General features: G+C 65.1%; 55 protein-coding genes (1 of these 55 only partly in view). 28 read left to right on the top strand and 27 right to left on the bottom strand.

All coding sequences use genetic code 11. From position 1 onward, the window contains the following. From GWG67_RS31790 to GWG67_RS31780, 3 genes are all read right to left on the bottom strand, one after another. Positions 1-295 carry the 5' portion of a putative quinol monooxygenase gene (locus GWG67_RS31790; RefSeq protein ID WP_275173467.1) on the bottom strand. The gene continues 98 nt to the left of window position 1, outside the view, so the window shows 295 of its 393 coding nt (coding positions 1-295); the start codon lies at positions 293-295; the stop codon falls past the left edge of the window. A 114-nt stretch (positions 296-409) separates the two neighbouring features. Further along, on the bottom strand, positions 410-805 hold the full coding sequence (locus GWG67_RS31785; protein WP_275173559.1) for a cupin domain-containing protein: 396 nt from the start codon (positions 803-805) through the stop codon (positions 410-412). Between the two features lie 168 nt (positions 806-973). Next, on the bottom strand, positions 974-1,759 hold the full coding sequence (locus tag GWG67_RS31780; protein ID WP_342761070.1) for a carboxymuconolactone decarboxylase family protein: 786 nt from the start codon (positions 1,757-1,759) through the stop codon (positions 974-976). Between the two features lie 252 nt (positions 1,760-2,011). Here GWG67_RS31780 and GWG67_RS31775 point away from each other — a divergent pair, with 252 nt between their 5' ends. Beyond that, positions 2,012-2,911: a LysR family transcriptional regulator gene (locus GWG67_RS31775; RefSeq protein WP_275173464.1), complete on the top strand. Its 900-nt coding sequence runs from the start codon at positions 2,012-2,014 to the stop codon at positions 2,909-2,911. A gap of 50 nt (positions 2,912-2,961) precedes the next feature. Here GWG67_RS31775 and GWG67_RS31770 read toward each other — a convergent pair whose 3' ends face one another. From GWG67_RS31770 to GWG67_RS31755, 4 genes are all read right to left on the bottom strand, one after another. Beyond that, the gene (locus GWG67_RS31770) at positions 2,962-3,204 is read right to left on the bottom strand and encodes a hypothetical protein (RefSeq protein WP_275173462.1); all 243 of its coding nucleotides are present in this window, start codon (positions 3,202-3,204) and stop codon (positions 2,962-2,964) included. A gap of 19 nt (positions 3,205-3,223) precedes the next feature. Beyond that, positions 3,224-4,339, bottom strand: a complete 1,116-nt coding sequence (locus GWG67_RS31765; RefSeq protein ID WP_275173460.1) for a DUF2336 domain-containing protein — start codon at positions 4,337-4,339, stop codon at positions 3,224-3,226. Positions 4,340-4,493: 154 nt separating this feature from the next. Beyond that, positions 4,494-8,153, bottom strand: a complete 3,660-nt coding sequence (locus GWG67_RS31760; RefSeq protein ID WP_275173458.1) for an AsmA-like C-terminal region-containing protein — start codon at positions 8,151-8,153, stop codon at positions 4,494-4,496. A gap of 139 nt (positions 8,154-8,292) precedes the next feature. After that, the gene (locus tag GWG67_RS31755; protein WP_275173456.1) at positions 8,293-9,522 is read right to left on the bottom strand and encodes a cytochrome P450; all 1,230 of its coding nucleotides are present in this window, start codon (positions 9,520-9,522) and stop codon (positions 8,293-8,295) included. Between the two features lie 129 nt (positions 9,523-9,651). On the opposite strand from GWG67_RS31755, the gene GWG67_RS31750 reads away from it, so the two are divergent. The 4 genes from GWG67_RS31750 to GWG67_RS31735 all read left to right on the top strand — a co-directional run bounded on the left by GWG67_RS31750 (position 9,652) and on the right by GWG67_RS31735 (position 11,842). After that, positions 9,652-10,263, top strand: a complete 612-nt coding sequence (locus GWG67_RS31750) for a TetR/AcrR family transcriptional regulator (RefSeq protein WP_275173454.1) — start codon at positions 9,652-9,654, stop codon at positions 10,261-10,263. Between the two features lie 185 nt (positions 10,264-10,448). Then, entirely contained in the window at positions 10,449-10,985 is a 537-nt protein-coding gene (locus GWG67_RS31745) for a hypothetical protein (protein ID WP_275173453.1), read from the top strand. A gap of 124 nt (positions 10,986-11,109) precedes the next feature. Next, a complete protein-coding gene (locus GWG67_RS31740) occupies positions 11,110-11,397 on the top strand; it encodes a hypothetical protein (protein ID WP_245287890.1) in 288 nt (95 codons plus the stop codon). A 22-nt stretch (positions 11,398-11,419) separates the two neighbouring features. Further along, entirely contained in the window at positions 11,420-11,842 is a 423-nt protein-coding gene (locus GWG67_RS31735) for a hypothetical protein (RefSeq protein ID WP_018454312.1), read from the top strand. Positions 11,843-11,918: 76 nt separating this feature from the next. On the opposite strand, the gene GWG67_RS31730 is transcribed toward GWG67_RS31735, so the two are convergent. From GWG67_RS31730 to GWG67_RS31720, 3 genes are all read right to left on the bottom strand, one after another. Further along, a complete protein-coding gene (locus GWG67_RS31730) occupies positions 11,919-12,374 on the bottom strand; it encodes a hypothetical protein (protein WP_275173451.1) in 456 nt (151 codons plus the stop codon). A 131-nt stretch (positions 12,375-12,505) separates the two neighbouring features. Further along, complete coding sequence (locus tag GWG67_RS31725) at positions 12,506-13,879, bottom strand: HD-GYP domain-containing protein (protein WP_275173450.1); 1,374 nt, start codon at positions 13,877-13,879, stop codon at positions 12,506-12,508. A 176-nt stretch (positions 13,880-14,055) separates the two neighbouring features. Continuing rightward, positions 14,056-14,427, bottom strand: a complete 372-nt coding sequence (locus GWG67_RS31720; RefSeq protein WP_275173448.1) for a MarR family winged helix-turn-helix transcriptional regulator — start codon at positions 14,425-14,427, stop codon at positions 14,056-14,058. Here GWG67_RS31720 and GWG67_RS31715 point away from each other — a divergent pair. Both GWG67_RS31715 and GWG67_RS31710 read left to right on the top strand, forming a co-directional pair. Beyond that, positions 14,386-15,564 (top strand): alpha/beta fold hydrolase, encoded by a 1,179-nt coding sequence (locus tag GWG67_RS31715; RefSeq protein WP_275173446.1) that lies wholly within the window; start codon positions 14,386-14,388, stop codon positions 15,562-15,564. The two genes, GWG67_RS31720 and GWG67_RS31715, sit on opposite strands and share 42 nt — an antisense overlap. Before the next feature lie 57 nt (positions 15,565-15,621). Then, a complete protein-coding gene (locus GWG67_RS31710) occupies positions 15,622-16,425 on the top strand; it encodes an isocitrate lyase/phosphoenolpyruvate mutase family protein (RefSeq protein WP_275173445.1) in 804 nt (267 codons plus the stop codon). Between the two features lie 28 nt (positions 16,426-16,453). On the opposite strand, the gene GWG67_RS31705 is transcribed toward GWG67_RS31710, so the two are convergent. The 3 genes from GWG67_RS31705 to GWG67_RS31695 all read right to left on the bottom strand — a co-directional run bounded on the left by GWG67_RS31705 (position 16,454) and on the right by GWG67_RS31695 (position 22,963). Next, positions 16,454-19,039, bottom strand: coding sequence for an EAL domain-containing protein (locus GWG67_RS31705; protein WP_275173443.1), 2,586 nt, complete (start codon positions 19,037-19,039; stop codon positions 16,454-16,456). A gap of 152 nt (positions 19,040-19,191) precedes the next feature. Further along, the gene (locus GWG67_RS31700; RefSeq protein ID WP_275173558.1) at positions 19,192-20,484 is read right to left on the bottom strand and encodes an MFS transporter; all 1,293 of its coding nucleotides are present in this window, start codon (positions 20,482-20,484) and stop codon (positions 19,192-19,194) included. A gap of 88 nt (positions 20,485-20,572) precedes the next feature. Then, a complete protein-coding gene (locus tag GWG67_RS31695) occupies positions 20,573-22,963 on the bottom strand; it encodes an EAL domain-containing protein (RefSeq protein WP_275173441.1) in 2,391 nt (796 codons plus the stop codon). 350 nt (positions 22,964-23,313) lie between these two features. Here GWG67_RS31695 and GWG67_RS31690 point away from each other — a divergent pair, with 350 nt between their 5' ends. Further along, positions 23,314-24,447, top strand: coding sequence for an ABC transporter substrate-binding protein (locus GWG67_RS31690; RefSeq protein WP_275173439.1), 1,134 nt, complete (start codon positions 23,314-23,316; stop codon positions 24,445-24,447). Between the two features lie 6 nt (positions 24,448-24,453). On the opposite strand, the gene GWG67_RS31685 is transcribed toward GWG67_RS31690, so the two are convergent. Genes GWG67_RS31685 through GWG67_RS31675 form a run of 3 tightly spaced genes read right to left on the bottom strand, consistent with a single transcriptional unit; the run spans position 24,454 to position 28,348 of the window. After that, positions 24,454-25,431 (bottom strand): NAD(P)-dependent oxidoreductase, encoded by a 978-nt coding sequence (locus GWG67_RS31685; protein ID WP_275173437.1) that lies wholly within the window; start codon positions 25,429-25,431, stop codon positions 24,454-24,456. A gap of 12 nt (positions 25,432-25,443) precedes the next feature. After that, the gene (locus tag GWG67_RS31680; protein WP_275173435.1) at positions 25,444-27,309 is read right to left on the bottom strand and encodes a TRAP transporter large permease subunit; all 1,866 of its coding nucleotides are present in this window, start codon (positions 27,307-27,309) and stop codon (positions 25,444-25,446) included. Between the two features lie 7 nt (positions 27,310-27,316). Next, a complete protein-coding gene (locus GWG67_RS31675; RefSeq protein WP_275173433.1) occupies positions 27,317-28,348 on the bottom strand; it encodes a TRAP transporter substrate-binding protein in 1,032 nt (343 codons plus the stop codon). Positions 28,349-28,775: 427 nt separating this feature from the next. Between GWG67_RS31675 and GWG67_RS31670 the strand changes: the two genes are divergently transcribed. Continuing rightward, positions 28,776-30,266 (top strand): caspase family protein, encoded by a 1,491-nt coding sequence (locus GWG67_RS31670; RefSeq protein ID WP_275173557.1) that lies wholly within the window; start codon positions 28,776-28,778, stop codon positions 30,264-30,266. Here the strand turns inward: GWG67_RS31670 and GWG67_RS31665 are convergent. Then, the gene (locus GWG67_RS31665; RefSeq protein ID WP_275173431.1) at positions 30,260-31,606 is read right to left on the bottom strand and encodes a cell wall metabolism sensor histidine kinase WalK; all 1,347 of its coding nucleotides are present in this window, start codon (positions 31,604-31,606) and stop codon (positions 30,260-30,262) included. The two genes, GWG67_RS31670 and GWG67_RS31665, sit on opposite strands and share 7 nt — an antisense overlap. A gap of 18 nt (positions 31,607-31,624) precedes the next feature. Then, positions 31,625-32,335, bottom strand: a complete 711-nt coding sequence (locus GWG67_RS31660; protein ID WP_275173430.1) for a response regulator — start codon at positions 32,333-32,335, stop codon at positions 31,625-31,627. 172 nt (positions 32,336-32,507) lie between these two features. Between GWG67_RS31660 and GWG67_RS31655 the strand changes: the two genes are divergently transcribed. The 4 genes from GWG67_RS31655 to GWG67_RS31640 all read left to right on the top strand — a co-directional run bounded on the left by GWG67_RS31655 (position 32,508) and on the right by GWG67_RS31640 (position 35,297). After that, positions 32,508-32,837 (top strand): hypothetical protein, encoded by a 330-nt coding sequence (locus GWG67_RS31655; RefSeq protein ID WP_275173428.1) that lies wholly within the window; start codon positions 32,508-32,510, stop codon positions 32,835-32,837. Positions 32,838-32,929: 92 nt separating this feature from the next. After that, positions 32,930-33,205, top strand: coding sequence for a GCG_CRPN prefix-to-repeats domain-containing protein (locus GWG67_RS31650; protein ID WP_275173426.1), 276 nt, complete (start codon positions 32,930-32,932; stop codon positions 33,203-33,205). After that, positions 33,199-33,465: a hypothetical protein gene (locus GWG67_RS31645; protein ID WP_275173424.1), complete on the top strand. Its 267-nt coding sequence runs from the start codon at positions 33,199-33,201 to the stop codon at positions 33,463-33,465. The genes GWG67_RS31650 and GWG67_RS31645 overlap by 7 nt, the downstream gene beginning before the upstream one ends. 164 nt (positions 33,466-33,629) lie before the next feature. Further along, entirely contained in the window at positions 33,630-35,297 is a 1,668-nt protein-coding gene (locus GWG67_RS31640; protein ID WP_275173556.1) for a SulP family inorganic anion transporter, read from the top strand. A 6-nt stretch (positions 35,298-35,303) separates the two neighbouring features. Here GWG67_RS31640 and GWG67_RS31635 read toward each other — a convergent pair whose 3' ends face one another. Together GWG67_RS31635 and GWG67_RS31630 are read right to left on the bottom strand one after the other, a co-directional pair. Next, a complete protein-coding gene (locus GWG67_RS31635) occupies positions 35,304-35,666 on the bottom strand; it encodes a hypothetical protein (protein WP_275173422.1) in 363 nt (120 codons plus the stop codon). Positions 35,667-35,716: 50 nt separating this feature from the next. Further along, positions 35,717-37,141, bottom strand: a complete 1,425-nt coding sequence (locus GWG67_RS31630) for an FAD-binding oxidoreductase (protein ID WP_275173421.1) — start codon at positions 37,139-37,141, stop codon at positions 35,717-35,719. 87 nt (positions 37,142-37,228) lie between these two features. Between GWG67_RS31630 and GWG67_RS31625 the strand changes: the two genes are divergently transcribed. Continuing rightward, positions 37,229-37,735, top strand: coding sequence for a thioesterase family protein (locus tag GWG67_RS31625; protein ID WP_275173419.1), 507 nt, complete (start codon positions 37,229-37,231; stop codon positions 37,733-37,735). 5 nt (positions 37,736-37,740) lie between these two features. Here the strand turns inward: GWG67_RS31625 and GWG67_RS31620 are convergent, their stop codons facing one another. After that, positions 37,741-37,914, bottom strand: coding sequence for a DUF1328 domain-containing protein (locus GWG67_RS31620; protein ID WP_007600914.1), 174 nt, complete (start codon positions 37,912-37,914; stop codon positions 37,741-37,743). A 239-nt stretch (positions 37,915-38,153) separates the two neighbouring features. Here GWG67_RS31620 and GWG67_RS31615 point away from each other — a divergent pair, with 239 nt between their 5' ends. From GWG67_RS31615 to GWG67_RS31580, 8 genes are all read left to right on the top strand, one after another. Next, positions 38,154-40,736 (top strand): ATP-dependent helicase, encoded by a 2,583-nt coding sequence (locus GWG67_RS31615; protein ID WP_275173417.1) that lies wholly within the window; start codon positions 38,154-38,156, stop codon positions 40,734-40,736. Between the two features lie 92 nt (positions 40,737-40,828). Then, positions 40,829-41,245, top strand: a complete 417-nt coding sequence (locus tag GWG67_RS31610) for a hypothetical protein (protein WP_275173415.1) — start codon at positions 40,829-40,831, stop codon at positions 41,243-41,245. Further along, entirely contained in the window at positions 41,245-41,916 is a 672-nt protein-coding gene (locus GWG67_RS31605) for an OmpA family protein (RefSeq protein ID WP_275173413.1), read from the top strand. The genes GWG67_RS31610 and GWG67_RS31605 overlap by 1 nt, the downstream gene beginning before the upstream one ends. Before the next feature lie 154 nt (positions 41,917-42,070). Continuing rightward, positions 42,071-42,607, top strand: a complete 537-nt coding sequence (locus GWG67_RS31600; RefSeq protein WP_342761069.1) for an Mpo1-like protein — start codon at positions 42,071-42,073, stop codon at positions 42,605-42,607. A 29-nt stretch (positions 42,608-42,636) separates the two neighbouring features. Continuing rightward, positions 42,637-43,668, top strand: coding sequence for an NAD-dependent epimerase/dehydratase family protein (locus GWG67_RS31595; protein WP_275173409.1), 1,032 nt, complete (start codon positions 42,637-42,639; stop codon positions 43,666-43,668). 30 nt (positions 43,669-43,698) lie between these two features. After that, positions 43,699-44,325, top strand: a complete 627-nt coding sequence (locus GWG67_RS31590) for an isoprenylcysteine carboxylmethyltransferase family protein (RefSeq protein ID WP_007600907.1) — start codon at positions 43,699-43,701, stop codon at positions 44,323-44,325. A gap of 247 nt (positions 44,326-44,572) precedes the next feature. Next, positions 44,573-44,782, top strand: coding sequence for a hypothetical protein (locus tag GWG67_RS31585; RefSeq protein ID WP_275173407.1), 210 nt, complete (start codon positions 44,573-44,575; stop codon positions 44,780-44,782). A gap of 142 nt (positions 44,783-44,924) precedes the next feature. Next, on the top strand, positions 44,925-46,229 hold the full coding sequence (locus GWG67_RS31580; RefSeq protein ID WP_275173406.1) for a sorbosone dehydrogenase family protein: 1,305 nt from the start codon (positions 44,925-44,927) through the stop codon (positions 46,227-46,229). 3 nt (positions 46,230-46,232) lie between these two features. Here the strand turns inward: GWG67_RS31580 and GWG67_RS31575 are convergent, their stop codons facing one another. Beyond that, positions 46,233-47,057 (bottom strand): aspartate dehydrogenase, encoded by an 825-nt coding sequence (locus GWG67_RS31575; RefSeq protein WP_275173404.1) that lies wholly within the window; start codon positions 47,055-47,057, stop codon positions 46,233-46,235. Between the two features lie 37 nt (positions 47,058-47,094). After that, a complete protein-coding gene (locus tag GWG67_RS31570) occupies positions 47,095-48,012 on the bottom strand; it encodes a LysR substrate-binding domain-containing protein (protein WP_275173402.1) in 918 nt (305 codons plus the stop codon). A gap of 133 nt (positions 48,013-48,145) precedes the next feature. Between GWG67_RS31570 and GWG67_RS31565 the strand changes: the two genes are divergently transcribed. The 5 genes from GWG67_RS31565 (at position 48,146) to GWG67_RS31545 (ending at position 50,883) form a co-directional block, all read left to right on the top strand. Further along, positions 48,146-49,219, top strand: coding sequence for a tartrate dehydrogenase (locus tag GWG67_RS31565; RefSeq protein ID WP_275173400.1), 1,074 nt, complete (start codon positions 48,146-48,148; stop codon positions 49,217-49,219). Between the two features lie 231 nt (positions 49,220-49,450). After that, a complete protein-coding gene (locus GWG67_RS31560; protein ID WP_275173555.1) occupies positions 49,451-49,906 on the top strand; it encodes an Hsp20 family protein in 456 nt (151 codons plus the stop codon). A gap of 117 nt (positions 49,907-50,023) precedes the next feature. Continuing rightward, complete coding sequence (locus GWG67_RS31555; protein ID WP_275173398.1) at positions 50,024-50,341, top strand: hypothetical protein; 318 nt, start codon at positions 50,024-50,026, stop codon at positions 50,339-50,341. Between the two features lie 27 nt (positions 50,342-50,368). Beyond that, the gene (locus GWG67_RS31550) at positions 50,369-50,608 is read left to right on the top strand and encodes a hypothetical protein (protein WP_275173396.1); all 240 of its coding nucleotides are present in this window, start codon (positions 50,369-50,371) and stop codon (positions 50,606-50,608) included. 5 nt (positions 50,609-50,613) lie between these two features. Then, complete coding sequence (locus GWG67_RS31545; protein WP_275173394.1) at positions 50,614-50,883, top strand: hypothetical protein; 270 nt, start codon at positions 50,614-50,616, stop codon at positions 50,881-50,883. 68 nt (positions 50,884-50,951) lie between these two features. Here the strand turns inward: GWG67_RS31545 and GWG67_RS31540 are convergent, their stop codons facing one another. Together GWG67_RS31540 and GWG67_RS31535 are read right to left on the bottom strand one after the other, a co-directional pair. Further along, on the bottom strand, positions 50,952-51,884 hold the full coding sequence (locus GWG67_RS31540) for a LysM peptidoglycan-binding domain-containing protein (protein ID WP_275173392.1): 933 nt from the start codon (positions 51,882-51,884) through the stop codon (positions 50,952-50,954). Between the two features lie 128 nt (positions 51,885-52,012). Beyond that, positions 52,013-52,630 (bottom strand): ABATE domain-containing protein, encoded by a 618-nt coding sequence (locus GWG67_RS31535; RefSeq protein WP_275173390.1) that lies wholly within the window; start codon positions 52,628-52,630, stop codon positions 52,013-52,015. 127 nt (positions 52,631-52,757) lie between these two features. Here GWG67_RS31535 and GWG67_RS31530 point away from each other — a divergent pair, with 127 nt between their 5' ends. Then, positions 52,758-53,609, top strand: a complete 852-nt coding sequence (locus GWG67_RS31530) for an alpha/beta fold hydrolase (protein ID WP_275173388.1) — start codon at positions 52,758-52,760, stop codon at positions 53,607-53,609. A 23-nt stretch (positions 53,610-53,632) separates the two neighbouring features. On the opposite strand, the gene GWG67_RS31525 is transcribed toward GWG67_RS31530, so the two are convergent. Together GWG67_RS31525 and GWG67_RS31520 are read right to left on the bottom strand one after the other, a co-directional pair. Further along, positions 53,633-54,622 (bottom strand): putative zinc-binding metallopeptidase, encoded by a 990-nt coding sequence (locus GWG67_RS31525; RefSeq protein ID WP_275173386.1) that lies wholly within the window; start codon positions 54,620-54,622, stop codon positions 53,633-53,635. Between the two features lie 430 nt (positions 54,623-55,052). Then, entirely contained in the window at positions 55,053-55,766 is a 714-nt protein-coding gene (locus GWG67_RS31520; RefSeq protein WP_275173383.1) for a hypothetical protein, read from the bottom strand. Positions 55,767-56,007 lie beyond the last annotated feature (241 nt).

Below are 56,007 nucleotides of genomic sequence, written 5' to 3'. Positions count from 1 at the left end.
CTGTTCCGAGATGAGCTTCGTAGGCGCTCCTGTCCCGGTAGATTTCGAAAACCTTGACGTGGGCCGGGTTGTCTTTTTCGGAAACGGCGTAGAGCACCAGGACGCCGGGCTCCTTGCGAATTGCTGCGTCGATCTGTTCCTGCACCGCAGCCCTATAGCCGTCCAATTGGACGGGATCGATCTCGATTTCCGCCACCTGGACATATCGTTCGTCCGCCTGTTGGGCGACGACGCCGCCGGCGAATACAGCGGCGAGCATCGATAGGCCGTACGAGAAAAGCTGCTTCTTCTTCATGTTCTCCCCCTCAGAAGCTTCACTGGCCCTACCTGATTTGGATTGCTCGAAGGGTGCTTGCGGCTTTGGCGATATCGTACAGTTCATCGCTGTCGCACCCGCGCATCGCAGATCTCACTTCAGATATTGGTTGTCGGCGACCTTCTCCATCCAATCGACGTTCTTTCCGTTGACGGATTCCTGAATGGCGATGTGCGTCATTGCGGTGGTCTGCGTCGCTCCGTGCCAATGTTTCAAGCCCGGCGGAAACCACACGACGTCGCCGGCGCGGATTTCCTCAATCTGCCCGCCCTCTCGCTGCACCCAGCCCAGTCCGGCCGTCACGATCAGCGTCTGCCCGAGCGGATGCGTGTGCCAGGCCGTGCGTGCGCCGGGTTCAAAAGTGACCTGAGCGCCGCTGACGCGTGCGGGCTCGGGAGCCGCGAACAGTGGGTCGATACGCACCGTCCCGGTGAACCAGTGTTCGGGGCCCTTCTGGGAAGGGCGGGACCCGTTTCTCTTGATGTCGATGTCCATTGCAGTCTCCTTCAGTGCTTCGGACGCGAGCGCCGGCGCCAGTCGAATTCCCGCGCCGGCGAGGGCGCTTCCGCCAACGAGGATGTCTCTACGCGTCACCACGGCATGCGTCCGCTCGTGGCGGCTCGCGAACAGGATTGTCGACCGGGCATTGTCATTCCCTCAGCGCGGTCGCTTTTCGATGACGTCCTTGACCACCGGCGCCGCGGAGAAAGCGCTAGGCCAACCGGCGTAGAAGGCGAGATGGCCGAGCACCTCGCCCGCTTCCTCACGAGTCAACCCGTTGTCCATGGCGCGGTTCAAATGGTAGGTGATCTGCGCGACCTGACCGGTGGCGATCAGCGCGCTCACGGTAACCAGGCTGCGGTCGCGCGGAGCCAGCGCCGGCCTGAGCCAGAGGTCGCGGAACAGCACGTCGGTCGTAAACTGGACAAGGCTGGGCGTGATCTGCCCGAACTGCTCTCCGACGCGCGTTGCCCGCTGCTTCTCCGCCGCCTCGTCGAGCGGCAGTTGCGGCCCCGACGCCGGGGGAAGCTGATCGGGCCCGATGTTGCGGCTCTCGAAGACTTCCTTCGCAGCCGGGATCGCATCAATCGCGTTGGCCCAGCCGGTGTAGAAGGCCAGATGCGTGATGATCTCCGATATCTCCGACGGCTTCACGCCATTGTCCAGCGAGAGACCTAGATAGTATGGCAGTTCCACCTTCTGATCTCGGGCGATGAGAGCCGCGACGGTGACGATGCTGCGGTCCCGAGGCGAGAGAGCCGGTCGCTTCCACAGATCGCCGTGGACGAATTTTTGCGCGTAGCCTTCGAGAGCTGGCGCGACCGCGCGGACGTCTACCGGCTTTGACATGGTCTTTGCTCCTTCGATGGATCCGTCTCGGGCCGCCACCGGGCCGTCAGCAAATAGGCAGATCGAAAACAAGGCCGCTGCGAGCGTTCTCATCGCGAGTATCCTTCCAGGTTGTCGGGTGCACCATCAGCCACAAGGCGACGAGTGCTGCGCAGAGCACGGTGCCCGCGCTCACGAGAAACCCGGACGTTCAATCGCGTCAGGCTGCGATCAACGAGCGCAGGGCTGGCGAGCCCTCGGGCGAAGAGAAGATCAAGTGCCGCTCATGTTGATGGGAAACTAAGGCTTCCGCCTCCGTCCGATTAGGTGATAAAATCCGCATGCAGTCATAAGACGGGCTTATCAATGAACCGGGACGACGCCAGCGATATCCTGGCCTTCCTCGCCGTGGCGAGGGAACGCAGCTTCACGCGTGCCGCAGCCAAGCTTGGCATGACGCAATCGGCGCTGAGCCAGATCATCCGAAAGTTGGAGGAGCGGCTGGGGGTCCGTCTTCTCAACCGAACGACCCGGAGTGTCACGCCAACTCAAGCCGGAGAACGGCTGTTCGCGAGCGTCGGGCCCAAATTCACCGAGATGGATGCTGATCTCGCTGCGCTGAGTGAGCTCCGAGAAAAGCCCGCTGGAACCGTGCGTTTGACGGCAACGGAGTACGCCGCCGCCGAGATCCTGCTGCCGGCGCTGGGGAAGGTTCTTCCCCAATATCCAGACATTCACGTCGAGGTGATCATCGATTACGGGCTCACCAACATCGTGGCGCAGCAGGTCGACGCGGGCATTCGTCCCGGCGAGCTCGTCGCCAAGGACATGATCGCTGTACGCGTCAGCCCTGATCTGCGAATGGCCGTCGTGGGGTCGCCGTCCTACTTCGCCGAACGCAAGCGGCCCAGGACGCCTCAGGATCTAACCGGCCACAATTGTCTGAACCTGCGCCTTCCGACCCACGGCGGCAGCCTGTACGCCTGGGAGTTCGAGAAGAACGGGCGGGAGCTCAACGTGCGCGTGGAAGGACAGCTTGTGTTCAACAGCGCAGGGCTTCTTCTCGAGGGAGCTCTAAAGGGCCTGGGACTTGCCTACCTCACGGAGGGGCACGTGCAGCCATACATCTCGCAGGGCCGGCTGATCAGGGCGCTGTCGGATTGGTGTCCGCCGTTCTCGGGTTACCACCTTTATTATCCCAGTCGGCGCCAACCTTCACCGGCATTCTCGCTGCTCGTCGAGGCTCTTCGATATCGCGGCAAGTAGGATCTCACAACCGCTCACGGCGCCTGACAATCCTCGGCCGGGCAGGACTGTTATCTGAAATACCCCAACACGAGATCGACATCCGCGCTGCCGGCCGCCGTGCCGTTCAGCTCGGCGTCGAGGACGCGGCGGCAGGCTTCGATCGCAGCGTGGTCGCCGAGGTCGTTGGCGGCTTCGAGCACGAGCCAGGCGGCATCGACCGAGGCCTGGTCCGCTGCTCCGCCGCCGATCTCGCCGGCTGCGGCCTTGTTGAGGTTCTTCTTGCGAACGGCGGTGCCGAATTGAGGCAACATTGCAGATACTCCCTCTCGCTCAGTGTACCTGGAGCTCGGGCTGACGGCCCGCGTCGACACCCGCGGTCTTGCGCGACTGGTAGAACTTCAAGACGCTGCGCGAGGTCTCGATCTTGAGCTTGCCGAAATCGCGCTCGTTGTCGTGGAGCTCGCGCGCCGTGATCAGGTGATCCTTGGCGCCGAGGAACAACAGCGACATCGTGGTGTCCCAGGAGAAATCGAGGGCCTTGCACAGCACCAGGATCATCTCGCGGTTGCGGTCCATCATCGCCCGCTCGATCACGTCGACCGGCAGCGACGACAGCAGCGACAGGCCGATCTGCACCTCGTCGAAGCGGTGCTGGCGCGCGTAGTTCGAGATCGAATCCTGGTTGAGGTTGCCCTGCCGGTACTGCGTCGTCACCACGCGCTTGGCGACGAAATAGCTGCGCGAGGACGGGCCGAACTTGGAGTGCAGATCGCCGGTGACGTCGCTTACCGAACTCTGGATCTGCGCCATCATTTCCGGGCGCTCGTGCTCGAGCCGGCGGCGGACGTCCTCCGACGCTTTCGAGATCAGTTGCTGGAAGATGTGACGGGGCACGTCCTTGCGCAGGCCAAGCTGCTCGGCGAGGATCGAGTCACCCTCGGCGCGGCGCACCATATGCAGCAGGCCCGAACCGGAGAAGCGCGCGCCCTCGTTTTTGGCAACCGAGGTCACGACCTCCTGGTCGCCGCGCTTGACCAGCACGTCGGTGACGGCCTCGCCGATCGACTTGCGCTGGGCGATCGCGAGCAGATGCAACTGGCTCTTGGTCATGGCGCTCTCGACCAGCAGCTTCTCGTCGAGACGATTGGAGTCGCGCAGTACGGGACCGGCGACCTCGATCTCGTCGGCGGTCGCGAGTTGCGCAATGACATTGAGCGGAGCGTGATCGCAGGCTGCCATGACCTCGGAGAGTTGCACGCGCGCAGCAACCTCGATCTCGTCGGCGAGCCGACCGATGACTTCGCCGAACGTGCTGATCTCGTCGTCGCTGTAGCGGCCGGTGATCAGAATGTCGGTCGCGTGCCACAGCGCCTTGGTCCGGCTTTCGTCGGTGCCGCGTGCGATCGCGTCGTCCAGATCCTGCAGAAGTGTTGTCGCGCCGTTCATCCCGATGACCCCAGTTCTTGGCTAGCCATCCTGCTTGTGCCGGCAGGACGCCGAGTTCCTCTGGGACCAGAGACTAGGGAACAAACGCGAGAATCCGGTAAAGTCGTCAGATCAGTTTTGCCGAGCAAAATTCGTTAAAAAGCCAGGGAAACAGTCAAGGATTCGACGGCGTCAGGACCAGCGGCGGCTTTGGCTTGGGCTTTGCGGGCGGCGGGCCGGGGGCCGGCCTGACGTCGATCGGCGGGGGCAACGGCGCGATCTGCGTGCTTGCGAGCGGCGGGCTTGTCAGTGGAGGGCTTGTGAGTGGAGGGCTTGGCGCTGCGGGAGCAGCCTGCGGCGCCTTCGGCGTCGGCGCAACCCTGATATCGGCCTTGGGTTTCGGCGGCGGCGCACGGCGCGGATCGCGGCCGGGCATCGGCACGTCCAGCAGCGACGGCTCCGGCGCCGGATCGGGCGAGACCAGCGTCGGCAGTGCGGCGGTGGCCGGCGGCGGCTCGCCGCGCTCGATGGCGTCCAGGCGGCGCGTCTCGCGGTCGATCGTGCGCACCGCGAGCCACGACGACAGCGGCCCGAGATCGACGGTGCGATTGAGCCTGTCGGGGGGACCGGCCGCGAACAGCTGGATTTCCGGCGGTGCGCCGGAGAGCCCGGTCATGATCGGCGTCAGGCTGGCGCGGATGTCGGCCTGGTCGGCGGGGATGTCGTAGCCGCCGGAGACGATGGCACGCGCGTTCTTCGCCTCCAGCGACGTTGCGCCGACGCGCAGGCGCCCGTCGCGGATCGTGAACGGGATCTGCGCCGAGGCCACTGCAATCGGACCCGCCGACAGTGCGGGCTCGACCAACTGCCGCAGCCGGTTGTCGTCGGCAACCTGGCCGCCGTCGCTGGCACGGATGGCGATCTCGAAGGCGCGCGGATTGAGGCCGGAGATTTCAGCGGATTCGAGCGTCACCGTGCCGTTTCCGGCGAGCGCGCCGGTGAGCGCCGCGACGCTGCGGCCCTGACTGGTCAGCGCCATCTGCGCCGAGGCGCGTCCCTTCGGCAGCGCGAGGTCGCGATAGCGTAGCGCCGCCGCGTCGACTTTGCCGAGCTCGATGCGCGCGTTCAACGTCAGACCATTGGCGCCATTGCGCGCATCGAGGCTCGCCGACATCTCGCCGCCGCCGACGCCGCCCTTCATTGCGTCGAGAGCGAGCGACTGACCGTCGCTCCGGATCGTGCCGCCGAAGGGGCGCAGCTCGATGCCGCCGGGCAACGTGCCGTGCAACGCCTGGAAGGCGACGCGGCCGCGCCAGCCGCCGAGAAGCCCGGCACTCAACGGCGCATTGGCATCGTGTCCGGCCGCGCCGATGGCCATCGCGAGCGCCGGCACGAGGTCGAGCGTATCGAGGCCGACTTCGCCGTCGACGGTCTTCTCCTGATCGAGCGTCACCGCCAGATGCCCCCGCAAATGTGAGCCGGCCAGTGTGCTGTCGAGATCGTTGAAGGTCAGGCGGTTGCCGGAGAGGCCAACGCGCGAGGATAGATTGACGCTCTGCATGGATTTATCGGCCGGGCTGGTCCCGAACAGCGGCGCCAGATTGGCATTGCGCACGCGCAAATTCACGCTGCCTTTCGGCTCGGACAATTCGACGTTGCCTTGTGCGTCCGCGTCCAGCCCGCCGCCGCTGAGCTTTGCATTCAATTGCAGCTGATGGCGCCACGCACCGCTCAAGCGGCCTTCGAACTGCGAAGCGCCCTCCCCTGCGGCCACCACGCGATCGAGCCCGAGCAACGCCAGCAGTGAACTGGCCTGCGGTGTCGAGACTTTCGAATCCAGCGTGAAGTCGCTGTTGCGCAAGCGCTCGATGTCGATGCCGTTGACGGCGGCCACCGGCGTCTGCGCGGCCAGCGTCGCGGTGGCCTTGAGCTGCGGCGCGTCGAGCTCGATCACCGCGCGCGCATCGTTGCGATCGGCGTGCTCGGCGTTCTTGTCGAGGCTGAGGTCGAGCTTGAGGCGGGTCGCACCTGGCAGCGTCGGGATGGCGTCGAAGCGCGCGCGCACCGAAGGCGCAAACGGCTCCATAAGTGCGGTGAGATCGCGCAGCGAATTGGCGGAGGATTTCAGCGCGAGCTTGCCCGTCGCCTTGGCGCGGTCGAAACTGCCGCTCGCTTCCGTGGTCACGCCACTGGCCTGGCCGAACCGCAATTGCTCCAGCGAGAGCGATGCGGGCCCGTAGCCGAGTTTCGCGGTGAACGGCCGCAACTCCTGCCCGGCCGAGATCGCGCGGCCGATATCGAGCGACAGCTTCGCTTCCTCCGGCCATTCGCCTTGGGGCCCCGAAAGCGCGCGCACAAAACTTGCGGCGGCATCGAGGTCGAGGCGGTCGGCCTTGAGCTCCGCGTCGATCCGCGAGCCCTTGCTCGCGCCGGTCTGGACGAAAGCGATGCGGCCTTCGACCGCGCCGCCCTCGATCTCGGCTTTCAGCCTGTCGATGGCGAAATGGTTGGCGGCGATGGTCACGTCGCCGGCAAGGCGCAGCGGCCGCGTGCTGCGGCGGTTGATCTCGCTGCGGCCCTGGAGCCATGCCACCAGCGTATCGGGATCGGAGGAATCGACGCTGAGACGGCCGCTGAAGCTGTCGGCGCCGGGCGTGGCGCCGTTGAGCGAGAGCTGCGTCTGGCCCGGCGCGCGCAGCTCGAGCCGCTGGAAGGTCCAGGATCGTCCGTCGGTCGCAAGCTCGGCCGTGATGTTCTGGAGCGGACGGCCGCCGAGCATGATCTGGTCGGAGTTGAACTCGATCTGCGCCGGGATCGGCGCCTGCGGGATTGCGGCGAGCCCTGCGCGGAGCGCCGGGAGGATGCGCTGCGGCTCGCTAGCGTCCTTCGCCGTGAACTTGTCGGCATCGACCTGGCGCGCAGACAGCACCGCACGCAGCAGCGGCGAAGCGCCGAACCTGATATCGCCGACGCCGCCGAGCTTCAGCGCGGTATCTTCGGTGCCGAAGCTGGCGTCGATCTGCTCGAACTTGGCGCCGGCCGGATCGGCCTTGAGTTTTGTGGTGAGCTTCCAGGGCATCGGCCCCGCCTCGCCCGGCTTCTTCGGCGCCGGCACCGCGAGCGTCAGCGCGCCCTCGAATTTCGGCAGGCGGTTGTCGAAGGCAAGCACGCCTTCGAGATCGGCCAGGATCGCACGCTCGCCGGGATCGATGTTGAGATGGAGGCGGGTGGCGTTGCCATCGGCGCTCGGGCCGGAGGAGACGCGGAATGGATAGCGGACGCCAGCGGCGGTGAAACTGCCGTCGCCACGGACCGAGCCGGCCAGCGAGCGCACGTCGCCGGAGAAGGCGATGTCGTTGAGCTCCAGCGTCGAACGGCTGGCGGCATCATGCAGGGCGATGCGGCCGGTGAGGTTCAGCCGCTCGATCGCCAGCGAAGCCAGATTGAAGCTGCCGCTCGCGGTGGAGGGCAAATCGACCCGCCCGCGCGCGTCGAGGCCGAGATCGACCGCCATGCCGTTGACCGAAAGCTCGGTGGCGCGCCATTCGCCGCGCATCAGGGAGCTCAGGCTGAATTCGACGTCGAGCTTGTCGGCGCGCAGGCGACCGAGATCGTTGTTGCCGCCGAAGGTGACCCCGCGCAGCCGCAGCGTCGGCGCCGGCAACAGCCGCGCGTCGAGTTCGCCCACCACCCGCACCGGCACGCCGATGATCCTGCCGGCCTCCGCTTCGAACTGGGGCCTGAACTGGTTCCAGTCGACGAAGTAAGGCCCGATCAGAGCGGCCAGCAGCGCTAAGATAAAGGCAATCGCCAATCCGAGCAGCGTCGTCTGCACGGGTCTCCCCTCGGCCAAACCGGATGCGGGCCTTGCCTGAGCCGCAGGGCCTCAGACGTACCGGAACAGCCCCTTATATAGGGGGAAGTGTGGCGAAGTCACAGCGACTGTTGCGCGCGGAGGTTAACGCCGGCGGCTATCACCAGCTCGCAGGCAGCCGTTTCAGGCCGCGCAGCACGAAGGTCGGCCGCCATTCCGGGTTTTCGACGTCGTCGATGCGCAGATCCGGCAGCCGACGCAACAGCGTGGCGATGGCGATCTCGGCCTCGAGTCGCGCCAATTGCGCCCCCAGGCAGAAATGGATACCGCCGCCGAACGACAGCGGCCTCACATTCTGGCGGGTGACGTCGAGCCGGTCGGGGCGGTCAGGATAGACCGCCGGGTCACGGTTGGCCGAGCCCAGCAGGCAGAGCACGGTCTCGCCCTTCGGGATCTTGGCGCCGCCGACATCGTTGATATCCTCCAGCGCGACCCGCCCGGTCATCTGCACCGAGGAATCGTAGCGCAGAAACTCCTCGATCGCGCCCACCATCAGTTCCGGCCGCGCCTTCAAAAGCGCGAGCTGGTCCGGATTGCGATGCAGCGCCAGCAGGCCGTTGCCGATCAGATTGACCGTGGTCTCGTGGCCGGCGCCGAACAACAGGATGATGTTGGCGGTCAGTTCCTCGTTGGTGAGCTTGTTGCCGTCTTCCTCGGCCTGCACCAACTGGGTGATGAGATCGTCGCCGGGGTTGCGGCGGCGCAGCTCGAACAGCTGCTGGAAATACATCTGCGCCATCATGTTGCCGGCGTTGCCCTTGGCGATCTCCTCCGGCGAGAGCGGCACGGGGTCGAGCAGCCGTCCGCCGTCGCGCGAGCTGTTATAGAATGTCTCGCGATGGTCCTCGGGGATGCCGAGCATGTCGCAGATGATGGTCACAGGCAGGCGGAAGGCGAAATCCTCGATCAGGTCCATGTGGCCGCGGTCGATCACGGCATCGATGGTCTGGTCGACGATCTGCTGGATGCGCGGCCGCATGTCCTCGACGCGGCGGGCGGTGAAGGCCTTCACGACGAGACCGCGCAGGCGGGTGTGGTCGGGCGGATCGGCCTGCAGCATCCAGTGGCTCATGCTGCGGAAGACCGGCTCCTCCATGATCTTCTCGCTATAGCGGCGCTTGGAACGGTCGACGAAATCCTTGCCGAAACGCTTGTCGCGCATCACGAGGCTGACATCGGCATGGCGGCTGGTGACGAACTGGCCGAACGGCGTCACGTGAATCGGAAAGATCGCGCGGAGCCGCTCATAATGCGGATAGGGATCGCGGATGAAGTCGGGCGACAGCGGATTGAACAACGGACCGCCGGTGCCTTGCACGTGCTCGTTCATGGTGACCTCATATCGGTTGCCGCATGAATCGCATACGCCGGGCAGCCCCTCTTGCGCAGCGTAACCATCCCTGAATTATCAACTCGATACATTGTTGTATCGAGTTGCATTCTGCCCTAAACTGCTCCGATGTCAAGGGTGAGAACCAGGCCGACCAGGGACGACACGCGCGACAAGCTGTTCGAGGCGGCCGCGCGCGTGTTCGAGCAGGACGGCATCGGCGGCGCCAGCATCGAGGCGATCGCGGCGGCGGCCGGCTTCAGCCGGGGCGCGTTCTATTCCAACTTCAAGAGCAAGGACGAACTGATCATTGCCATGCTCGAGGACCATGTCGCGCAGTCGATCCGGCGCAACATGGACATCCTCGCGCAGCACGACAATCTCGACGACTTCATCGCCGCGCTGAAGGCGATGGATCGCACCCGGCAAGACCCGCTCGGCCGCTCGCCACTGCTGCACATGGAGATGATCCTGTTTGTCGCGCGCGCCGAGAAGCGCCGGCCCGAACTTGCAAAACGCCTGCGCGCGCGGCGCAAGCTGGTCGCCGACATCGTCGAGGCCACGCTGAAGAGCAACGCGAAAGGCGACACGCTCAATCCGCCATGGATGGCCTCCGTCGTGCTGGCGCTGGAAGACGGCTTTCGTCTGCACCGCCTGATCGATCCGGAGACGACGCCGGCCGACAGCTTTCTGCGCGCGATCACGGATCTGCGGCGCAGGACGGGATTGTCGTCGGACTAGCGCGCCCTTTTTCGTAACTTCGCTGTTCCCGCTCGTCATCAGTCCGCTGCGCTTCGCAGCTGGAACTTGACCACGATCATACGCGCGCATTTTCCACATCGTCATACCGATCCAAGGAACGTTTCGGTGGCCTGCCACTTTATCCCGAGCCTGTTTTGGCAATTTGATCATTGGAGGAGACAGCGATGAGGATTCTGAAATTGTCTGCGGCCGCAGCTGCGCTGCTGGCCGGTACGGCGCTCGCCGTGGCGCAGTCGAGCTCGACCGTCGGCACTGGCGGCTCGTCAGCCGGCGGTGGCACCAGCAACTCGACCGTCGGCACGGGCGGTTCATCGGCGGGTTCGGGCAGCGGATCGGGCTCGGCCTCGACGCTTGGCACCGGCGGCTCGTCGGCCGGCGGCGGCACCAGCAGTTCGTCCGTCGGCACCGGCGGCTCTGCCGCGGGCTCAGGCAGCGGCTCAGGCTCCGCCTCGACGCTCGGCACCGGCGGCTCGTCAGCGGGCGGCGGCAAGAGCTCGTCCAGCGTCGGCACGGGCGGCTCTGCGGCAGGCTCCGGCTCCAACTCGGCATCGACAGTCGGCACCGGCGGCTCGTCCGCGGGCGGCGGCAAGAGCGGCTCGACTGTGGGAGCGGCCGGCTCCTCCGCGGGACATGCCAGCGACATGGGCATGGAAAAGGGCAAAGGTCACCACAAGGACGAGATGAAGAAGGACAAGAATTAGTCCGACCCGGGGAGCGGCCAATACGCCGCTCCCTTTTCTCTGCTGGAGGAGGACTGGCATGAACAGATCAATCGTTGCGATCGCAGTTTTGACTTTGATAAGCAGCGCCGCTGTGGGGGAAACCATGCAGAAAACCGGCAAGACCGCATCCGGCGAAACCTGCCGGGTCACGGTCGAAAAACATCCTGACGGCAGCATCACCGCGCTGGGATCATCGGGTTCGGGCACAACCGGCTCGACCTCATCGAGCGGCTCGCTGTCGAGCTCGAGCTCGGCCGGCGGATCGTCGGTGCACGTCCAGGCTGGCGGCGGCAACGTGTCGAGTTCGTCCTCGACGGCCGGCGGCCCCGGTTCGACCAGCGCGAGCACCGTCACAGTCAACGGCTGCACCATCTCGACATCGTCGCCATAACAAAAGGATTTCACAGATGAGAATGTTAATCGCGACCTCGTCGGTCGCACTCCTGCTCGCCGCCGCCTCTCCGTTGTCGGCGCAAACCAGCATGACCGGCGGCACCGGGGGCTCGGCTGCGGCCGGCGGCACCTCGGCCAGCACGCTCGGCACCGGCGGCACGTCGACGTCGGGCTCCGGACAGACCGGCTCCTCGATTGCAGCCGGCGGCAGCGCCGCGTCCGCCAACGGCAAGGCGCAGTCCGGCACCAGCATGAACAAGGGCAACGGTCCGGTGCTCAATTCCAATGCGCGCGCGCAGGCGCATGAGGGTGGTACGTTCAGCCGCTCCCACACCCGCACGAAAGTGAAGGCGGGCGAGGAGGTCGGGTCCACCACCAAGACCATGTCGCACGTGCCAGGCTCCAAGCCGACCATGTCGACGACATCGACAAACGTGCGCTGAAACATCCTCACGACACTGCTGCCCGCAACCTGCGGGCAGTTTTTTCTTTGTGAGCAGGTTTTTCTTTGTGAACGGATCAACCGCCGCTCAGCGTGCGGCTGACGCGGGTCACGACAGCATCCCACTGCCGCTTCTCGGCGGCCGGATAGTTGATCAGCACGCAATGCACGTAGCGGCGGCCAAAGTTGCAGCGGTCGTACCAGATCTTGCCGCCGCGGGTGCTGGAGACCACGAAGAAGCGCGGCGTGATACGCTTGTAGGTAATGCCGGAGGGCGGATTCTTCCGCGCCAGGAAAGCCGCAGGTGAGCTGCCTTCGTTCGGAACGGCCTGCACCGTCAGATCCGCACGGCCGTCGCTGGTCCGGTACTGCATGCCGTAGCCGTCCGGCCGGCCGGCTTGCTCGGTGAAGATGGACGAAGGGATGTCGACGCTGGTCCCGGTTTCGGGAATGCGATAGCCACTCCAGCTCTCCGCACCGGCAGCGGCCGGCAAGCTACAGAGCATCACAAGGATGGTGGCGATCTTTTTCATCGTATGAACCGGTTTGCGCTCGACGGCCGACAACGTGGAGAAGCGCCGGACGTTCCTTTCCGCGACGTGAACGCGCGGTTGCTCCCGGTCGGCTCACCGGACGTTGCAAGCCGGATGACGCCGGACCCTCGTCAAGCCGCGAGCGTCTCGTCCACGCGTCCAAGAGCCCGGCGAAGGGCCGCAAAGCAGTCTGCGTCTATTTGGGTGCCGACCATCTCCGACATGATCGCAAGAGCTTTCGTCACTGGCATCGCGGCCCGATACGGCCGTTCCGCGGTCAGCGCATCGAAGATATCCGCGGTCGTGATGATTCGGGTGTCCAGGCAGATCTGGTCTCCCGCGAGCCCACGGGGATAGCCTTTGCCGTCCAGCCGCTCGTGATGCGCCCCGGCGATCGGAGCGAGATCGCCAAACGCGCCGATGCGCGACAGGATCGCTTCCGAATGCGCGGAATGCTTGCGCATGATCTCCCATTCGAAATCGTCAAGCTTACCCGGCTTGTCGAGGATTGCGTTGCTGACGCCGAGCTTGCCAATGTCATGCAAAAGCGCGGCACGCTTGAGCCAGCGTCGGCGCTCGGCAGTGAACTCCAGCTGCTCCGCGATCATGTCGGTAAAAAGCGTGACGCGCTCGCTGTGGCCGCTGGTGTAGGGACTTTTGGAATCGACCACCTGGGCGAAGGCCGCCGCGATGTCATCCAGATAGTCCTCATCCACCGGCGCGCTCGCCTGCTGCGGCAGCAGAGGAACAGTCTCGGGCCCGTCTTCAGTGCCAAGCATGTCCCAGAATCCAGGCTGCGCCGCGATGCGTTCAAAAGCGGCAACCAGGTCTGGATCGAACCAGGTGCCCGCTCGATTCCGGGCCTCACGAAGGGCGGCTTCGGGACCGTTCGCGATGTAGAACACATCGACCACCTGAGCCAACAAGGCGAGGCGGGAGTAAATCGGGATGGCCGCGCCGCGAATGCCGAGCGGCTTGCCGCCCCCATCCCAATGCTCATCGAGATTCTTAATGCCCTCCGCGACCGGTTCGGAGAAGCGCATTTTGCGGGCGATGTCGGCGCCGCGATGGCAGCGCGTCTCGATCAGTTCGCGAGCGATCTCGCCGCCGTTCTGGAAGATATTGACGATGGCGCGAAACCGTTCGGCCAGACCGGCCTTCAGCCCGGTATGGCCCAGCACGAAGCGCAGCGCCTGCGGCAGGCTGCCGTCAATGAGCTTGAAATCCTGCTTGAAGGAGAGATCATCGGTCAGATACAGCTCGCAGATGCGCGCAGCGTTGCTGCTGCAGCCGAGATCCTTCAGCAACAGTACGTAGTAAAGTTCGACGATCTCGTCCTCGCCGAGGCCGATCTCCCTGCCGATCATGACGCCGATGCGGCTGCATCGCACGCAATGTCCGGCCGGCTGCCCCTCCGAGAGATCGAGCGCGTGGCTCAGCGCACCCAGCAATTCGGAAAGCGTGATCTGATCGAGCGGCTTGGGGGCGTGCGGAATGGGGTCCATTGACGGGGGCTCCGGGACTGGTGCGGCCAGTGAACAGGGCGGATCACATCACCAGTCGATCAACTGAACACCAGAGGATTAACAGGAGGTTGTTCGCGAGCGATCCGTCGACAAGAAGTCTCCGAGATCGCCCTCGCCTGCACGGCAAAGTTCCGTGGCCATCGCGAGAGCGCCCGCTAGCGAGCGCGTTTGCCCTTGTCTGTGGGCAAGGGGCAATTCGTACAAACGCTGTCGTCGCACATGCGGCAGATCGTGAAGCGATCCATCTCGGACGTATCCTGCCGAGCCAACAACTCATGGAGCAGCGCTTCAAGTCGTTTCGTTTCAGCGGGCGACAGCACATCCAGAAGCGACGCGACGGCCGAAATGCGCGACGTCATCAAGTCGTTGCGGGTTGCGGCGCCCTTCGCCGTCAGGTGCAGAGCAACCTCGCGGCCGTCCTGTCCGGGCCGACGTTCGACCAGCCGATCCGACACCAGACGGTCCACCAGCCGGACCGTTCCTGAATGCGACAGGCCAAGGATCCGCCGCAGCTTGTCGTTGGTCATGCCCTGGCCATAGCCGATGACGACCAGTGCGGCAGGCGTCTCGCCGCCGCGGCCGATGACCTCGCGCGCGCCCTGCTCGATCCGATCCATGACGGCGAGCGAAAGCGCGCCCAGCAAATTTGCGATTCCATTTTCCATGAGCCGGACAATATGTGCGGAGCGCACAAAAAACAACTTGACGAATATGTGCGCTCCGCACATGTTTCTGGTCGCAGGGGTACGATGACAAGGAGAATGACGATGAATATCGGGAGCGTGGCACGACAAGCGAATGCCAGCGGCGTTGAACCCGCCTTGAAATACGTGCAGGCCAACGGCGTGCGCTTCGCCTATCTCGAACAGGGCGACGGCCCCCTGGTCATGTTCCTGCATGGCTTTCCCGACAATGCCTGGTCGTATCGAAAGCAGTTGCAGGTCTTCGCGGATGCGGGGTACCGTGCGGTCGCGCCGTTCCTGCGCGGCTATGCGCCGACAGAGATTCCGGCGGACGGCGTTTTCGATCCCATCGCACTGGGCAAAGATCTAGAAGCCCTCATCGCCGCGCTGAGCGACGACGGACAGGCACGCGTCGTCGGCATGGATTGGGGCGGCACCTCGACCTTTCAGGCGCTGGCCACGGCGCCATCGGCGTTCAAGGCCGCCGTGGTCATGAACACCGCACATCCGATTACAATTTCGAGCATCAGACGGGATCCGGAGCTCGTTCGAGCGGTCTTCCATGTCTATTTTTTCCAGCTGCCCGGCGCGGTATCGGCGGTCAACACCGAGGGACTTCCCTTCGTCGACTATCTCTGGAAGCTGTGGTCGCCGACGTTCAACAATGCCGAGCATATCCGTTCGATCAAGGAGACGCTCAGCTCTCCCGGCACCATGGCCGCGGCGCTTAAATATTACGGAGGCCTGACCGATGCGGGGCTCGCGGGCCGGCTTCCGATCAATAACATGCACACGCCGACGCTGACGATCTATGGCAGCAACGATCCGACAGCGAGGTACTCGGTCAAGGAGGAGCCGCTGTTCAAGGGGCCGCACAAGCGGATCGTCCTGCCCGATGTCGGGCACTTCCCGCACCTCGAGCGTGAGGACGAAGTCACCGGCCTGATCATGGACTGGTTCAAGACGCACGCGCCTGACTGAACGCAGAGGGCAGTAGCCCACAACATGCTTTGAGTTCTTCAATCTGGAGTGCGCGCAATGGACGCCAAGATACAGCAGCAATATGCCGAGACCTTTCATGCCCTTCACACGAAGGGCGATCCGCTCGTCCTGTTCAACGCCTGGGACGCCGCCAGCGCCAAAGCCATCGCGAAGACCTCTCCGGCCATCGCGACCAGCAGCGGAGCGGTCGCCTCCGCACTTGGATACGCCGACGGAGAAAATGTTCCGCTCGACATGGTGACCGGCCTGGTGTCGCGGATGACCGCGGCCGTGTCTGTGCCAGTCTCAATCGATGTGGAGGCAGGATATGGCGACACGCCAGAGGCCGCCGCCGGATCGGCGACCGAGATTTTGAAGGCCGGCGCCGTCGGCATCAATATCGAGGACGGGCTATCGGAGGGAAAGCGGCAACTCGTCAACCCCGAACTCCATGCCGCCAAGATCAAGGCGGTGCGGGACGCTGCGAAAGATTTGGGAGTTCGACTGTTCATCAATGCGAGAACGGATCCATTCCTGCTGAAATTCGGATCGCCGGACGATTGCATGAATGAAGCGGCAAGGCGGGCGAAGGTTTATGCGGAGGCCGACGCCGACGGAATTTTCGTACCCGGCCTCACCGACCTCGCTCTCATTGAAAAGTTCGTTCAGCTCACGCCTCTGCCGGTCAACATCATGGTGACACAAGGCGTTCCCGCAATTCCGGATCTGGCTCGCGTCGGCGTTCGGCGGGTGAGCCTTGGGCCGTGGCCGATGATGGCAGTGATGCGGATAATCGGCCAGGCCGCGGCTGCGGTCGCCGCCACCAAGCAATACGGCACGTTCCTGCAACCGGATGCCTGAGCCAGGACATCACCGGCCAAAGTCGCTTCTACGCGGACCGCTTCACCGCGGTCGCGCCGGCCGGTGCAATGTCGAGACGAGCCAGCATCGCCCGCGCCTGCTCGGCGCAGTGCTCGATCAGCCAGCGCTCGAAGGCGACGGGCGCGAGCGCGGGTGCGTAGAGGAAGCCCTGCACGACGTCGCAGCCGAGTTCGGCCAGCACCTTGCGCTGCGCCTCGGTCTCGACGCCTTCGCCGACGACGGTCATGCCGAGGCCCTGCCCGACGCGCACCACGGCGGTGGCAATTGCGAGCGCGCCAGCGTCACGCTCGATGTCGCGCATGAAGCTGCGGTCGATCTTGAGCTCGCGGATCGGCAGATGGGCGAGCCGGCTCAGGCTGGAATAGCCGGTGCCGAAATCGTCCACGGAAAGCCCGACGCCGAGCTCCCGGATCGCGTTCATCGTCTCGAGCGCGGCGACGCTGTCCTGCATGAACGCGCCCTCGGTGATCTCGAGCATCAGCGCATTCGCCGGCAGATCGTATTCGGCGAGGATGTCCTTGAGCCGCGCGGCCAGCGTGACGTTGCGGAAATTGATCGGCGACAGGTTCACCGACACAGATGGAATGTCGAGCCCGGCGCGGCGCCAGCTCGCCATCTGCCGGCAGGCCTCGCGCACCGACCACAGGCCGATCTGCTCGATCAGGCCGCACTCTTCGGCAAGCGGAATGAATTTTGCCGGCGAGACGTCGCCGAGCTCCGCATCGTGCCAGCGCGCCAGCGCCTCGACGCCATGGATTGCGCCGTCGCAGCTGCGGATCTGCGGCTGATAGCTGAGGGTCAGCGTGCCCTCGGCGACGGCGCGGCGCAGCGCCGCGATCAAGGCCAACCGCTGCTCGGTGAGCCCGTTCATCTCGGCGCTGAACAGGCGATGGGTCGAACGTCCCGCCTGCTTGGCCATGTACATGGCCGCGTCCGCCTGCTGCATCAAGGTGTCGATGTCGGTCGCATGATCGGGATAGAGGCTGACGCCGATGCTCGCCGACATCTGCAGCTGCCTGGAGCCGAGCCGCAGCGGCGCGGCCAGCGCTTCGGTGATTCCGGCCGCCACGCGCTCGGCACCCTCGGCGTTGCGCCGCGGCAGCAGGATCACGAACTCGTCGCCGCCGAGCCGCCCCAGCATATCCTCGGGTCCGATCTGCTCGCGCAGGCGCTGCGCGAGCAGGATCAGGAGCTCGTCGCCAGCGGCATGGCCGAGCGTGTCGTTGACGTCCTTGAAATGATCGACGTCGAGGAAGGCCAGCGCGACGTGGCTGCCGGTCGGGCAGGCATCGATGGCGGTGGTGATCAGGCGCCGCAATTGTGCGCGGTTCGGCAGACCAGTGAGGATGTCGTGATAGGCGAGCCGCGCGATCTCGGCGCGCGCTTCCTTGCGCTCGATCGCGAAGGCGCCGAGATTGACGCACGCCTCGACGATGCGGCGGTGCCAATTGCTCGGCGCGCGCGGCTCCCGGTAGTAGAAGGCGAAGGTGGCGATGACCCGTCCGTCCTTGGCCTTGACCGGCGTCGACCAGCATGCGCGCAGGCCAATCGCGAGCGGCATCGCCTTGTAGGGCTGCCAGCGCGGGTCGGTCTCCAGATCGATCGCCAGCACCGGCTCGCCGTAGAAGGCCGCGGTTCCGCACGAGCCGACATTGGGACCGATGGCAATGCCCTGCAGTGCGCGGGAATAGTCCTCGGGCAGGCTTGGGCCGCCGAGCGGATGGATCAATCCCGCGGCATCGACGTGAAGCAGCGAACAGACGACGTCGGGCGCGATCTGCTCGACGCGGCGGCACAGCCGGTCGGCGATCTCGCCGATCGGAACCTCGTCGGCAAGCGCGCCCATGATGAGCTGCTGCAGCGAGCGCAACTGCTTGGTCTCGGTGATGTCCTCGAGCAGCGCGAAGATGTGCTTGACCTGGCCCTTCCTGTCGCGGAAGGCATCGATGCGGGCGCAGACCCAGATCTCCTCGCCGTCCTTGTCATAGGCGAGCATCTCGAGCTCGCCGCGGTGGCCGCCATCCATCAGGCGCTTGATGAGCTTCGCAACAGCCTTGCGATCGGTGTGGCGGCCGGCGATCAGCCCCCTCGCACGGCGGCCCTCGGCTTCCTCGCTGGTGTAGCCGAACAGCGTCGTGAAGGCGGCATTGACGTAGACGATGTTCTGATCGGTGTCGGTGATGAGCACCGCGCGGTTGGTCTGGTCGGAGACAGCGTGGAGAAGCCCGATTTTGACGCGGCGCTCGGCCTCCGCGGTGACGTCGCGCGCGAACACCACGTGATGGGTCACGCCGCCACTTGCAATGGATGAAAGCGAGATGGCCGCCCGGATCCGGCTGCCGTCGTGTCGCACGAGGCTGATCTCGTCACGGAAGTCCGCACACGGTTCGGCCCGAAGGCATTTGAGGGTGAGAATTTCGGAATCGCGGCCGAGCACTTCAGCGCGTGCGAGATTCCATATCCGCTCTGCACCGGCATTGAAATGCGTGATGCGATGCGCGCTGTCGACGATGACGATGCCCTCGTCGGCGCGTTCGAGCGCGGCCAACAGCATTTCCGGAGTTTCTGTCATGGGACAATCGGAGGCAGACATCGCTGGACCCGGAGGCATCGGGAAGATATGGCAACCGAGGCTAGCGCCGCGATGGTGTCCAAGACGTTTTTGCAGTCCGCTCGCACCGCGCCAAGACGCGACATGCTTAACATTCCGCCAAACACGCGAAGGTAATTGGGTGCGTACGGAACCTATTCGGCGCCGGCGTCCGCCTGAAGCTTGCCCGCGACGGCGCGCACCTTGCGCGGCGCGGCTTGCCAGATCGAGAGCGCCGACAACCCGCTCACGAGGATGGCAACGCCAAAGGCGAGCGTGTAGTCGCCGACCCGATCGTAAAGCAAGCCGGTGACCCAAGGACCGGCCGCACCGCCGGCCAATGCCGCCAGCATGATCGTGCCGAAAATGCTGCCCTGGTGCCTGCCCTGAAAAATCTCGAACACCACTGCGCCCATGATCGAGGTCAGGCCGTAGCCGAGCGCGCCTTGCGTGAACACCATGAGATAGACCAGCCACAATGACGGCTGGAATTTCAGTGCCATCAGCGCCGCGAAGGAGATCGCAAAACCCGCGCAGCTGATCGCCCACACCCATTCCCGTCCGATCCGGTCGGAGATATGGCCGAGCAGAATCTGGCCGGGAATGCCGAGCAGGCTGACGATGCCGAGCGCCCACACCGCGACACCCGGGCTGAAGCCGATATCGAGCAGAAATTTGGTCTGGTGCACCTGCACCGCGTACCAGATGTACAGGCCGCAGAAATAGCCGAGCGCGATCCACCAGAACCGCGCCGTGGCTACCGCTTTCCGGAGTGTCCATTCGGTCCCGGCCCAGACGGGATCGACAATGTTGGAGGCCGGTTTTGCGGCGCCCGCGGCCGGCGCGGCATCGCCGTCCGGCCGCAGGCCGATATCCTCGGGGCGCCTATGCAGGAACAGATTGATCGGCGCCAGCACGATCAGGACCATCAAGCCCATCGCAGTGCAGGCGGTGCGCCAGCCGGTCCCTTCGATCATGTGCTGCACCCACGGCAGCAGCGTCACCGAGCCGATGCCGACCCCGGCGAAGGCGATGCCGATGGCGAGGCCGCGCGTGCGGATGAACCAGTTCGGCAGGAACAGCGACTGGCCGGAATAGCCGAGACACACCGAGCCGGCGCCGACCATGACGCCGATGGTGACGTAGAGATGCCATGGCTGGCTCGTGAGCGGCGCGAGCAGGAGCCCGCCACCCATCAGAACCACGCCGAGCTCCATCACCGCGCGCGGGCCGGCGCGGTCCATCAGCCGGCCGATCAGCGGGCTGACCATGCCCGATACCACGAACCCGAAGGAAAAGGCGCCCGCGGTGACGCCGCGCTCCCAGCCGAATTCGGAGATGATGGGAGGAAAGAACAGCGAGAAGGCGGTGCGCGCGTTGACGCCGATGGCCATGGTGACGAAGGTCACCGCGACCACGACCCAACCGTAGAAGAACGGAAGCCGCATTGTGTGTTTCATCCCTGGACGGTCCTTCCGACCATCCGGGACTGCCCGGGTCAAGCGCTTTTCGCGCATGCCCGTTGAGCGGCCGCGCTCAGGCGGCGTCGCGTTGGGATGGTTTGACGGGCGCATCGAACAGGATCCGTTCGATCGGGTGCGGCCGGCCGAACAGATAGCCCTGCGCGAAATTGACGCCGAGCGCCTTCAGCCGCTCGTACTCCTCGCGGGTCTCGACGCCTTCGGCGGTGACCGACATGTCCAGCCCGCGCGCCAGCGTCACGATCGAGGAGATGATGGCGGAGCTGCGCGGTTGATGCGTGAGGTTGCGGATGAACGACTTGTCGATCTTGATCTTGTCGAACGGGAACGCGGTCAGATAGCTGAGCGACGAATAGCCGGTGCCGAAATCGTCGAGCGCAAGCGCGATGCCGATGCTCTTCAGCCGCTCCATGAAGGCGTGGTTCTCGACGCCGCGTTCCAGCAGCACGGATTCCGTGATCTCGATCTCCAGCCGCTGGGGCGGCAAGCCGGAATCGGCGAGCGCCGCGCTGATCATCTCGAACAGCTCGGCCTCCTTGAACTGGATCGGCGACAGGTTGACGGCGACTGCGAGGTCGGACGGCCAGCCGGCCGCGTCCGCGCAGGCGCGCCGCAACACGAATTCGCCGAGCGGCACGATCAGCCCGGTCTCCTCCGCAAGCGGGATGAACTGGTCCGGCGGAATCAAGCCGCGCGTCGGATGCCGCCAGCGCACCAATGCCTCGAAGCCACGCCGCGCGCCGCTGAGGGCGTCGACGAACGGCTGGTAGTGCACCTCGAGCTGGCACCGCGCGATGGCGTCGCGCAGATCGCCTTCCAGCGTGCTGCGCGCCTCGAGCTCAGCCGACATCGCCTTGTCGTAGATGGTGAAGCAGTTGCGGCCCGACGATTTCGAGCGGTAGAGCGCGAGGTCGGCCTTCTTCAGCAGCTGCTCCTGATCGCTGCCGTGATCGGGCGCGATCGCAATGCCGATGCTGGTGCCAATCTCGACGCGGTGTCCGGGAAGAAGGAACGGCTCGGCCACGAGCTTGGCGATCCGCCCCGCCAGTTCGGTCGAGCAGACGCGCTGATCCTCGCAAGCTTCCTGGATGACGGCGAATTCGTCGCCGCCGAGCCGGGCCAGCACGTCGCTGGCGCGCAACGCGGATTTCAGCCGCTGTGCGACCTGACGCAGCAGCACATCGCCGGCACCGTGACCGAGCGAGTCGTTGACGTTCTTGAAGCGGTCGAGGTCGAGCATCAGGATCGAGAAGGTCGGACCGCCGTCCTTCAAACGGCCATTGAGCTCGTCGAGCCGGGCGAGGAAGAAGGCGCGGTTCGGCAATCCGGTCAGGATGTCGGTCTGGGCGAGTTCGAGCACCCGCCGGTTCGCCAGCGAGAGCCGCCGCGAATTGCGGCTTGCGAGCATGAGATAGGTCGAAAGCGACAGCGTCAGCAGCATGCCGACGATCAGCACCGCGCCCGCGCGATCGTAGGTCGTCTCCAGCGGACCGCCGGCAGCCGGAACCGCCCGCACCTGCCAATCGGAGTCGCCGATCTTGAGATTGCCCGACCAGTGCAGGGTCCGCGCGACGTCTCGCATCGACTGCGGCACCGTGGCGGCCGACGAATAATCCGGCAGCATGTCCTCCTGGCCGACGATCTGCCCCGGGACCGGCGGATAGACGTTGACGCTGACCGCGGGGCTTGCCCCGGTGGTCACGCGAATGGACTGGATCAGCAGCGGCAGGTCGAAGACGCCGACGACGAAGCCGGCGAGATTGCGGCGCCGGTCCACGACCGTGTCGCGCGACGTTCCCTTGGCGTAGACGGGAATGGCGACGAGCACGTCGGGCAACCGGCCGCCCGCCTTCGGCTCGAAGAGGCGGGTGCGAATGGCGGCGATCCGGTCGGTGTCGCGCGCGCGCTCGAGGACCGCGCGGCGTTCCGGAACGGTCGCGTAGTCCATGCCGTAGACCGGAGACGTCTTCGGCTGGGTCGAGTAGAGCACCGGAAAATATTCGTCGCTCTGCGGCGCGGTCGCAAACGCATCGCCCTGGAGCGACTTGATGCGATAGCCGGAGACGCCGTCCGTGATCGCCGCGGCCTCGTATTCGGCGCGCTCCTTGCGGTTCACGCGCGGCACCCAGGAAATGCGCAGCATGCCGGGATGGCGCTCGAACAAGCGGGTGCTGAAGGTCTCGAATTCGCTGCGGGTGATCTCCTGGTTGGTCGATTCGAACAGCGTGCGTAGCGCGACGAGCCTGGAGATGTACTCGCTCATGCCGTTCTGCATGACGATCACTTCGGTCTCGGCCGCGTTCTCGAACTCGATCTTGTTGACGCGGCCCTCCCATCGCGCCACGGCGGCCGCACCCGCGACCGAAAACAGAAGACCGATTCCGACCGCGACGAGCGCAGGGCGATAGAGCCTGAGCAGCAGCGCGGCACGCCACCATCCGGTCATACGCCCCCGATCCTGATCGTTCTGATCCCGACCGCCCATTCCAGAAACCGCCGTCCCCTCTCCCGGCCAACCGAACCTCTGGTTGAGCCGCCGGAGCCACTATCGGAACAGGACCGCGGTTAAGAACTGCACAATTTCGGAACCCGGTTTTTCCGCATTATCCAGCTTAGTTAATGAAGTGCAGGATGATGCGGACTTTGTCGCAATAAGTTGCCGGTTTTCCCCGGAGTAGTACGGAGCCGTCGATACATCGGCGATTCATCCTGCGGCGATAGCTTTCACAAAGCTACTCACCGCACCCGGCAAGACTTTTCCTGATGTATCGATCTCGATCTGCGATATGCATCGTCATGACCGTCGCCGTCCTGGCAGCAATCATGCTGCCGGCGAAAGCCGACGAGATCGGCGTCAGCAAGGATGCAATCCTGTTCGGCCAGGCCGCAGCGCTCGAAGGTCCCTCCTCCGCACTCGGACAGCGGATGCGCCAGGGCATCGTCGCAGCCTTCACCGAGATCAACGCCAAGGGCGGCGTCCATGGCCGCAAGCTCCAGCTCATCAGCCGCGACGACGGTTACGATCCCGACCGCTCGACGGTGCAGACGCTGCGGCTGATCGAGGACGACAAGGTGTTCGCGTTGATCGGTGCGGTGGGCACGCCGACGGCGGTGGCGACGATACCGATCACCAGCGCCAGGAACGTGCCGTTCATCGGCCCGTTCAGCGGCGCTGAATTCTTGCGCGACCTCCAGCTCGCGAACGTGGTCAACATCCGTGCGAGCTATGGCGCCGAGGCCGAGGCGTGGGTCAAGCACCTCACGGAGGATCGCCATTTCACCCGCATCGCCATTTTCTACCAGGACGATTCCTTCGGGCGCGACGGTCTTTCCGGCGTGAAGCGCGCGCTTGCCAGGCGCGGTCTCGAACTCGCCGCCGAGGGCACCTTCGAGCGCAACACCCGCGCGGTCGCGTCGGCCTGGCGCACGATCAAGCGCGTCGAACCCGAGGCGATCGTCATGGTCGGGACCTACGGTCCCTGCGCGGAGTTCATCAAGCTCGCGCACCGCAGCGGCGCGCGTCCGACCTTCGTCAACATCTCCTTCGTCGGCGCCGTTGCGCTCGCCCGGGAGCTTGGCCCCGAGGGCGAAGGCGTCGTCGTCTCGCAGGTCGTGCCGTTTCCCTGGGACCGCTCCCTCAAGCTGGTTGCCGACTACCAGGCGGCGCAGACGGCGTTCGACCCCGCGCTGACACCGAGTTTCGTGTCGCTCGAAGGCTATATCGCCGGCCGTCTCGCGGCCGCGGCGCTGGAACAGGCCGGACCGCAACCGACGCGCGCGAGCCTGCTGCGGGCCATCAACGATGTCGGCCACTTCGACATCAGCGGCAGCACCGTCACCGTCGGCATGCGCATGATCGACGCGCCGCCGAAGGTGTTTTTGACGGTGATCCAGAAGGACGGGACGTTCAAAGCGGTGGACCGGCTTTAGAGCCGCTCACGGCCGCCGCGTCCAGCGGTCGGCGTTGACGGCGCCTTGGGGGGCCTCGCCTTTGACGATCGCTTCGACCTGGCGCACGGTTTCCAGCGACTGATATTCGATCGCCTCCGGCGTCAGGCCGCCGACATGGGGCGTGGCGATGACGTTGGGAAGATTCGCAAGCTCCGGACTTGGCATCTGGTCAGGCGCGCGGCCGACATCCATCGCGGCACCCGCGATACGATGTTCAAGCAGCGCCTTCGCCAGCGCCGCTTCGTCGACGAGATTACCGCGGGAGAGATTGATGAAGACCGCATGCTTCTGCATCCGCGTCAACGCCGCCTCGCCGATCAGATTTTCGGTCTGCTCGTTGGCGATGGCAAGGCAGACGACATAGTCGGACACGGCGAGGAGTTCGTCGAGGCTGACCTGCCGGATGGCGCTGTCGCTCATGGTCGCAAAGGGATCTGCGACCAGCACCTCCATGCGCATCACCTTGGCGATGTCGGCGAGATAGCGCCCTATGCTGCCATAGCCGATGATGCCGATCTTGCTGCCGGCGAGCTGACGTCCCATCCGCGGCTCCGGCTTGCGGCCGGCGTGGTAATCGGCCGTCGCCCGCGATACGCCGCGGGAGAGATCGACCATGAAGCCAACGGCGAGCTCGGCAACGGCTTGCACGAAGCCGGGCCCGGCGCGGGTCACGAGCACGCCGGCATTCGAGGCGGCCTCGACATCGACGTTGCGGATGTCGACAGCGCAGCGCACGAAGGCGCGCAGGCGCGGGAGTTGCCCAAAGATCTCGCCGCGTCCTTCGGTCATGCGGTCGGCCACGATGATGTCGACATCTTGCGCAGCGCGCACGAGGCTGGCTGATGCCAGCGTCTCATCGCTTTCGTGCAGGATCACCTCGGCAGCCGCGCGCAAACCGTTCAGGCTGCGATCGCCGTAGTAATTGCGGCGCATCTCCGGCGTGTGGGCCAGCAGGACTTTCACGGCAACACTCCCTCAATAGCCGAACGCGCGCGGCAATGCCGTGCTGAGCCATGGCACGAACGCGATCACGAGCAGGCAAAGGAACAACAGGCCGAGATAGCCCATGATCGGCTTCACTGTCTGCTCAATCGGCACGTTGCCGATCAGGCAGGCGCCGTAGAGCCCGAGCCCGAGCGGCGGCGCGAACAGGCCGATGCCCATCGCGATCACAAGCACCACGCCGAAATGCAGGGGATCGATGCCGAGCTGCACGGCCACCGGCAGCAGCAACGGCCCGAAGATGATCAGCGCGGCCGCGCCCTCCAGCACCGAGCCCATCACGATCAGCACGCCGATCGCGAGCAGGATAAACAGCCAGGTGCCGCTGGTCTTGGACAATCCCAGCATGAAATCGCCGACCGCATGCGGCACCTGCTGCAGGGTCAGCGTGAACGCCAGCGATTGCGCCGCCGCGACGATGAACAGCACGAGCCCCGCGCGCGTTGCGCCCTGGACGAAGCTGTGTGCGGCCGATGTGAAGCTGAGCTCGCGGAACACCACGCTGCCGACGACGAGTGCATAAGCCACGGCGAAGGCCGAGATTTCCGTGGCGGTTGCAAAGCCGCTCTTGAAGCCGAAGAAGATCATGAAGATCAGGCCGAACGAGGCGATCGCGCCGCTCCACAGACCCGACACCGGCATCTGCGGCGCGATGTCCTCCTCATCAGCCGGAGTCTCAGTTGGGGTCTTGCCGAAGATGATGGAGACGGTGATCAAGGCCAGCGCCATCAGCGCCGCCGGCAACAGCCCTGCAACGAACAGGCCGCCGATCGACAGGTTCGCGACGAAGCCCAGGATGATCAGGTTGATGCAGGGCGGGATGGTCTCCGCCATCACCGCGGAGGCCGCGAGCAGCGCCACGGCGCCGCCCGGATTTTGCTTGGAGCGGCGCGCCGCCGGAATCAGCACGGAGCCGACCGCCGCGACGTCGGCCATCTTCGAACCGGAGATGCCGGAGAACAGCACCATCGAGGCCACCATCACGACGTTGAGGCCGCCGCGCATGCGCCCGACCCCGCGTTGCAACAGCTCGATCAGCCGCACCGACATGCCGTTGGCTTCCATGAGGTAGCCGACCAGGATGAAGAACGGGATTGCGAGCAGCACGAAATTGTCGATGCCGCGCGCCATCTGCTGGGCGAAGATCACGCCCGGCAGCGCGCCCTCGACCCAGATGAAGATCAGCGCGGCCAGCGCCAGCGCAAAGCCGATCGGCAACCCGCCGACCAACGTCGCGAAGAAACCGATCAGCATCAGCGTGCCCGCCGACGGCACCGTGGCGGGCGACAGATAATCCCAGGCGAGATAGAGGCCAGTCACGACGGCAATCGCGACGAGGCCCCTGACGATGTCGGGGAGAGGCCTGGCGCAGAGTTGGTCGATCGCAAACACCGTCATGAACAGCGCGCCGGCGCCCATCGGGTAGAAGGTCAGCTCCAGCGGCAAGCCGGATCCGGTGGTCTGGCCCGCCGTCAGCGAGCCGAGCTTGATAGCGTTGTAGGCAACGTAGCCCGAGATCAGCACCACGAGCAGCGAACTCGCGGCGTCGACCAGCGCGCGCAGCCGTGCCGGAGCCATGTCGCGGAAGAAGGAGACGCCGACATTCTCGCCGCGCGCGAGCGCGCTCGCCGCGCCGAAGAAGGCGGAGCCGACCATCAGGCCGCGCGCGACGTCGTCGGACCACTCCACCGGCGCGTTGAAGCAGAAGCGCAGCAGCACGGAACCGCAGACGACGACGAGATCCGCAGCCAGCAAAATGGCCGCGATCGCGTCGCTGACGCGAAGCAGCAGGGCGATGCTCCCGTGGCGCCCGCCCGAGAGAGATACGGCAGCCGTCATTGCCACGTCAGGCCTGCGTGGCGCGGATGATGTCGATGACGGCCTTGGAGTCCGGCCGCGCCTTGATGAAGTTCTCGATTTGCGGCGCGACGCGCTTCTTGAACGCCTCGCGGTCGCATTCGGCCACCGTCACGCCCTTTTCGGTCAAGGCCGACAGCGCCTCCTTCTCAACCGCGAGCCCGTGGGTCCGCGTGTCGGCCGCAGCCTTCTTCGCGGCGTCGAGAAATCCGTCGCGCAGCTTCGGATCCATGCGATTGTAGGTCGTGTCGCTGAAGTAGATCGCGAGCGGCGAGAAATTGTGCTGCGTCAGTGCATAGAATTTTGCGGTTTCGAAGAACTTGCTGGCCAGGATGGTCGGCGGATCGTGCTCCAATCCGTCCAGCACGCCGGCCTGCAATGCCGTGTAGATTTCGCCGAACGCCAGCGGCGTCGCGGCGGCGCCCATCAGGCGCAGGCATTCCGTGATGACAGGATTTGGCAGGGTGCGGATCTTGAGACCGGCGAGATCTTCCGGCGTCTTCACCGGCTTTCGCGCCAGCACGCTGCGCGAGCCGAAATTATAGGCCCAGGCGATGATGCGGATGTTGCTGCCCTTGAGCAGCGCGTCCTCGATCGGCTTGGCGGCGCCGGAATCGAACGCTTTGGTCTGCTGCGGGAAGCTCGAGAACAGGAAGCCGAGATCGAAGGTCCCGACCAGCGGCACCAGATTGGCCGAGATCGACGATCCCGACACCATGAGGTCGATGACGCCGAGCTTCACCGAGTTGATGACGTCGATTTCCTGACCCAATTGGTTGTCGGGAAAGAACGCGACCTCGACCTGCTCCCCGAGGCCGTTCGCCTTCAGGTTCTTCACGAGATTGTCGTAATAGACGCGGCCGTTGGCGAATTTGGGATCGTTCGGCAGCGAGGAGGAGCATTTCAGCTTCAGCGTCGCGGCTTCGGCGCGGCCGATGAGTGCGGGGGAGAACACGAGGCCGGCGGCAAGTCCCGTCGACGACTTGATGAACGCGCGACGGTTCACGGGCACGATGGACATGGTGCGGTCTCTCCCCGATTATTGTTTTTCGCGCCGCGGACGTTGCCGCAGCCCGTTGCACGGACTGTATGGCCAAAGCGACGGCGCAGGCAAGACTTGAGGCCGGCCATTGCAAAGCGGCGTGTCGCGAAGGTCGACGGCATCAGCGCGCGGCGAAACAACCGCGTTTTTTGCGGGATTTTCGCTCAGACCGGCATCGGGCCAGATGTGCGCGAGGATGCTTTCGCGCGGCATCGGCGATCAATCCAATTGGCGCATGGATCAATGCGCAATTCACATGGATGGCGCCAGAACGATGCCGCACTGGCTCCGGCAGACCTCCTGCCCCATTTTGCCGCAGCTCAACGTGATCCAGTGCACAGACAGACGCATGGCGGCCACCTACAAAGGGTACATCATCGCGCGCATTGCCGATGGAGGTGACACCATGCGCCGTCCAATTCTTCGCAATTTGTTTCTTGCATCCGGTCTTCTCGCGCTCTCGCAATTGACGATTCCGACGGAGGCCGCGGCCGAAGCGCGGCTCGCACTCGTGATCGGTCAATCGGCCTATCGCACCGTGCCGGAACTCCCCAACGCAGCCAACGACGCCAAGGGCATGACGGAGCTGCTCGGCAATGCCGGCTTCACCGTTACCACGGCTTCCAATCTGGCGCAGAACGACATGCGTCAGGCGATCTCGGATTTCGCCGGCAAGGTCAGCGCCAGCGGCGCCGACACCGTCGCGCTGGTGTTCTATGCCGGCCACGGTCTCCAGATCGACGGCGAGAACTATCTCGTTCCCGTCGATCTCGACCCCAAGCGCGAGGCCGACATTCCGCTGCAGGGTGTGCGGCTGAACGATTTGCTCAACACGCTTGGCGCGCTGCCGACACGAGCCCGCATCTTCATGCTCGATGCCTGCCGCAACAATCCGTTCCCGGCACTCCGCGGCGCCGGACACGGGCTTGCGATCGTCGACACGAAGGCCGGCGCGCCGGGCTCCTTCATTTCCTATTCGACCTCGCCCGGTGCGGAAGCCGAGGATGGCTCCGGCATCGACAGCCCCTACACTACCGCGGCGCTGACCGTCGCCAAGCAGCCTAATCTGCCGATCGAGGAAGTGTTCAAGCGCATTCGCGTCGCCGTGGCGCAATCGACCGACGGGCGCCAGATCCCCTGGGAAAGCTCGTCGCTGACGACCGACTTCAAGTTCTTCGGCGGCGACAGCAGCGGCAGTCAGACTGCGCTTCCTGGCGCATCCTCCATGGCACTTGCGAGCGGCACGCGCAGCCTTGAGGATTGGCGCAAGGATTTGCAGGGCAAGCCGGCCATGGTCGCCTATGAGATGGTGATCACCGACGATACCGTGCCGGCGTATCAGGCCTATATCGAGTTGTATGCTCAGGATACCCGTACGCCGCGCCTGCGCACGATCATGGAGCGCCGGCGCCAGATGCTGGCCTGGGAGCGCGCCACCGCGATCAACACCCGCGCCTCGTTCGAGGCTTATCTGGCGAACTGGGACAACAGCGATCTGGCTGCGACCGCACGCAGGCTGCTGCTCCGCGTGCAGAATCGCAACTATGTCTTGCCTGCTGCTGTCGCGGCCGCTCCCGCCCCGGTCGCCGTCGCGATGGCGCCAACCTGCCCGTGCTCGACGCCTTCGACACCGGCAACGCCGGTCAACCCGACAATCGCGCCCGTGATCAAGAAGCGCGTCGACGACACGCCGCCGAAGCGCAAGGTGGTCGACGCGCCGCCCAGGCCGCGCCGGCCGCCGCCCGATGAAGTGATCTACGAGCGCGCGCCGCCGGCCGGCCCGCCGCCAGAAGCCATAGGTGTCGGAATAGGCATCGGAATTGGCATGGGCATGGGCGGCCGAGGCGGCAACTACGGTGGCCCGGGACGCGGCGATGGCTATCGCAGCCGTTACTGAGGCCGCTCGCGCGGCAGCCGGACGCGGACACGCGTGCCGCCACCGGGACGATCCTCGATGGCGACCGTGCCGCCGTTGCTTTCGACAACTTGCCTCACAATTGTGAGTCCCAATCCTGCGCCGCCGCTCTCGCGGCTGCGCGAGGTCTCCAGCCGGTAGAATGGATCGAATACGCGGGTGCGTTCGTCGACCGGGATTCCCGGCCCGCGGTCCTCGACCAGGAGATCGATCACACCGGTCTCGGCATGCAAGGAGATGTCTGCGGCGCCACCATAGAGGATCGCGTTGTTGACCAGATTGGCAATGACCCGAGCCATGCCCGCAGCCGAGCCGCGGATGAGGAGAGACGGATCTTCGCAGGTGAGCGTCACCGCTTCGCAGGCGCCCTTGCGCGCTTCGTACTCGGTCCGCGCGACGCGAGCAAGATCGACGGTCTCCGCTGACGGGCCTGCGAACGAGGCGCGGACAAAGGCGAGCGCATCATCCATCAGCGATTGCATGTCGTCGAGATCGACGATTGCCTTGTCCCGCTGCACGCTTTCGGGCAGCAGCTCGAGACGTAGCCGCAGCCGCGTGACATAAGTGCGCAGATCATGGCTGATCGCGCCGAGCACGAGGGTGCGGCTGCGCAGCAGTTCGGCGATGTTCGCCTGCATGGCGTTGACGGCGCGGATCAGCGCCCGAACGTCGGGAGCACCCCGCTCGCTGACCGGCCTGGTCTCCATGGCAGCGCCGAAGCGCTCGATGGCGACGGTCAACTCGGACAGCGGCCTGGTCTCGTGGCGGACCGCGAGCAAGGCCGCCAAAGCGACCACGAAGCCGAGAATTCCGGCCAGCAGGCCAACAGGAATGCCGAGCAGGCGAAGGCCGAGCTCGCCTGCGGTCTCGATTACCAGATAGCCGCCGCCAGCAAGTTCAATGATGGCTTGCAGGCGCGAGGTGACGAGATCACGCAAGCGGGCCACCTGCTGGCCGTCCCTGACGTTGACGAAGGACAATGCGACCAGCCGCTCCGCCGGCACACCGCTCAGCGCGCGCAGCCGTTGCTCCGCACTGCCCAGGAAACGGCCATGCAACGGGTTGGGCGGCACGTCCTGGCGCACTACCGGCTTGAATCGCGCCGTCGTGGCCGCGCGCAGCACCAGGTCACGATCGTCGCGCGGGACCCTGTCGATCGCCTCCGCCAAGGCGGCGACCTGCGCGAACAAAGCGGCAAATCCGGACGGCTCGCCGCGGCCGCGCTGCTCCACGAAATAGATAGCCACCGACAGCAACTGCACGAGAATGATGGCGCCGACGACGATAAGGCCAAGGCGGGCGGCGATATGAAGCCTGCTCATCCCCCACAGGCTCCGTGATCAGAGCGGGCGGACGTCAGCACTGAAGAGATAGCCGCCATTTCGCACGGTCCTGATCGAGAACGCAGCCTTGGGATCCGCGGCGACGAGCTTGCGGCGCAGCCGGCTGACCGACACGTCGATGACGCGGTCGAACGGATCCGCGGTCCGGCCGCGCGTCCAGTCGAGCAACTGGTCGCGCGATAGCACCCGCTTGGGCCGTTCGAGGAAACATGCCAGCAGATCAAACTCCGCTGCCGTCAACTCGACCATGCAGTCCTGGTCGTTGGACAGGCTGCGCCCGTCGAGATCGGCCACCAGCCTGCCGAAAGCAATGCGCCGCGGCGGCGGCATCTGCAGCGGGCCGTCCACACGCCGCAAAACGGCCTTGATGCGCGCCAGCAATTCCCGGGGATTGAAGGGCTTCGGCAGATAATCGTCGGCGCCGAGCTCCAGGCCGATGATGCGGTCGACATCCTCGGCCTTGGCCGTCAGCATCAAGATCGGCGTGCGGCCCTTGCTGCGCAGGCGCCGGCAGATCGACAGTCCGTCCTCGCCGGGCAGCATGATGTCAAGCACGATGAGATCCGGGCATGCCTGCATCAGCGCCCGGTCCATCGCCGCGCCGTTCTCGACGCAAACCGGCGCATAGCCCTCCCGCGTCAGCAGGTCCGCCAAGAGCGCGCGGATCTCGCGGTCGTCCTCCACGATCATGATCGTCCGAGTGTCCATCGCGATCTCTATCGAGCAACCCGCCGGCGGGAATGTGGCGAGCCCATCACTCGTTACAAAACGTTACATATCCGGCCTCGCCGGCAACATCACGGCAAAACATCGAGGCGAGATTGGCCCCCATGCGGCGACCGGTCTCGTTCCGGCGCGTCCTCGCAAACGGGAGTATCCGATGAAACTCATCCTGGCTTCGCTATCACTCGCAACGGTGCTGGCCCTCACGAGCGCCTCCGACGCAAACGCCTGGGTTCGCAGCGGCAGCGTCACGACTTGGCGCGGCACCTATTACGGCAGCGCCAGCGGCGGATGCGCCGGCGGTACCTGCTCGCGTTCGGCTTCGGTGACGGGGCCCTATGGCGGCACGATCGCACGCAGCGGCAGCATCACGCGCGTGGGTCCGCATGCATTCGACTACACGCGCACCACGACGGGTCCGAACGGCAATAGCGTGGCGCGCAGCGGCACGGTCGTGACCCATCCCTATTACGGATACCGGTACTGACCGTCGCGCCGCACGACCGTGAAATTCCGGCCAGGGTCAGAACAGTGGCCGCGGACTGCCTTCCCTCCAACCTGCAAACATGGATATCTCGAATGCGACGATTGACGATCTTGGCGTCGGCCGCGGCAGCCGCACTGGCCGCAGGTTCGACCGCGCTGGCCTTCAGTCCCAGCCCTCACCCCGCCATATCCGACAGCCTCACCGAAGTCAGCGGCGGCTGCGGGCCCGGCTGGCACCTGACGGCCAACGGCCTGTGCCGGCGGAACATCGTGCCCTATGCACCCTATGCCTATGCGGCGCCTCCCTATCCGGGGGCTTGTTGGTGGACCAGCACGCCATTCGGCGCGCGGAGGGTCTGCGCATGGTGAGACCTGTACAACTGCGGGAGCTGCGACGCGCGATCGCGGCCATCATCTCCGCGCTGGTCGCGGTATCGTCCGCGGGCGCCGCGTCCGCCCAGCAACCGCGACAGGAGGTACGCCAAGCGTGCACCGCGGACATGCGCGCGCTGTGCTCTGGCATCATGCCGGGAGGCGGCCGCGTCAAGCAGTGCATGATCGAGCATTTCGACCAGCTATCGGATGGCTGCAAGAGCGCGCTGAAGCAGGCGCAGGCGTCGAAGCCATAGAGCGTAGTCTCGCGAGAGTGCGCGTGGGGCTCGCAGACGCGATAAGTGCCTGCGGGCCCTGCGGCGTCGCACGATATAGCGGCGAGGCCGGCAACCCCATGTTTGCCGACGACCGGCAGCTGTGGTCTGGTCGGCCAACGGGACGCTTCGGGGATTCGCTGCTGATGGCGCAGGACGCTCACACCGCAACATCATGGCCGCTATTTCGCTCGCTGGCGTCCTATTCGCTGCCTGGCGACCTCATGGCCGGCCTGACGCTTGCGGCGATCGCGATTCCCGAGCAGATGGCGACCGCACGGCTCGGCGGCTTCGCCCCGCAGATCGGCTTCTTCGCTTTCATGGCGGGGTCGCTCGGCTTTGCGATGCTCGGCGGCAATCGTTTCCTGTCCTGCGGCGCCGATTCCACGATCACGCCGATCTTCGCCGGCGGGCTGGCGGCGCTGGCCGCCGCCGGCTCGCCTGAGTATCAGGGATTCGCGATCGCGCTGGCGCTGATGGTCGGCGCGATGATGCTGGCTGGCGGCGCTTTCCGCCTCGGCGGCATCGCCAATCTCTTGTCCGTGCCGGTCATGGTCGGCTTCCTCGCCGGCATCTCCGTCCACATCATCGTGTCGCAAGTGCCGGGCGTGCTGGGCCTGGACTCGCCGAGCGGGCCGACGCTCGATCGCATCGGCGTGCTCGCAAGCGAACTCGGCCGCACCAATCCGTTCACGCTGTGCATCGGCTTCGGTGTGCTGGCCGTGGTCTTCGTCGCCGAGAAGATCAGCGCAAAAATCCCGGGCGCGCTGATCGGGCTCGTTGCCGCGACCCTGGCCACGATCGCGCTCGGCCTCGAGAACAAGGGCGTCAATGTCGTCGGCCTCGTGCCGGGGACGCTGCCGCGGCCGACCTTCCCCGAGCTCGCTCCGGAGCAATGGGTCCGCCTCGTGCCGCTCGCCTTTGTCATCACGGTCGTGGTGATGGTGCAGACGGCGGCGACGACGCGCTCGTTCCCGTCCGATCCCGACAAGCCGGCCGATGTCGATCGCGACTTTCTCGGCGCGGGCGCCGGCAGCGTGCTGTCGGGCCTGTTCGGTGCATTTCCGGTCAATGCCAGCCCGCCGCGGACGGGCATTGTCGCCGAGACCGGCGGACAATCGCAGCTCGCGGGCCTCGCCGCGGCTGCAATCGTGCTGGCGCTGCTCGCGTTTGGAACGGGGTTGCTGCAGCACGTTCCGGACGCAGCCCTCGGCGGCATCCTGCTGTTCGTCGCCCTGCGCATCATCCGCGTGAAGCAGATCGTCACGATCTATCGCCAATCCCCGAGCGAATTCCTGCTGATTGTCGCCACCGCCGCGCTGATCATCGTGCTGCCGATCCAGCAGGGCGCATTCCTCGGCATCGTGCTGTCGCTGCTGCACGGCATCTGGAGCACGACGCGCGCGCGGCTCGTCGAGTTCGAGCGCGTGCCGGGCACCACGATCTGGTGGCCGGCGCATCCGCACATCGCCGGCGAGCGGATCGCCGGCGTCGCCGTAATCGGACTGCAGGCGCCGCTGTCGTTCCTCAACGCGCCCGGCTTTCGCAGCGACGTAGCCAAGGTGCTCGGCGCGACGCCGCCGCAGCTGCTGGTGCTGGAGGCGAGCGGCATGGTCGAGATCGACTTTACCGCCGCGCAGATCCTGCTTGACGTGTTCAGGGCGTGCAGCGAACAGGGCGTCACGGTCGCGTTGGCCCGGCTGGAATCGGTGCGTGCGCAGGACGCGTTCGAGCGGTTCAGGCTGTTCGAGGCCCTGCCCCGGGAGAACGTCTTCCACAGCGTCGACGAGGCCGTGCGGAAGTTGGCGAAATAACTGCGCTCACTGCGCCAATGTCGGATGATCCCGCTGCACCGTTTCGCGGATCCAGTTGGCATGGATCGCGCGAAACAGGATCTGCGCCGTCTTGAGGTCGTTCGCTGTCATGCAGAGATCGACGATGCGACGGACTGCGTCGTCGCGCATCAGTCCATCCGAGATCTTCATCGCGATTTCCATCGCGACTTTCGCCGCCCGCTCGTAGCGCTCGCTGTCGCGCTTGTCGTTGCGCGCGCTGCCTGCCGCGCTGGCCGCAGCGGCGTCACAGATCGCACGGATGCGCTCGGCGGCCTCGATGTCGCCGAGCGGCCGTTCGATCGCTTCGTCCCAGATGTCCTGACGCGTCTTGCGCGCGAACCACTGCATTGCCTGCTCCGTGGTGAGGGAGCGAGCATAAACGGCGGCCACGGCGGGCGCTACGCCTCCGGTACGATCTTGCCGGGATTGAAGATGTTCTGCGGATCGAGCGCCTTTTTCAGCGCCCGCATCGCGTCGATCGCCTCGGGGCCGAGCTCCGCCTTGAGGTATTTCTGCTTGCCCTGGCCGATGCCGTGCTCGCCGGTGCAGGTGCCGTCCATCGCCTGCGCGCGCTCGACCAGCCGATGCATGAACTCCTCGCCGCGCGCCATCTCGTCGGCATCGTTGGTGTCGCAGACCAGCGAACAGTGGAAATTGCCGTCGCCGACATGACCGACGATCGGCGACAACAGGTTGAGGCGCTTGAGATCTTCCTCGGTCTCGCCGACGCATTCGGCAAGCCGCGAGATCGGCACGCAGACGTCGGTCGCGACCACGCCGATGCTGTCGCCGGGCCGCAGCGCCTTGACCGACCAGTAGGCGTCGTGCCGCGCCTGCCACAGTTTTGTGCGATCCTCCGGCTTGGTGGTCCAGGAGAAATCGCCGCCGCCGTACTCCCCGGCGATCTCGGCGAAGGCCTTGGACTGCTCGGCGACCTCGATCTCGCTGCCGTGGAATTCCATCAGCAGCAGCGGCGTTTCCGGCAGCGTCAGCTTCGAATAGGCGTTGCAGGCCCGCACCTGCGCGGCGTTGAGCAACTCGATCCGCGCGACGGGAATGCCGGTCTGGATCGCCAGGATCACGGCCTGACACGCCCCATGCACCGTCTCGAACGACACCGCGCCGGCCGCGATCGTATCGGGGATGCCGCGCAGGCGGATGGTCAATTCGGAGATGATGCCGAGCGTGCCCTCGGCTCCGACGAACAGATGCGTCAGGTCGTAGCCGGCGGATGATTTCTTCGCACGCGTGCCGGTCGTGATGATCTCGCCGTCGCCGCGCACCACCTTCAGCGCCAGCACACTGTCGCGCATGGTGCCGTAGCGCACCGCGTTGGTGCCGGAGGCGCGGGTCGAGGCCATGCCGCCGAGCGAGGCGTCGGCGCCGGGGTCGATCGGGAAGAACAGGCCCTGGTCGCGGAGATGCTCGTTGAGCGCCTTGCGGGTGACCCCAGGCTGAATCACGCAGTCGAGGTCCTCGGCATGCACCGCCAGCACCTTGTTCATGTCGCGCAGATCGATGCAGATTCCGCCGGCGGGTGCGTTGACCTGGCCCTCGAGCGAGGTGCCGGTGCCGAAGGCGATGACGGGCACGCCGTTTTTCGCGCAGATCCGCACCACGTCCTGGATGTCGGCGGTCTCCTGCGCCATCACCACGCCGTCCGGCGGCTGGTTCACGATCCATGTGGTGGTATGGCCGTGCTGCTCACGGACGGCTTGCGAGGTGATGAGGCGGTTGCCGAACCGTGCGGCAAGCTGCTCCAGCGCGCTCGCGAGGGCTTTCGGCGCCGGCCGCGGCGGATTATTGGTGATGGTCGTACCCACGGACGTTCCTCCCGACGAGACGAACCGTGGCAAAGGACATCTCACCGGTCAAGTCAAGCGACCGGCCGCATAGCTGGGGAAGGAAATATGCCGGAGACTGCCGCCACAGCGACCAACACCGTGCCGTTCCGCGCCTCGATCATGCAGATCGAGCCGCAATGGATCGACTACAACGGCCACCTCAACATGGCCTATTACAACGTGATGTTCGACCGCGCGATCGACCAGATGTGGCTGACGCTCGGGATCGGTCCGGGCTACATGAAGGAGCGCAGCGGCTCGACCTTCACCGCCGAATGCCACGTGCGGTATTTGCGCGAAATCCACCTCGGCGATCCCGTGCAGGTCTCGGTCTGGCTGCTGGAAGCCGACGACAAGCGGCTGCACACCTTCCAGGAGCTGCGACACGCGACCGAGGGTTGGCTGTCCGCCACGTCGGAAAACATGTCGCTTCACATCGACATGGGCTCACGAAAGGTGGCGGCTTTTCCACCAGACATCCGTGAGCGCATTGCAGCGGTGGTCAAGGCCCACATCGCCGTGCAGCGGCCCGAGGGCATCGGCCGCAACGTGGCGATGCCCTCGAAGCGGTAAGCGCGCTAGACCCTGTTACGGCCGCGGGCCAATCCAACAACGGCCGAGACCAGGAACAGCACGACCGCGATGAAGAAGATGATCTTGGCGATTTCGATCGACGCGCCGGCGAGGCCGCCAAAGCCCAGGATACCGGCGATCAGGGCGATAACCAGAAACGTCACTACCCAGCTAAGCATGATCCGAACCTCTGTTTCGATGTTTGTCTGCGATCGGCGACTGACGCGCCTCACTTGCAGAACCAATCGCCAACGCGGAACAATGGTTCCGGCCCGCTGGAGCCGGAAATTCGCCTGACCCGCAGGAACAAATTGGCTTTCCGCGCACGTGGAAAACCCCCGACCGCGGCCCCATATAGGGATCAATCCCTGTTAAGAAGGCTCCCCTTTCACCACCCCGCGGTGCCAACGTGGGGCAAATGATTCGCATGACCGAGCCGAGCAAGATCACGTCCCAAAGCGTCCCCGACCACCAACCCGCAGCCGGCGGCATCGCCGCGCGTGCGCGGGCCTCGGTAGGCCCGCAATACCTGTCCGGGCTCAATCCGGAGCAGCGCGAGGCTGTGGAGACGCTGGACGGCCCGGTTCTGGTGCTGGCCGGCGCCGGCACCGGGAAGACCCGCGTGCTGACCACGCGCATCGCCCATATCCTGAGCCAGGGCCGCGCCCGCCCCTCCGAGATCCTGTCGGTGACCTTCACCAACAAGGCCGCGCGCGAGATGAAGCACCGGCTCGGCCAGATGCTCGGCCATGCGGTCGAAGGCATGCCGTGGCTCGGCACCTTCCACTCCATCGGCGGACGCATCCTGCGCACCCATGCCGAGCTGGCGCAGCTCAAGTCGAACTTCACCGTGCTCGACGTCGACGATCAGGTGCGGCTCCTGAAGCAGCTCCTGCAAGCCGACAACATCGACGACAAGCGCTGGCCCGCGCGCATGCTGGCCGGCCTGATCGACGGCTGGAAGAACCGCGGCCTGACGCCGTCGCAGGTGCCCTCGGGCGAAGCCGCCGTCTTCGCCAACGGCAAGGGCGGCAAGCTCTATGCGAGCTATCAGGAGCGGCTGAAGATCCTGAACGCCGCCGATTTCGGCGATCTGCTGCTCGAGGATATCCGCATCTTCCGCGAGCACCCGGATATCCTGCGGCAGTACCAGCAGCGCTTCAAATTCATTCTGGTCGATGAGTACCAAGACACCAACGTCGCGCAGTATCTGTGGCTGCGGCTGCTGTCGCAGGCGCCGTCGAAGCCAACCTCGCCCACTGTCATTCCGGGGCGGCTCGAAGAGCCGAACCCGGAATCCGGAGATGAGTCCTCGGCTCCAGATTCCGGGGCGCCTTCGGCGCATCCCGGAATGACGGCTGTCCCTGTAGGCCCCACCAAAAACATCTGCTGCGTCGGCGATGACGACCAGTCGATCTATGGCTGGCGCGGCGCGGAGGTCGACAACATCCTGCGCTTCGACCATGATTTCCCCGGCGCCAAGGTCATCCGCCTCGAGCGCAACTACCGCTCGACCGGCCACATCCTCGCCGCCGCCTCGCACCTGATCGCGCACAACGAGGGCCGGCTCGGCAAGACGCTGCGCACCGAGGACCATGACGGCGAGAAGGTCACGGTCACAGGCTCCTGGGATTCGGAAGAGGAAGCCCGCGGCATCGGCGAGGAGATCGAGCAGATCCAGCGCCAGGGCGACAAGCTCAACGAGATCGCGATCCTGGTGCGCGCCTCCTACCAGATGCGCGAGTTCGAGGACCGTTTCGTCACGCTCGGCCTGCCCTATCGCGTCATCGGCGGCCCGCGCTTCTACGAGCGCGCCGAAATCCGCGATGCGCTGGCTTATCTGCGCGTCATCAATTCACCGGCCGACGATCTCGCCTTCGAGCGCATCGTCAACACGCCCAAGCGCGGCCTGGGCGATGCCACCGTGCAGATGCTGCACGATCACGCCCGCAAGCGCCGCATTCCGCTGTTCGAGGCGGCGCGCGCGGTGGTCGAGACCGATGAGCTGAAGCCGAAGGCGCGCGGCTCCTTGCGCGACGTCGTCGCCCAGTTCGACCGCTGGCGCGCCCAGCGCGAGGTCACGTCGCACACTGATCTGGCCCAGATCGTGCTCGACGAGAGCGGCTACACCGAGATGTGGCAGAAGGACCGCTCGGCGGACGCCGCGGGTCGGCTCGAAAACCTCAAGGAGCTGGTGCGCTCGATGGAGGAGTTCGAGAATCTGCAAGGGTTTTTGGAGCACATCTCGCTGGTGATGGACCGCGACAGCGGCGCCGATGAGGACGCGGTGTCGCTGATGACGCTGCATTCGGCCAAGGGGCTGGAATTCGACAACGTGTTCCTGCCCGGCTGGGAGGAAGGCCTGTTTCCGAGCCAGCGCACGCTGGACGAACAGGGCCGCGCCGGCCTCGAGGAAGAGCGCCGGCTCGGCCATGTCGGCCTAACCCGCGCCCGCCGCCGCGCCAAAATCTATTTTGCCACCAACCGCCGGATCCATGGCACCTGGTCGACCACGATCCCGTCGCGCTTCCTCGACGAACTGCCGGCGGCCAATGTCGAGATCACGGAATCCAAGGGCGGCTCGGCCTGGGGCGGCACCGGCGGCTACGGGGCCTCCCGCTTCGACGACATGGAAGCGTTCGGCTCCACCTATTCGACCCCGGGCTGGCAGCGCGCCCAGGCCAATCGCAATCGTGGCGGCGGTGGGGGCGGCAATGGCGGCCGCGGCAGCTTCGAGGAACAGGCCTCGTCGTTTTCGTCCCAGTCGTCCTCGCCCGATTTCGGCAGCTTCTCCTCGCGCCGCCGTGGGCCGCTGACGATCGAGGGCGAGCTGGTGGCCAAATCCACCGGCACGACCTCGGAATTCTCCGTCTCAGACCGGGTCTTCCACCAGAAATTCGGCTACGGCCGCGTCACCAAGATCGACGGCAATAAGCTCACCATCGCCTTCGACAAGGCGGGGGAAAAGAAGGTCGTGGACAGTTTTGTGCAGCGGGCGTGAGGCCCCTGCCCTGTGTGGCGGTGGCGTTACGCTGCCGTTTCTTCCTTCTACGCCCCTTGACCACCGCGAACTTCCCCGTATCAGATGCGGCCATGGTCCGGGGCTCCATCACACTGATCGTACTGGCATTGGTTATGCCGTCGCTTGCAGCGGCGGAGACCATGAGCTTTGGCGATTCGATCGGGATGCTGGCGAAAAGTTGCGGTGCGGAAATCGTCGCCAATTGCCGCGGCGTCAACCCGGATTCGACCCGCCTGAAGGAGTGCCTGTCGCGCAACCGCGACGTGCTCTCACAGCAGTGCCAGAGCGACTATCTCGGCGCCTTCGATGCCATCCAGAAGCGCGTCGCCGCCCGGGTCACGGTGGCGAACGCCTGCCAGCGCGAGATCGTCAAGGTCTGCGGCGGCTCGACCAAGGAGACCAGCAAGGCGGTCCCCTGCCTGGTCTCGACGCCCAAAGGCATCAGCAACAACTGCCTGAAGGCCGTCGACGACGCGGGGTATCGGTGATGCCGGCGAACAGGCTTTTCACCGCCGGAATATCCATCGCGCTCGGCCTCGCTTTGCTCGCGGGCGCAGCCCAAGCGCAGACGGCGCCGCCGACCCGCGACGACATCGTCGGCAAGCTCAACCATTTCGAACAGCCCGCCGAGATCGATCTTCCCGCGCTGAAGCTGCAGGTGATGGAGCGGGCCAAGGCCAGGATCAAGAACGATCCGGGTCCGGTGAACCGGCCGCTGATCGCGCCCGATCTGGTCAATTTGCCGACCTTCACCGCGCAGATTCAGTTCGACGCCGACACGCCGATCATCCAGCCGGCGTCCTACCAGACCGTCGGCCGCCTCGCCGACGCGCTGGTCCATGCTTCACTGCTGCCCTACACGTTCCTGATCGTCGGCCATGTCGAATCCAACGCGAAGACGCGCGAGGCCAACGCCATCCTGAGCCAGCGCCGGGCGGACGCGATTCGCGACGTGCTGGTGAACACGTTCAAGATCTCGACCAAGCGGTTGCATCCGATCGGCCTCGGCGAGGAGCAGTTTCTCGACCGGGCCAGGCCAAGCTCGGCCGTCAACGGCCAGTTGCAAATCGCGACCTACGCCAAGGTACCGGAGGAAGCGCCTGCGCATCCGGCTGCGACACCTGCGCCTGCGGCGAAAAAGCCCGCCAAGAAGCGCTGAGCGGACGCGCCGCGGCGCCCGACGGAACCCTTTGAAGTCCCGATCGTTTTGTGACCTGTCTCACAGCGCAACAGCGCGGTTTCGCGCGACAATCGCGCCGGTTTGTGCACCGCCCTATCAGGTGCTATAGGCTTTTTTCGCCCTTCCCGACCCCATGCTGCACGAGACCGAGATGGCCAGTTATTTTCAACGCCAGCTGGCCGACTACGTCGAATATCATCGCGATCCCTGGAACTGCGCGATGCACGTGGTCGGCATCCTCCTGCTCTTCACCGGCGCCGTGCTGCCGCTGACGCTGGTCCATTTCCCGCTGTTCGGGATCGAGGTGAGCCTCGCCGTGATTCTTGCCCTGCCGGTGCTGGTCTACTGGCTGATGCTGGACGCCGGGATCGGGCTCGGCATCCTCGCCTCGATGATCGTGCTGCTTTCGGTCGCAACCGCGATCGGCAATCAGGTCTCGATCGTCATGATGTGGTCGATTTTTGCGGTGCTGATCGGAATTGGCGTCGCTTCGCAGATCGTCGGCCACAAGGTTTTCGAGGAGCGGCAGCCGTCGATGGTCGACCACCCCACGCATTTTCTGCTTGGACCGATGTTTGTCATGGCAAAATTATTCATTGCATTGGGCTTCCGTCGCGACCTTGCCGCGATTCTGGCGCCTGTTCCGACCAATTCCCTTTCAACCCGATAGCTCTAAACGCGAAACAGCAAACCTTCTGCATGGCTCTCGTACTGGTTACCGGTGGCAGCGGCTTCATCGGACATCATCTCGTAGAAGCGCTCCGCGCCCGTGGGCAGCGGGTGCGTGTGCTCGATGTCCGTGCGCCGGCCACGCCGTATGCCGACGTTGAATATGCCACGGGCTCGGTGCTGGACGGCGCCGCGGTCGATGCCGCGATCGCGGGTGTCGATCAGGTCTATCACCTCGCTGGCCTGCCCGGCATGTGGGTCGCCGACAAGCAAGCCTTTCACGACGTCAATTGCCGCGGCACGGAGATCGTGCTCGCGGCCGCGATGAAGCGCGGCGTCTCGCGCTTCCTGCACTGCTCGACGGAATCGATCCTGTTCCCCTATTCCGACCTCAACGGTGTTCCCGCCGAAGAGGCGCTCCAGCCGGCCGATGCGATGCCGGGCGCCTACACGCGGTCGAAATCGCTGGCCGAGCATTGCGCCGCGAAGGCCGCGGCTGAAGGTTTTCCGCTGGTGATCGGCACGCCGACGATGCCGATCGGTGCCGCCGACCATAATCTGACGCCGCCGACCGCGATGCTGTGGTACTTCCTGCAGAAGAAGGTGCAGCCGCATCTCGACTTCCCGGTCAATCTCGTCGACGTCCGCGACGTTGCCATGGGCCTCGTGCTGACCATGGAACGCGGGCGTAACGGCCAGCGCTACATCCTCGGCGGCGACTGCGTCAGGCTCGGCCAGATTCTGCGGATGATGTCCGCGATGAGCGGCCGCCGGCAATTCCCGGTCGTCGTTCCCGGCAAGATGGCCGAGTTGTCGGGCATCATGCTCGAATATCTATCCGATCACGTCACGCGCAGGCCGCCCAACGGCACCGCCGAGGGCGTGCGCATCGCGCTCGCCGCGAGCGACCTCTCGATCGGCAAGGCGCGCACCGAACTCGGCTACGCGCCGCGCCCGATCGAGCCGGTCCTGCGCGAAACCATCACCCATCTTCTCGCCCGCGGCGGCGCGCTTGCCTCCGGCGCCATCGAGCATCACGCGCTCTCCTCGCGCGCCAGCTGAGCTGCCGCCCAACCCAAAGAACCTTTCCGCATGTCCTTCGATTTCAGCAAGCTTCTCTCTGTCGCCTGGGGTGGTTGGACCACGACCTGGCCGACGCAACTGCTCGCCCTGATCTGGCTCGCCTGGCTCGCAAGCTGGGTCGGCGCCTCGTTCTGGCAGGGCCGCACCCAGAAGCAGGTGATGACGCTGGAGTCCGGCCGCTATCGCATCCCGATCCTGGTCGGCGGCATCCTGTTCACGCCCTGGACCGCCGAGGTGCTCGGCGAGAAGCCGCTCTGGGTGTTCAGCAATACAGCCGTCTATGTCGTGGCGCTGATCGTGCTGGCCGGCATCTCCTTCACCTGGTGGGGTCGGCTGCATCTCGGACAGTTCTGGTCCAACACCATCACTCACAAGCAAGACCACCGCGTCATCGACACGGGTCCGTACGGCATCGTGCGTCATCCGATCTACACCGGCCTGATCCTCGGCATGCTGGTGACCGGCATCGCGGTCGGCACCGTGACTGCGATGCTCGGCGCGATCCTGATCTCGCTCGGGATGTGGCAGAAGGGCCGTATGGAAGAAGTGTTCCTGTCCAAGGAGCTCGGCGAAGACGCCTACGGCGCCTATTGCCGCCGCGTGCCGATGATCATTCCGTTCCTGTCGCCGCGCTGAGGGCGCGGGGAACGCGCCCCACATTCGATGTCGTCCCGGCGGAGGCCGGGACCCATAACCACAGGCTGCGGTTTGGCGAAGACTCGTCGCTTCGGTACTTCTGCCATCTGCAAACGATGGATTCCGCGGTATGGGTCCCGGCCCCCGTGCGCAGTTGCGCACTAGCCCGGGACGACAGCCAGAGGAACTGCCCTCCCTCCAGCCCGTTAGCCCTCGATACCTGCCACACACCGCAGAGCATCGAGCCATGTCCGACGCCTACGATTATTTCCGCGAGCACGCGATCGCCGCCGTCCGCAAGGCGCGGGCGCTGCCGCCCGGGCGGCCGAAGCAGAAGCAGCGCACGGTCGCGCGAGTCTATCATCTCCTCTCCAGAGAGGCGGCGCTGGCGCCGAACATCCACCAGCTGGATGACTTTCGCGCAGCGCGCCGGGCGGAGCGGCAGATCGGCCGCTGATCTCCGGGCCTAGCCTGTCGGCATTCGTCCCATGCAAATTCGAACGGCTGCCATTCCACGGGAATAGAGCCCCGCGGCCCGTCGCACAGGTTGACGTCGGCCCCGTCAGCCCGTTGGATGCGCGCGCAAACAGGGGCCTCTCATGACTTTTTCCAGCATCTTTGCGCAGTTCGTTGCGCTTCTCGGTGGCATCGCGCTGCAATGGCGAAAGCTGTCGGGCACCGTGCCTGCGCCGGCCTGGGGCCAGTCGCCCGCGATTCCCGAAGCAAAGCCGCAGGGCGCCATCCCGACACTGAAGATGCCGACGGCGCGGGGCTGGAGCGAAGGACAGAAGCCGACGGTCGCGCCCGGGCTCAAGGTCAACGCGTTCGCAACCGGCCTCGACCATCCGCGCTGGATCGAGGTGCTGCCCAATGGCGACGTGCTGATCGCGGAGGCAACGCAGATCGCGGGGGCCCCGAGGTCGGTGTTTCATTACGCGATGCAGGCGACGATGCGGCGCGCAGCCGCGCTCGGCGTCAGCGCCAACCGCATCACGCTTCTGCGCGACAAGGATGGCGATGGCGTCGCGGAGTATCGCGGCGCGTTCATGGAAAATCTCAGCCAGCCGTTCGGCATGGCGCTGGTCGGCGACAGCTTCTATGTCGGCAACACCGACGGTGTGATGGCCTTCCCGTACGTGGCGAATGCCGATTGCATCACCGCGCCGGGCAAGCGCCTCACCAATTTCAAGCCGAGCGGCCACTGGACCCGCAGCCTGCTCGCAAGCCCCGACGGCAAAAAGCTCTATGCCGGCGTCGGCTCGCTCAGCAACATCGCCGAGATGGGCATGGAGGTCGAGGAAGGCCGCGCCGCGGTCTACGAGCTCGACCTCGTCGCCGGCACGCACCGCATCTTCGGCGCCGGCCTGCGCAACCCGGTCGGTCTCGCCTGGGAGCCGAACACCAACGTGCTCTGGACGGTCGTCAACGAGCGCGACGGCCTCGGCGACGAAACGCCGCCGGACTATCTGACCTCGGTGCGCGATGGCGGCTTCTACGGCTGGCCCTATTGCTACTGGGGCAAGACCGTGGACGACCGCGTGCCGCAGGATCCGGCGATGGTCGCCAAGGCGCTCACGCCGGACTATGCGCTCGGCGGCCATACCGCCTCGCTCGGTCTGTGCTGGATGCCCGCGGGCACGCTGCCGGGCTTCCCGGACGGCATGGCGATCGGCCAGCACGGCTCATGGAATCGCAGCACGCTGTCCGGCTACAAGCTGGTGTTCATCCCGTTCGAGAACGGAAAGCCTTCGGGTCCCGCACGCGACATCCTGTCGGGCTTCCTGGCGCCCGACGAAAGAGAATCCTACGGCCGCCCGGTCGGCGTCGCGATCGGTCCCGACAAGAAGTCGCTGCTGATGGCCGACGACGTCGGCAACGTGATCTGGCGCGTGACGGGGGCGTAGCGGTCACGTTCCAATACTGAGCGTGGCGCGCTGCTTGCGGAGCAGGGCGATTACGGACAGCGCCGTGATCAACCCGGTCTTGGGATTCTCGGAGGGGATGTTCTCGATTCCCATCGAGAAGCGCGCCGAATCCGCCTCGACTTCGATGCGATGAACATTGCGCGTCACGGTCGGGTCGGCCCAGATCTGCACCTGGGTGCGATCCGGCCCGACGCCCGCGAGCGACAGCGCGACCGCAACGTTGAGATTGGCCGGAAATCCTTTTGCAGCTTCGCGCGCGGTGCCTTCGAACAGCTTGAGCGGCTCGCGCAGATTGTCGATATCGATGTTGTTCCGGACGATGAACGGCGCGCCCTTCAAGCCGTCGATCGGCTTGCGCGTGACCATCTTCACCGAATGAATGGTGCCGATCGCGGCCGCGTTGACGGCGTCGAGCCCGATCAGCGCGCCGGTCGGCACGAGGATGCGGCCGCCATTGGCGCGGGCGAGATCGACAAGATCGAAATTGTCGAGCAGCCCACCGACGCTGACGACGACCGCGGCCTTGCCGCGCTTCACCGCGGGCTCGACAATCGCGCGGAGTTGGCTGCTCGGCGCGCATTCGACCACAATGTCGGCGGCGTCGCCGAGCTGGTCGATCGGCAGCACGGATGGCGGACGACGCAGGCTGGCGAGCAATTTCTGATGCTTTGCGGGATCGCGCACCGCCACGGCAGAGAGCGTCAATCCCTCGATGCCCTGATCGAGCGCCATGGCGATTTTGGTGCCGATCGAGCCGAGCCCCGCGATGGCAACCCGCAATTGGTTCGAAGCTCTCGGTTCAATCATCGCATCACCCCTCTCGTCCAGCCGATGTCATAGCGCCTCAGGCGTCGCGCGCATAGCTGCGCAGACGCGTCTCGAGCACGGACAGCATGGCGTCACGGGCCGGATCACGCGAGCCGCGCAGCCATGCGGCAGCGAGCGGCAGCCGGCCGACGGGCCCGATCTGCTTGGGCCGCAGCGGCACGAAGCGCACGCCTGATACCGCCATCCGCGTGGACCAGCGCGGCACGATCGCGACCCCGAGCCTGGTTGCGACGAGATTGATGATGGTCTGCTTCTCGTCGGCGACCTGCACGATGCGCGGCGTGAGGCCTGCCTGTTCGAACAATTCTATCGTAAGGTCGTGACTGTGCGGCCGCGAGCGACGGTCCGGCACCAGCATCGCCTCCTCGGCGATCTCCGCCAGCGTGATCGACTTGCGTTTGGCCAGCGCGTGGCGCTGCGGGAACGCCACGATGGCGCTCTCCTGCAGCAGATCGCGGAAGTCGAGCCGCTTGTCCCGCTGAGCCGGCGGGCGCACGAAGGCGAGATCGAGCGCGCCGGTCAGAATCTTTGGCAGCAGCCGGACGGTCTTCTCCTCCAGAAGCTGGACCGCGATCTCAGGATGCTTTGCGCGAAAATCGCGTAGCAAGGCCGGCAACAGTCCCGCCGCAGCACTGTCGATGGCGCCGACCCGGAGTTTTCGAGCAGCCCCCGCGCGCGAGCGATTGCGCAGATTGCTCTCGACCGCCTCGACGCGGGCGAGGATGGCACGGGCATCGCGCAGCAGCGTCGCGCCATCTTCCGTCAGCGATACCGCACGCGTCGTCCGCGCGAACAGCCGCGTATCCAGATCCTGCTCCAGCAGCTTGATCTGGCGGCCGAGTGCGGAGGGCAGCATCTGGAGATGCTGCGCCGCGCGGCCGAAATGCAACTGCTCGGCCGCCGCCACGAAGCATCGCAACTGATGCAATTCCATTCACCGTCCCCTGATCCTGTGGCGGGATTATATCATTTTTTTGTATAAACCAGCGCCAATTGAGTCCCTGCCACTCCCCGCCTAGGCTCGCTAGCGTCACGCAATCCCACCGACATCTGGACGGAGTATCCTCATGCGCACCCACTCGATTGCAGCGATCCCCGCCGACGGCATCGGCCCCGAGGTCATCTCGGCCGGCGTCCGCGTGCTGGAGGCGCTGGCCAAACGCAGCGGCGACCTCGCGTTCAACATCAAGACGTTCGACTGGGGGTCGGACTATTACAAGAAGCACGGCGTGATGATGCCGGCCGACGGCCTCGCCGAGTTGAAGAAGTTCGACGCAATCTATTTCGGCGCGGTCGGTGCGCCCGACGTCCCCGACCACATCACGCTCTGGGGCCTGCGGCTGCCGATCTGCCAGGGCTTCGACCAATACGCCAATGTGCGGCCTACCAAGATCTTGCCGGGCGTCGCCTCGCCGCTTCGCAATGTCGGCGTCGGCGACCTCGACTGGGTGATCGTGCGCGAGAACTCGGAAGGCGAAAATGCCGGCATGGGTGGTCGCGCCCACAGAGGTCTTCCCGAAGAGGTCGGCACCGAGGTCGCGGTGTTCACCCGCGTCGGCGTGACGCGGATCATGCGCTATGCGTTCGAGCTCGCGCAGTCGCGCCCGCGCAAGTTCCTGACCGTGGTGACCAAGTCGAACGCGCAGCGCCATGGCATGGTGATGTGGGACGAGATCGCCGCCGAGGTCGCGGCCGAATTCCCTGATGTGACCTGGGACAAGATGCTGGTCGACGCCATGACGGTGCGCATGACGCTGCATCCGAAGAGCCTCGACACCATCGTTGCAACCAATTTGCACGCCGACATCCTCTCCGACCTGGCAGGGGCGTTGGCGGGAAGCCTCGGCGTCGCGCCGACCGCCAATATCGACCCGCAGCGCCGCTTCCCCTCGATGTTCGAGCCGATCCACGGCTCGGCCTTCGACATCACCGGCAAGGGCATCGCCAACCCGGTCGCGACGTTCTGGACCGGCGCACAGATGCTGGAGCATCTCGGCGAGAAGGACGCGGCGGTGCGGTTGATGGCAGCGGTGGAGAAAGTATGTGCAGCCGGCGTGCTCACGCCAGATGTCGGCGGCAAGGCGACGACAAAGGACGTGACGGATGCCGTGATCGACGCGATCCACGGATCGAACGTCTAGTCGAGGTGCGTCTCCTCCCTCCCCCGTTCTGCGGGGGAGGGTTGGCGCGGGAAGCGCCAGGGATTCCAAAAAATTTCCAGACCCCCTCTTGAAACCAAAACAGGCTTTTTTTATTTTTCCGCTGCCGCCGAGAGGTGGCGTTCCCGACGCCTGGTGGGTCGGGAAGCTGAGACGGGCACCGGTCGTGTCCGGTGTCATTCGTATCCATTTTGCTCCTTGGAGGATCTGGCTATGCGCACTTACGACTTCTCCCCCTTGTGGCGTTCGACCGTTGGCTTCGACCGCCTTTTCGACCTCGTTGAAACGGCACAGCGTGCCGGCGAGGACAACTATCCCCCCTACAACATCGAGCGGATCGGCGAGGATCGCTACCAGATTTCGCTTGCGATTGCGGGCTTTGCACCCAACGAGGTCACGGTGACTGCCGAGCAGAACGCGGTAACCGTCGAGGGAAACAAGCCGGACCGAACCGAACGCGAATATCTCTACCGGGGCATTTCCGCGCGGCCGTTCAAGCGGCAGTTTAACCTGGCCGATTATGTTCAGGTGCACAGCGCCTCGTTCGAGAACGGTCTGCTCAAGATCGAACTGGTCCGGGAAATCCCTGAAGCCATGAAGCCGCGGCGAATTGCCATCAATGCCGCGCCGTCCGGCAACGTGCATCAACTCGAAGGCAAAGCCGCTTGAATTCGGTCTGTCGGAGACCTGCGTGATCCCGCCCGATGGTCGGGTGGGATCGCCCATGGCCTTCGACCGCGTACCCGAATGCAAGTCAGAGGTTTAGAGAAAGGAGGAGGACCTCTCATGCTCGATCATGTCGACAACATCATCGATCTGAACGCGATACTGCACCCTGGCTCTGTCTATGATCATCCCCGCGACGTCCTAGCCGACCCAACTCTGTCGATCGGCGAGAAGCGCGCGGTCCTCGCGTCCTGGGCTTCGGACGCAGCCAGTGTCGCCTCGAGTCCGACATTGCGGGAGCTGCCCGGCTCGGGCAAGGCCGTCACGATCGACGAAATTCTGGAAGCGCTCGCGAGCCTCGACCACCATCCGAAGGGACCTCCGGGCGGCAAGCCGGCCCGCACGCGATCCGTCGAACGAACCGGCCTCGCAGCCTAGGCAAAACACAGCTCAACGGGGATTGCGATGATGGTCGATGAAGAGCTGGCCTTGTTACGCGGCCACCGCAGCAACATCAGCCGCTATCAGCGGTTGCTCAAGACTGAGCTGACCGAGTTCGAACGGCGGTTCATCGAGAGACGTGTGTCGGAGGAACGCTCGGCGATCGAGAAGCTCGCCGTCTCCGCCTTTCCGCTCACCTTTCAGGCTCCGAACCGAGGAATGGGGAACGCAACCACGCGCTTGGCGGCAAGCAGCCACGGGTAATCGACATGCCCGAACAGCTCCCGACGTTCGAAGTATTCCTGAAGAAATGCGGTCGACGGAGATGGCGATGGCGTGTCTGCACGACGGAAGGACGCCTGGTCATGCACGGCTTCGAAAATGGCCGCCCCGCCGCCAAATATGCGGCTGAAAGGGCGTTGTTTCTGATGCTTCTCGCCGCGCCCTATCGCCCGGCGGGCCGGGCTTCCGCCACGGCTCGCTCCTCATTGGCGACACCCGCATCAGGATGGCTGCCGCGGCACAAGATGCGTGAATGACAGGGGCCGCGAGGGATGGTGCCTGGCTGCAGCCAAGCTCCATCCCGGCCATCTCCGTTGCCGGCCGCTTACCGCCGTGCGGGCGGTGGGGTTGCCATGGCGGCTGTCGGCTCCGGCGGCGTCAGGTGGCGCGGGACGATGATGGACTGGCCGGGGGTAAGCGTCGCGTTCTCCGGCAGCGAATTGCTCTGCGCCAGCGACCACAGCGGCACGCGATTGGCTGCCGCGATGCTCTCCATGGTATCGCCGCGGCGCACCGGTAGCCGCACGCCACTGTCCCACAATTCGACGAGCGTATTCGCCGGCACGAGATAGCGCAGCGGCACGGCATCGACCTGCGTCTGGGGCGGAATGCGCGGCAACTGCGTGACCATGTCGACGATCTGACGATGGATGTCGTCGGACTTCTCGATGTTGATGTGGCTGACGCGCGCGTTCTCCTTCAAATCATAGCTCGCATAGTGACCGCGATAGCCCGGCACCGCGACCACGTTGCCGCCGCCGAGCACGCTGTCGGAGAGATAGATGTTGATGAAGCGCTCGACATTGAGCGGCACGTCGCCGGTCGCATGCGCGGGATCGATGGTGATGACGAGGCTGATCGGGACGTTCTCCTTGGCCGCCATCTCGGAGATGACGATCGAGCAGAGCCCGCCCATCGAATGCCCGATCAGCACGATCGGCGCCGGCGTTTCCTTGTAGCTGGAGATGGCACGATCGCCGATCCATCGGCAGATGGTGAATTCATAGACGTTGGCCGAAAAGCCGGCCTGCGTCAGCTTCTCTTCGAGCCGGTCCATACCGGTGGAGAAGAACGGCCCCATGGCGCCACGGAACAGGTAGATTTTCGGCGGGGGCAACGGCTCGAACGGTGGGGGCGGTGGCGCGGCGGGTGCGGTCGCCGTGGGCTTCGTCTTGGCGGGTGAGGCAACGGCCGTCCCGATGCCCAAGGCGAGCAGCGCAACGGCTGCCACCGCGAGGAGTCGCCTCAAATCGATCATCAGTCCAGCAGTCCCACTCCGGGAGGCTGCAGCCTCCCCCAAAGGCGCTTAGTGACGACCGATTGGGTGGAATTTGGGGCACGGAACCGGGGCTCGATCCGCGCTGATTCACGCATCTCGACGCCCAGTTACTGCATGGTCTTGAGCCTGCTGCGGTGCGCGGCCTGTTTCGCGCGGTTGCCGCAGACCGCCATGATGCACCATCGTCGCGCGCGCCTGCGCGTGTGGTCGGCGAACAGCATGGTGCAGTTGTGACCCTCGCATGCCTTGACGTTCGAAAAGTCCTCCTCGCATACGAACTTCGCCATGGCTTCGCCAACCGGCAGCAATAGCGCTTCCGGCGTTCGCCAGCGCCGCTTCATTCGCAGTGCGAGAGCGCCGCCATCGTCATGCCCGGGCTCGATCCGGCTGAACGCTTCGTCGCGCTCCAGCAGGCTGTTCAACGGACCGAGCTCGCGCAGTGCGTCCGTCGTGAGCGGCCGGCCTGCATGCTTGCGCACGAACCCCCTGAACCATTCGCGCAAGGCGCGCGCCTGATCCGCGACCTTGTCCAGCTCGTCCGGCGTGGCGCGCGCCGTCAGCGCGTGCAGATCATCCGCCCGCACCAGCTTTGCCTGCGCCAGCCAGTCGATCAGGCCGTCACCATCGTCGATCCAGTCCATTGGCGTATCGACCGGCGTCGCCACCGAGTTGAGGAAGTCGAGGCCGAGCGAGTCGGCGATGAACATGGCGGGCGGGCGGTCCATGAGCGGTCCTTGGCCGATCGGGAGAACATGGACGTAGATAACCAGTTAAGATGCCATTGACAAGTTACGACGGCGGATAGTAACCTCTTAAAAACCTTCTAAAAGGTTACTTCCAATGGAGAATGTCATGGCCTCAATCACGTACCGCAGCGCGGATGTCGACGGATTCAAGGTGGCCTATCGCGAGGCCGGTACTGTCGGCGCGCCAAAACTCCTGCTGCTGCACGGCTTCCCCAGCGCAGGTCACATGTTTCGTGACCTCATTCCGTTGCTTGCAGACAGATTTCATATCGTGGCGCCCGACCTTCCGGGCTTCGGCCAGTCCGACATGCCTTCGCGCGAAAGCTTCCGTTACACGTTCGACAATTTCGCACGCGTGATCGAACGCTTCACCGAAGTGATCGGCTTCGACCGGTTCGCCGTCTACGTCTTCGACTACGGCGCGCCGACAGGTTTCCGGCTTGCGCTCAGTCACCCCGAGCGGATCACGGCGATCATCTCGCAGAACGGCAACGCCTATGTGGATGGCCTGAGTGAGGGCTGGACACCGATCAGGGCCTATTGGCAGGATCCGTCGCCCGCCAATCGCGATGCGCTGCGCGCCTTCCTCACGCCGGAAGCGACGCGCTGGCAGTACACGCATGGGGTCCCCGATCCGACGACCGTGTCACCGGACGGGCAAAATCTCGACAATTTCTACCTTGCGCGCCCGGGCGCGGACGACGTGCAGCTCGATCTTATGGGCGACTACAAGAGCAACGTCGTGCTCTATCCCGCCTTCCAGGAGTATTTCCGCACGCACAAGCCGCCGTTCCTCGCGGTCTGGGGCAAGAACGATCCATTCTTCATTCCGCCCGGCGCCGAGGCATTCAAGCGCGACAATCCGAACGCCCAGGTGCAGTTCTTTGACACCGGTCATTTCGCGCTGGAGACGCACGCGAAGGAGATCGCGGATTCCATTCGCGCCTTCCTGACGTAGCGGGGGGCTGTCCGCCGCGACGTTTACGCCGCTAGGCTCTGCTGATCGCGGAATGCGCTGATCGCCATGTGGACGAGATGCAGCTTGCCTTTGACCGCCGGCGATATGTCGAAGGGATACGCGTCGCTCATCCCGAGCGAGCGGTTGAGTTCGTTGATGCTCCGAGCAAGCGGCATCCACAGGGCCAGGAGCGCCTCGAAGTCGCTCTCGAGATAGGGATCCGTCAGGGTCTGGCGGGCGCGCTCGTCCAGCGACAACGGCAAACCTGCCAGCGAGTCGAGCGTCGACACGATATGCAGGAAATGCGCGAACGTTTCCGCCCAATCTTCCCAGGGATGGGACGTGGCGTATTCGCTGATGAAGCCGCTTCGGTCGTATGAACGATCGGCGCGGCTGTAATAGGTGTTGATCGCGGCCTGGTAGTCCTGCGCCTGGTCACCGAAGATCAGCTTGAACGGGGCCTGGAATGTCGTGCCGTCAACGAGCAGGTCCCAATAGAAGTGACCGATCTCGTGCCGGAAATGCCCGAGCAACGTGCGGTACGGCTCCCGGAATGCGACACGGCGAGATTCTCGCTCGACATCGTCGGCCTCCGCAAGGTTGAGCGTGATCAGGCCCGAGAGATGCCCCGTCAGGATCGGACTGACTTCGTCCGAGAGAATGTCGAAGGCCAATTGTTCGCCGGTGCGGGATGCGAGAGGAAGCCTGAGGCGACCGAGATCATAGAGAAGGCGGCGCTTGGCTTCCTCCATACGGCGCCAGAGCATGATGTTTCTGGTGCTGCCGAGGTTTGGAATCGTGCGCGTGAGGCGGCACGAGTTGCAATACCAGTCCGCGCCCTCGACACACCAGTTGCAGCCGATGATCTCGCGATTCCGGCAAGCTTGATGGGATGCAAGTTTCGTCATCTCGATGCGCGAGGAATCGAACGCCAGCTCGGTGCTGCAATTCGCGCACGCGACGTGCTCGAACGAGACAGGATGGCGGCATGACGGGCACTGAAAAAACTTCACGTGGACTGGCCCCAGACAGACGGCACACCGGAAAACCGGCCTGTCAATTCGAGGAACTCTTGTACTTCGAGGAACTCTTGCGACCGTCGCGGTTGCCGGCGAGCAGCGCACGCTGCGTTCGGAGCGCGTGCTGCCTCAACAGGCCGGCTCGCGTCGCGCTCAACTGGCTCGATTGCGGCTGCGGCTTTTTCTCAAGGACATTTTCGGAAACAGGTCGACCGGCCCAAGCCCGCTCGGGCTGAACCGCCATGGGGCCGACGTTTCGTTTCCTTGTCATGGTGTGACAACACCAGATCGCGTGCCGAGTTCCCTTCCTTACCGGCAGGTGCTCAAGCGTTGTCTTGTGGAGACGTCTGGCTTGTGCAGATACGACAATGCCGCCGTCGGTGTGACGGCGGCATTGTCAATTCAGCGGCTTGCCGTGGAAGGCTTAGTTCCGGGGAGCCGTTGCCGCCGCCGACCGCGCCGGCCTGGGCGCGCCGGGTTCGGCAACCGGAGCCGGTGCGCGCGAGCGCATGATTGCGGCGTCAATCTCGGCAATCACGCGGCGCTGGATCGCCTCGTTCTTGTCGATCGAGATGTGGCCGACGCCGGAGCCGCGGACGTCGACATTGTCGAGCTTGCCGCGAAACCCGTCCGCGCGCTTCACCGGCTCGCCGGGGCCGTCGCCGATATAGATGTTGATGTAGCGTTCAGCGCCGGTCGACAGCTTGGTCTTGAACACGGAGTCGAGCCCGACCGCGAGTTTCACGGGAACGCCAAGACGGTTGAGCTTGGCGATCATGTCCGGCAGCGCGGTCGCGCCGGAGGAGTGCCCGACCAGCACGATGGTCTTGAGCCGGCCGGCCTTGTAGGCGGCAGCCGCCTCGTCCGCGAGCGAGGACCAGGACACGAAATTCGCGACGGTCACCGGGATGCCCTGCGCCTGGAGGCGGGCGCCGATCGTGTCGAGCCCGAGCGAGAAGATGTTGAGCACGCCGCGGAGCAGGTAGACATGCGTGGTCGCGACCGCAGCCTGGCTCGGCGCCGCCTTGGCGGAGGTCGGGCTGATGGCAACAGCTGACAGCAGAAGCAGGCCCATCGCCCACGCACGGAGGGCGGACAACTGGCTGGCGCCGGCGGTATGACGGCCGTTCGGTCTCATCGATCTTTTCCCTGGGAATATGCTTCGATCGGAATCGTAGCCATGGCCTGCTCGCAGACGCAACAAAGAGCCGCGTGAACGACGATCTTAGCCGCGAGCCGTGACCATCGCGCAACACTTGCCCGAAACCTACCACGGAAAGGCCTGTTTTGAGGCCATTTCTCTCCGGCTAATTGCAGCCACGCAAGGGCCTTCCTATCTCAGGGCTCCGCTGACCCGCCCCTCACGGCTGGTTCCAGCC

The sequence above is a fragment of the Bradyrhizobium sp. CSS354 genome, from assembly GCF_029051725.1.
GTDB lineage: Bacteria > Pseudomonadota > Alphaproteobacteria > Rhizobiales > Xanthobacteraceae > Bradyrhizobium.
Note: the sequence above shows the minus strand (reverse complement) of the source record. Positions and strands in the feature narration are given on the sequence as shown.

Bases quoted from the DNA above. Each gene is read 5' to 3' on its own strand.
- GWG67_RS31780 (WP_342761070.1), bottom strand. From the start codon at position 1,759: ATGAGAACGCTCGCAGCGGCCTTGTTTTCGATCTGCCTATTTGCTGAC.
- GWG67_RS31775 (WP_275173464.1), top strand. From the start codon at position 2,012: ATGAACCGGGACGACGCCAGCGATATCCTGGCCTTCCTCGCCGTGGCG.
- GWG67_RS31770 (WP_275173462.1), bottom strand. From the start codon at position 3,204: ATGTTGCCTCAATTCGGCACCGCCGTTCGCAAGAAGAACCTCAACAAG.
- GWG67_RS31765 (WP_275173460.1), bottom strand. From the start codon at position 4,339: ATGAACGGCGCGACAACACTTCTGCAGGATCTGGACGACGCGATCGCA.
- GWG67_RS31755 (WP_275173456.1), bottom strand. From the start codon at position 9,522: ATGAACGAGCACGTGCAAGGCACCGGCGGTCCGTTGTTCAATCCGCTG.
- GWG67_RS31750 (WP_275173454.1), top strand. From the start codon at position 9,652: ATGTCAAGGGTGAGAACCAGGCCGACCAGGGACGACACGCGCGACAAG.
- GWG67_RS31745 (WP_275173453.1), top strand. From the start codon at position 10,449: ATGAGGATTCTGAAATTGTCTGCGGCCGCAGCTGCGCTGCTGGCCGGT.
- GWG67_RS31740 (WP_245287890.1), top strand. From the start codon at position 11,110: ATGCAGAAAACCGGCAAGACCGCATCCGGCGAAACCTGCCGGGTCACG.
- GWG67_RS31735 (WP_018454312.1), top strand. From the start codon at position 11,420: ATGTTAATCGCGACCTCGTCGGTCGCACTCCTGCTCGCCGCCGCCTCT.
- GWG67_RS31730 (WP_275173451.1), bottom strand. From the start codon at position 12,374: ATGAAAAAGATCGCCACCATCCTTGTGATGCTCTGTAGCTTGCCGGCC.
- GWG67_RS31725 (WP_275173450.1), bottom strand. From the start codon at position 13,879: ATGGACCCCATTCCGCACGCCCCCAAGCCGCTCGATCAGATCACGCTT.
- GWG67_RS31715 (WP_275173446.1), top strand. From the start codon at position 14,386: ATGCGACAGGCCAAGGATCCGCCGCAGCTTGTCGTTGGTCATGCCCTG.
- GWG67_RS31720 (WP_275173448.1), bottom strand. From the start codon at position 14,427: ATGACCAACGACAAGCTGCGGCGGATCCTTGGCCTGTCGCATTCAGGA.
- GWG67_RS31710 (WP_275173445.1), top strand. From the start codon at position 15,622: ATGGACGCCAAGATACAGCAGCAATATGCCGAGACCTTTCATGCCCTT.
- GWG67_RS31705 (WP_275173443.1), bottom strand. From the start codon at position 19,039: ATGTCTGCCTCCGATTGTCCCATGACAGAAACTCCGGAAATGCTGTTG.
- GWG67_RS31700 (WP_275173558.1), bottom strand. From the start codon at position 20,484: ATGCGGCTTCCGTTCTTCTACGGTTGGGTCGTGGTCGCGGTGACCTTC.
- GWG67_RS31695 (WP_275173441.1), bottom strand. From the start codon at position 22,963: ATGACCGGATGGTGGCGTGCCGCGCTGCTGCTCAGGCTCTATCGCCCT.
- GWG67_RS31690 (WP_275173439.1), top strand. From the start codon at position 23,314: ATGACCGTCGCCGTCCTGGCAGCAATCATGCTGCCGGCGAAAGCCGAC.
- GWG67_RS31680 (WP_275173435.1), bottom strand. From the start codon at position 27,309: ATGACGGCTGCCGTATCTCTCTCGGGCGGGCGCCACGGGAGCATCGCC.
- GWG67_RS31675 (WP_275173433.1), bottom strand. From the start codon at position 28,348: ATGTCCATCGTGCCCGTGAACCGTCGCGCGTTCATCAAGTCGTCGACG.
- GWG67_RS31670 (WP_275173557.1), top strand. From the start codon at position 28,776: ATGCGCCGTCCAATTCTTCGCAATTTGTTTCTTGCATCCGGTCTTCTC.
- GWG67_RS31665 (WP_275173431.1), bottom strand. From the start codon at position 31,606: ATGAGCAGGCTTCATATCGCCGCCCGCCTTGGCCTTATCGTCGTCGGC.
- GWG67_RS31660 (WP_275173430.1), bottom strand. From the start codon at position 32,335: ATGGACACTCGGACGATCATGATCGTGGAGGACGACCGCGAGATCCGC.
- GWG67_RS31655 (WP_275173428.1), top strand. From the start codon at position 32,508: ATGAAACTCATCCTGGCTTCGCTATCACTCGCAACGGTGCTGGCCCTC.
- GWG67_RS31650 (WP_275173426.1), top strand. From the start codon at position 32,930: ATGCGACGATTGACGATCTTGGCGTCGGCCGCGGCAGCCGCACTGGCC.
- GWG67_RS31645 (WP_275173424.1), top strand. From the start codon at position 33,199: ATGGTGAGACCTGTACAACTGCGGGAGCTGCGACGCGCGATCGCGGCC.
- GWG67_RS31640 (WP_275173556.1), top strand. From the start codon at position 33,630: ATGGCGCAGGACGCTCACACCGCAACATCATGGCCGCTATTTCGCTCG.
- GWG67_RS31635 (WP_275173422.1), bottom strand. From the start codon at position 35,666: ATGCAGTGGTTCGCGCGCAAGACGCGTCAGGACATCTGGGACGAAGCG.
- GWG67_RS31625 (WP_275173419.1), top strand. From the start codon at position 37,229: ATGCCGGAGACTGCCGCCACAGCGACCAACACCGTGCCGTTCCGCGCC.
- GWG67_RS31620 (WP_007600914.1), bottom strand. From the start codon at position 37,914: ATGCTTAGCTGGGTAGTGACGTTTCTGGTTATCGCCCTGATCGCCGGT.
- GWG67_RS31615 (WP_275173417.1), top strand. From the start codon at position 38,154: ATGATTCGCATGACCGAGCCGAGCAAGATCACGTCCCAAAGCGTCCCC.
- GWG67_RS31610 (WP_275173415.1), top strand. From the start codon at position 40,829: ATGGTCCGGGGCTCCATCACACTGATCGTACTGGCATTGGTTATGCCG.
- GWG67_RS31605 (WP_275173413.1), top strand. From the start codon at position 41,245: ATGCCGGCGAACAGGCTTTTCACCGCCGGAATATCCATCGCGCTCGGC.
- GWG67_RS31600 (WP_342761069.1), top strand. From the start codon at position 42,071: ATGCTGCACGAGACCGAGATGGCCAGTTATTTTCAACGCCAGCTGGCC.
- GWG67_RS31595 (WP_275173409.1), top strand. From the start codon at position 42,637: ATGGCTCTCGTACTGGTTACCGGTGGCAGCGGCTTCATCGGACATCAT.
- GWG67_RS31590 (WP_007600907.1), top strand. From the start codon at position 43,699: ATGTCCTTCGATTTCAGCAAGCTTCTCTCTGTCGCCTGGGGTGGTTGG.
- GWG67_RS31585 (WP_275173407.1), top strand. From the start codon at position 44,573: ATGTCCGACGCCTACGATTATTTCCGCGAGCACGCGATCGCCGCCGTC.
- GWG67_RS31580 (WP_275173406.1), top strand. From the start codon at position 44,925: ATGACTTTTTCCAGCATCTTTGCGCAGTTCGTTGCGCTTCTCGGTGGC.
- GWG67_RS31575 (WP_275173404.1), bottom strand. From the start codon at position 47,057: ATGATTGAACCGAGAGCTTCGAACCAATTGCGGGTTGCCATCGCGGGG.
- GWG67_RS31570 (WP_275173402.1), bottom strand. From the start codon at position 48,012: ATGGAATTGCATCAGTTGCGATGCTTCGTGGCGGCGGCCGAGCAGTTG.
- GWG67_RS31565 (WP_275173400.1), top strand. From the start codon at position 48,146: ATGCGCACCCACTCGATTGCAGCGATCCCCGCCGACGGCATCGGCCCC.
- GWG67_RS31560 (WP_275173555.1), top strand. From the start codon at position 49,451: ATGCGCACTTACGACTTCTCCCCCTTGTGGCGTTCGACCGTTGGCTTC.
- GWG67_RS31555 (WP_275173398.1), top strand. From the start codon at position 50,024: ATGCTCGATCATGTCGACAACATCATCGATCTGAACGCGATACTGCAC.
- GWG67_RS31550 (WP_275173396.1), top strand. From the start codon at position 50,369: ATGATGGTCGATGAAGAGCTGGCCTTGTTACGCGGCCACCGCAGCAAC.
- GWG67_RS31545 (WP_275173394.1), top strand. From the start codon at position 50,614: ATGCCCGAACAGCTCCCGACGTTCGAAGTATTCCTGAAGAAATGCGGT.
- GWG67_RS31540 (WP_275173392.1), bottom strand. From the start codon at position 51,884: ATGATCGATTTGAGGCGACTCCTCGCGGTGGCAGCCGTTGCGCTGCTC.
- GWG67_RS31535 (WP_275173390.1), bottom strand. From the start codon at position 52,630: ATGGACCGCCCGCCCGCCATGTTCATCGCCGACTCGCTCGGCCTCGAC.
- GWG67_RS31530 (WP_275173388.1), top strand. From the start codon at position 52,758: ATGGCCTCAATCACGTACCGCAGCGCGGATGTCGACGGATTCAAGGTG.
- GWG67_RS31520 (WP_275173383.1), bottom strand. From the start codon at position 55,766: ATGAGACCGAACGGCCGTCATACCGCCGGCGCCAGCCAGTTGTCCGCC.